We start from the raw sequence: 57190 nt of genomic DNA, 5'->3' as shown, positions 1-57190 counted from the left end.
CGTAGCAGTCCTCGACCGGCCCGGGGTGCGGGGTCTCCGGGGCGAGCCGGTAGTCGACGGAGACGACGGCGAGCTGCAGCTCCGCGGCCCAGTCCATGATCTCGGCCAGACCGGTCCGTGCGTCGCCGATCACCATCCCGCCGCCGTGGGTGTGCAGCACGGCGGCGACCGGTGCGGCAGCCCCGACCGGCAGACACACGATCACCTCGACGTCCGGCGCTCCTGCCGGGCCGGGCACCGACCGGGTGCTGACGGTGAACGTGCCGCCGCGGCCGAGCTCCTCGTCGGTGATCGAGGGCAGCGCCGGGTTCGGCTGGCGCAGCACGGGGATCAGGTCGGCGGTGAGCGAGGAGGGCATCACCCCGGCCAGCACCTGCAGCACGGCGGCGATCTCGGGGTCGAACGGCGGACGGGGAGCTCCCACTCCCCGCTGCTCGGTCGTGTGCGGGGCGCTGGGTGACGTCGTCGTCACATGGTCTCCTCGGGACGGGCGGTCGCGAGTGACCGCGGTCACCATGCTCGTGGGCAGTCCGGCGCGGCACCAGCGCCACGTGGCGGGCGGTCCCCGCCAGGTGGCGGTCCGCCCGCCTGCGCCGCCTCCCGAGCAGGGAGCAGCCGGCCCGGCCGGCCACCGTTGCCCCCGGGGCCGAGTCGGTCGACACGGCCCCGGAGCCGACGTGGCCGGTCAGGTGGGGACCGTGGACCCCTGCGGCGGGAGGGCCGGCGTCACAGGTCGATGGACCGGCCGAACGTGCGGGTGACCGGCGGACCGGCGAGGACCGCCGCGAGCGCCGCCGCACCCTCCGGCGTCGCGCGCCAGGCCACGTAGGCGGCGTGGTCGTCGGCGGTGGCCCACGTCTCGACGACGACGACCCGGGTCGGGTCGGCGTCGTCGACGAGGACCTCGAGCCCCTCGTTGCCGGGGAACGCCGCCGTCTGCGCGAGCGTCTCGCGGATGGCGGCCTCCGCCTCGGCGGCGCTGGCGTCGGGACGGAGCGGGACCTCGAGGAACACCTTCACGGACATCTGGACTCTGCTCTCGGTCGTGGTGAGTGGTCGTGCACCGGCCCGCGTCGCTGCCGCACGTCGGGCGGCAGTGCTCGGGTGGGGCGTCGGTCGACGCGCCGGGCCGGTGCACCCGGGGACCATGGTCGCCCAGCGGGTCGGTCACCGCCGACCGGCCGGATTCCGGCGCCGGCTTCGAGGACGGTCTCGTGCCGCCAGGAGCGCACAGCTCGACCTCGCTGGGCTGCTCGGGAACCTGCGTCCGTCGTGCCGGGACGTCAGTGGCCGTGCGGGTCGAGGTGGTTGAGGGTCGCGACGACGTGGTCGTAGTCGCCGCGCGCCTCGCCGTACCGCAGGAACTCGACGTTCTCCACCTGGATCTCGGTCGCGTCCGGCTGCGTGCGGATCAGCTCGACGACCTCCTCGACGAAGTCGGCCAGGGGCATGGCGAACTCGCTGTCCTCCTGGCCCGGCAGCAGGGCGGTGCGCACCGACGGCGGCTCCAGCTCGACCACCGCGACGCCGGTGCCGGCCAGCTGCAGCCGCAGGGACTCGCTGAGCATGTGGACGGCGGCCTTGGTGGCGTTGTAGCTGGGCGTGACCGCCAGCGGCGCGAACGCCAGCCCCGAGGACACCGTCATGATCGTCGCGGCCGGCCGGGAGCGCAGGTGCTCGACGAAGGCAGCGATGAGCCGGATCGGGCCCAGCAGGTTGGTCGTGACCGTCTCCTCGGCCGAGGTCAGGAAGCCGCCCGGGGTGGTCCAGTCCTCGACCCGCATGATCCCGGCCATGGTGACCAGCACGTCGAGGTCCGGGTGCTCGGCGATGACCTGGGCGGCAGCGCGCTGGATGCTCGCCACGTCGGTCGTGTCGATCTCGACGGCGTGCAGTCCGGGGTGCTCGGCGGTGATCTGGTCCAGCAGCGCGGTGCGCCGCCCGCCGATGACGACGGTGTTGCCCTCCTGCTGCAGTCGCAGCGCCAGGGCCAGGCCGATGCCGCTGGTCGCGCCGGGGATGAAGACGGTGTTGCCGGTGATGTCCATGTCCCCAGCGTCGGCCGCACCCCGGACCGGTGGCAGAGCGCGGTGATCGGGGGACCGCCGGTCCCTGGTTGCGCCGGCGGCGGGTGGCCACACTGGCCTGGTGAACCGGGACGACCTCGCCGACTTCCTCGTCCGGCGCCGCAGCGGTCTCCGACCCGCGGACGTCGGCCTCCCCGCAGGCCAGCGCCGGCGCACCGCGGGGCTGCGGCGGGAGGAGGTCGCGCAGCTCGCCGCGATGTCCACCGACTACTACACGCGGCTGGAGCAGCGGCGCGGGCCGCAGCCGAGCACGCAGATGCTGGCCTCGCTGGCCCGGGCGCTCCGGCTGACCGCCGACGAGCGCGCCTACCTGTACCGGGTCGCCGGGCACGACGCCCCCGACCGGGTCGGCGGCGGCGAGCACGTCGCCCCGGGGCTGCTGCGGGTCCTCGACCGGCTCACCGACACCCCGGCCCTCATCCTGTCCGCGCTGGGCGAGACGCTGGTGCAGAACGACCCGGCCCGCGCCCTGTTCGGCGACGTCAGCCACCTCACCGGCCTCGAACGCAGCGCCATCTACCGCTGGTTCACCCACCCCGAGCAGGAGCGGGCGCACTACCCGGCGGACGACCACGACCGCCAGAGCCGCGCCCAGGTGGCCTCGCTGCGCGCCGCCCACGGCTCGACGGGCCCGCGGTCCCGGGCCGGCGAGCTCGTCCGAGTGCTCACCCGGACAAGCCAGGAGTTCGCGGACCTGTGGGCGGCCCACGAGGTGGGCCGCCGGTTCTCCGACCACAAGGTGCTCCTGCACCCCGAGATCGGGCCCATCGAGGTCGACTGTCAGGCGCTGTTCACCGAGGACGAGTCCCAGGTGCTGCTCGTGCTCACCGCTCCCCCGGGCACCGACGCAGCCAGCAGGCTCGCGCTGCTCGCCGTCCTCGGCACGCAGGCCTTCGCCCCGGAGCACCCGACCGGGTCGTGAGCAGGCGGAACACCGGCGCGGGTCCCGGGGTTCACCGGTCGTGCTGGACACAGAGGGAGGCACACGTGACCACTGAGACCGCGATCCTCGCCGGCGGCTGCTTCTGGGGCGCCCAGGAGCTGCTGCGCAAGCGCCCGGGGGTGCTCACCACCCGGGTCGGCTACTCCGGCGGCGACACCCCGAACGCGACCTACCGCAACCACGGCGACCACGCCGAGGCGGTCGAGATCGTCTTCGACCCCCAGGTCATCTCCTACCGGGAGGTGCTGGAGTTCTTCTTCCAGATCCACGACCCCTCGACCAAGGACCGCCAGGGCAACGACCTGGGCCGCGCCTACCGCTCGGCGATCTACTTCCTGAGCGAGGAGCAGCAGCGCGTCGCACTGGACACCATCGCCGACGTCGACGCCTCGGGCATCTGGCCGGGGCCGGTCGTCACCGAGGTCGAGCCGGCCGGTGAGTTCTGGCAGGCCGAGGAGGAGCACCAGGACTACCTGCAGAAGATCCCCTTCGGCTACACCTGCCACTACGTGCGGCCGGACTGGGTGCTCCCGCGCCGCGAGGCGCAGACCGCCTGACGGACCGAGGCCCGACCGCCGCGTCCTTGACGGGGCAGGTCGGACACGACGAGGGGGACGTCCCAGCCGGGGCGTCCCCCTCCGTCGTCCCGTGACCCGTGGGACACCTGCGGCCCGTGGGGCGTGGCGCCGCCGCCGTCGCCCGCGCCGTGCGCAGGATGGGGCGTGCCCATCCGCCCGGACGCCGTCGCCGCGCTGCCGCTCGCCCCGGGCGTCTACCGCTTCCGGGACGACGGCGGGCGGGTGCTGTACGTCGGGCGGGCCGAGCAGCTGCGCCGCCGGGTCAGCTCCTACTGGGGCGACCTGCGCGACCGGCGCCACCTGCGGAAGATGATGACCCGGGTCGCCGGGATCGAGGCACTGGTCTGCGACTCCGCGCACGAGGCGGCGTGGGCCGAGCGCAACCTGCTCGAACGGTCGAAGCCGCCGTGGAACCGGATCATCGGTGGCCTGGAGGTGCCGGTCAGCATCCACCTGGACGTCTCGCCCACGGCACCGCGGCTGGGCCTCGCCTCGGCACAGCTCCCCGGACCGGGAGTCCGCTGCTTCGGCCCCTACCTGGGCGCCGGGAAGGCGAAACTGGCACTGTCCGGGCTGGAGCGGCTGTACCCGATCGGGCACGCCGGCCCGTCCCGGAGCTCCGGCGCGCAGGAGCTGGCCCGGCTGCGTGGCGGGCAGGACGTGCCGGTCCCGCAGCTCGCCCGAGCCGTGGCGTCCGTGTTGGACCGCGAGCCGACGGCGGTCGCCGCCGCGCTGGCGGCCCTGACCGCCCGGCGCGACGCCGCGGCCGCAGCGCAGGCCTACGAGGCCGCCGCCCGGCTCCAGCAGGAGATCGAGGCGCTGCAGTGGGTGGTCGCGCCGCAGCGGGTCACCGCGGCCGGTGAGCAGGGCCGCCACGACGTCACCGCCTGGGGAGGCGACGTCCTGGTCCGGTTGCGGATCTCCAACGGGCGGCTGCGCTCCTGGGAGCAGGAGACCTGCGACCGCCCGGAGCCGGGAGCGCGGGCGCCCGAGGACTGGGTGCCCTTCCTGCGCCGCAACGCCGAACTGGCCGCCCGGCTCGCCGCGCTGCCCGTCACCTGAGCCGGTCGGCCACGCGCTCGCTGCCGGCCACACCGGGCGTGAGGCTCGGCTCACCGACGCCGGCGACCGGGTCCGCACCGAGGGGACGGCGTCCTCCAGCAGTCGCTCGGCGGGGTCGCAGCGACCCTGTCGCGTGGCCGTCACCGGCGCGAGCCCACCTCCGCGCCGGGCAGTGGCGACGCGTGCTCGGGCAGGACCCCGATCCCGACCGCCCGGGCCGGCAGGCCCTGGAGCCTCGGGTGCCGGTCGAGCAGCCGGAGCACCCGCGGCGTGCCCACCGGACGGTCGCCGGCCAGGATCCGGCCGAGGACCCGCGTCTGGACCTGCCGCTGCACGAACTGGGTGACGACGGTGGGCAGCAGCCGGCGACGCCGCACCCGGGCGAGGACCCGGGGAGGCACCACGCCCGTTCCCAGCGGGCCGGCGAGGAGCCGGGCCGCCGCAGCGGCGTCCTGCACCGCCAGGTTGATCCCCACGCCGCCGATCGGTGACATGGCGTGCGCGGCGTCCCCGATCAGCAGCAGCCCGGGCACGTGCCACCGCGTCAGCCGGTCCACCCGCACACCGAGGACACGGACGTCGTCCCAGCCCCGGAGCGTCCGCGCCGCGACCCCGTCCGGGAGGAGGCGGGCCAGATCAGCGCGGAACGCCTCGAAGCCCGCGGCCTGCAGCGCGGCGAAGCCGCCCTTGGGCACGAGGTAGGCGCACTGCCAGTAGTCCCCGCGGTCGATCAGGACCAGCATGCGTCCCTGCGTGATGCGTCCGGCACCTCCGAACGACGGGCCCGACCCCGTCCCGGCCTGGGGCAGCCGGAACCACAGCACGTCCATGGGCGCCCCGAAGTCACGCAGACGCAGCCCGGTCTCGCCGCGGAGCGTGGAGGTGCGGCCGTCGGCGGCCACGGTCAGCCGCGCGCGGACCTCCCGCTCCTCGCCACCGGGAGCCCGGTGGCGGACCCCCGTCACCCGGCCGTCCTCGCGCAGCAGTCCGACCACCTCCGCGTCCATCCGCAGCTCGAAGCCCGGGTGGCGCCGCGCCCGCTCGGCCAGGAAGTCCAGCAGGTCCCACTGCGGCACAAGGGCGAGGAACGGGAACCGGCCGGGCAGCCGGCCGAAGTCCGCGACTGCGTAGCTCCCGTCGTCGGTGGTGACGCCCAGCGTCGTCACCTCCTGGTGGGGCAGCCGGAGGAACTCCTCGGCCAGTCCCAGCTCGTCGAGCAGCCGGAGCGTCGACGGGTGGACGGTGTCCCCGCGGAAGTCGCGCAGGAAGTCCCCGTGCTTCTCCAGCACCACCACGCTGCGGCCCTGGCGGGCGAGCAGCAGCCCGAGCACCATCCCCGCCGGCCCGCCACCGGCGATGCAGCAGTCCACCTCGGTCACGACGACCTCCTGGGGAGGATGAGGACCCCACGGTGGACGTCCGGTGGGCCGCAGCGCAAGAGCCGGCCGCGGCGATGAGTTCTCCGGCGCACGCAGGTCCACCCCTCGACCAGGACCGCCGAACACCCAGGAGCAGGACATGGGCATCGTCCAGATCGAGCTGTTCACCACCCTGGACCTCGTCGGGCAGGCCCCCGGCGGGCCGGAGGAGGACCCGGTGGGGTTCCCCTTCGGCGGCTGGCAGGCACCCCTGCTCGAGGAGGTCGCCGGGGCGCAGGTCGCCGCCGCGTACCAGGACACCGACGCCCTGCTGCTCGGACGGCGGACGTACGACGTCTTCGCGGCGTACTGGCCCCACCAGGAGGGCGGCCATGACGACGACATCGCCACGCTCTTCAACCGCGTGCCGAAGTACGTGGCCTCCCGCGGCACGCCCGACCTCTCGTGGGCGGGGTCCACCCAGCTAGGCCCGGACCTGGCCGGCGGGGTGCGCGAGATCCGGGAGCGGCACGAGCACGTGAGCGTCGTCGGGAGCCTGGACCTGGTGCAGACCCTGCTGCGCGAGAAGCTGTTCGACCGCCTCGACCTGTGGGTGCACCCGATCCTGCTCGGGGTGGGGAAGAAGGTGTTCGACGGTGGCGCGGTGCCGACGAACCTCACCCTCCTCGAACCGCCGGCAGCCGGTCCGACGGGCACCGTGTACCTGCGCTACGGGCTCGCCGACGGCACGCCTGCCACCGGCGACATGGGCGCACCCGATCGCGGCGCGACCGCGTGAGGCCCGCCCGCGCCAGGTGGGCTGGTCCGTTCCCGGCCGGCCCTCACACGTTCCGCCGGTACTGACCGCCGACCTCGAAGAACGCCTCGGTGATCTGGCCGAGCGAGCAGTGCCGGACGGCGCCCATCAGCGCCTCGAAGACGTTGCCGCCGTGCATCGCGGTGTCCCGCAGCCGGCGCAGCGCCTCGGGGGCCTTCGCGGCGTGCCGGGCGTGGAAGTCGGCCAGCCGGTCCAGCTGCGACTGCTTCTCCGCCTCCGTGGCCCGGGAGAGCTCGACGGTCGGGCGGAGCTCCTCGCCGGTCCGCGGCTCCAGGAACGTGTTGACGCCGACGATGGGCAGCGAGCCGTCGTGCTTGCGCTGCTCGTAGAGCATCGACTCGTCCTGGATCCGGCCGCGCTGGTAGCCGGTCTCCATGGCCCCGAGCACCCCGCCGCGCTCGGCGATCCGGTCGAACTCCGCCAGCAAGGCGGCCTCGACCAGGTCGGTGAGCTCGTCGATGACGAAGGAGCCCTGCAGCGGGTTCTCGTTGCCGGCCAGCCCCCACTCGCGGTCGATGATCATCTGGATGGCCAGCGCCCGGCGCACCGAGGCCGCGCTCGGGGTGGTGACCGCCTCGTCGTAGGCGTTCGTGTGCAGGCTGTTGGCGTTGTCGTAGATCGCGCAGAGCGCCTGCAACGTCGTCCGGATGTCGTTGAAGTCCATCTCCTGCGCGTGCAGCGACCGGCCCGACGTCTGCACGTGGTACTTCAGCTGCTGCGAGCGCGGGCCGGCGCCGTACCGCTCCGCCATGGCCACGGCCCAGATCCGGCGGGCGACCCGTCCGATGACGGAGTACTCGGCATCCATCCCGTTGGAGAAGAAGAAGGACAGGTTGGGCGCGAAGTCGTCGATCGACATGCCGCGGGCAAGGTAGGCCTCGACGTAGGTGAAGCCGTTGGCGAGGGTGAAGGCGAGCTGGCTGATGGGGTTCGCCCCGGCCTCGGCGATGTGGTAGCCGGAGATCGACACCGAGTAGAAGTTGCGGACGGCGTGGTCGATGAACCACTGCTGGATGTCGGCCATGCAGCGGAGCGCGAACTCGGTGGAGAAGATGCAGGTGTTCTGCCCCTGGTCCTCCTTGAGGATGTCGGCCTGCACCGTGCCGCGGACGTGGGCGAGCACCCAGGCGCGGATCTCCTCGGCCTCCGCAGCGGTGGGCTCGCGGCCCTCGTCGGTCCGGAACGCGTCCAGCCGCTGGTCGATCGCCGTGCAGAAGAACATCGCCAGGACGGCCGGCGCGGGGCCGTTGATCGTCATCGACACCGAGGTGGTCGGCGAGCAGAGGTCGAACCCGGCGTAGAGCACCGCCATGTCCTCGACGGTGGCGATCGAGACCCCCGACGTCCCGACCTTGCCGTAGACGTCCGGTCGCGGGTCGGGGTCGCGGCCGTAGAGGGTGACCGAGTCGAACGCGGTCGACAGCCGGGTCGCCTCAGCACCGGCCGACAGCAGTTGGAAGCGCCGGTTGGTGCGGAACGGGTCGCCCTCGCCGGCGAACATCCGGGCCGGGGCCTCGCCCTGGCGCTTGAAGGGGAAGACCCCGGCGGTGTACGGGAAGTGTCCGGGCAGGTTCTCCCGGCGCAGCCAGCCCAGCAGCTCGGCGGCGTCCGTCGTCCGTGGCAACGCAACCCGGCGCACCTGGTTGCCTGACAGGGTCGTACGGGTCAGTGGCGTGCGGATCTCCGTGCCGCGGACGGTGTAGACCAGCTCCTCACCGGAGTACTCCTCGACCCGGGCCGGCCACTCCCCCAGCAGGGTGCGGACCGTGGGCAGCAGGTCGCCCTCGATCGCCGCGGCGAGGTCGCGGGCCTGGTCGGCCGCCTCGCCGGGGAGCAGCTCGGCTGCGGTGCGCAGGTGCTGCTGCCGCCGCACCAGCTCGGCCTGCTCCGCCGTCGTGCGGTGGTAGCCGCGGACGGCGTCGGCCACGTCGGCCAGGTACCGCGACCGGGACACCGGGACGAGGCTGGTCAGCCCGGTGCTGGCCCGGACGTCGACGCGGGGAAGCACGCCGCTGCTGACCGGCAGGCCGCGGTCGGCGAGCAGCGTCGTGAGGTGCTGGTGGAGCGCGGTCACACCGTCGTCGTTGAACCGCGCCGCCGAGGTGCCGAACACCGGCATCTCCTGCCACGGCGTGCCGAAGGCCTCGCGGTTGCGCACCAGCTGCCGGGCGACGTCCCGGCGGGCGTCCTCCGCGCCGCGGCGCTCGAACTTGTTGACCGCCACGACGTCGGCGAAGTCGAGCATGTCGATCTTCTCCAGCTGCGACGCGGCGCCGAACTCCGGCGTCATCACGTACAGCGAGACGTCACTGAAGGGCAGGATCGCCGCGTCACCCTGACCGATGCCAGGGGTCTCCACGATCACCAGGTCGTAGCCGGCTGCCTTCACCGCGGCGATCACATGGTCGAGGTGCTCGGGCACCTGCGCGCCGGCGCTGCGGGTGGCCAGCGAGCGGAAGAAGGTGCGGTGGCGGTCGCCGGTCTCCAGGGCGTTCATCCGGATCCGGTCGCCGAGCAGCGCGCCACCGCCGCGACGGCGGGTCGGGTCGACGGCGAGGACCGCGATCCGCAGCTCGTCCTCGTTGTCCAGCCGCAGCCGGCGCAGCAGCTCATCGGTGAGCGAGGACTTCCCCGAGCCACCGGTGCCGGTGATGCCGAGCACGGGCACGGTGCGCCCGGCGGCCTCCCGCATGACCCGCTCGGCGAGCTCGGGAGAGCGGCCGGCCTCCAGCACGGTGATCGCCCGGGCCAGCGCCGCGGGGTCGCCGGCTGAGAGGGCGTCGAGGTCCGGGCCGTCCGCCGTCAGGTCGACGTCGCAGGCCGCGATGATCGTGTTGATCATGCCCGGCAGCCCGAGCTGCTGGCCGTCCGCCGGGGAGAAGATGCGCACCCCGCGCGAGCGCAGCAGGGCGATCTCGTCGGGCACGATCACCCCGCCCCCGCCGCCGAACACCTGCACGTGGCCGGCGCCGTGGGCGGCCAGCTCCTCGACCAGGTAGCTGAAGTACTCGACGTGCCCGCCCTGGTAGGAGGAGAGCGCGACCCCCTGCACGTCCTCCTCCACCGCCGCCCGGACGACGGCCTGCACGCTGCGGTCGTGCCCGAGGTGCACCACTTCCGCGCCCTGGCTCTGCAGCAGCCGCCGCATCACGTTGATCGCGGCGTCGTGCCCGTCGAACAAGCTCGAGGCGGTGACCAGGCGGACGGGACGGGTGGGGACGTGCAGCTCGGCCATGAGTGCTCCCGACGGGGTCGCCCCGACATACGAGGACGTCCTAGTAGATCACCCCGGAGACCCCCGGACGTCGCCGTTCACGCCCCTGCACACTGACCGTCTGACCAGCCGGCGCCTCAGGCCCTGAGGACCCGGCCACGTGCGCCACCGGGGGACACCGCGACCCCGCCGGGCAGGTGCCCGGCGGGGTCGCGGTCGTGCAGGTGGAACAGGTCAGGCGGCCTGCAGCGCGCGGCGCACCTTCGCCCCGCCCGTCGTCATCTTGTAGAGCTTGACGACCTGGGCCGGCGCGTTGGCCGGGGTGGTCTGGGCCAGCCAGTTGTTCGGCAGCGAGAGCCGGATGACCTTGTGCCAGGCCGAGCCGACCTGACGCGGCAGCGACGCGGAGTGGTACCGCAGGCCGTAGCGGCGGAACAGGTCCTCGATCTTCGGGGCGATCTCGGCGTACCGGTTGCTCGGCAGGTCCGGGAACAGGTGGTGCTCGACCTGGTGGGACAGGTTGCCGGTCATGATGTGCATGGCCTTGCTGCCGGAAATGTTGGCCGAGCCGAGCATCTGGCGCAGGTACCACTCACCGCGGGACTCGCCCTCGATCGACTTCTTCTCGAAGGTCTCGACGCCCTCGGGGAAGTGCCCGCACATGATCACCGAGTGCGACCACAGGTTGCGCACCACGTTGGCGGTGAAGTTGGCGGCCAGGGTCGGCAGGAACGACGGCCCGGACAGCAGCGGGTGCACCAGGTAGTCCTTGGTGGCCTGCTTGCGGATCTTCTTCAGCACCTGCTTGCCGCGGGCCCGGAAGCCCGGGTCGGCGCGCCGCTCCTTGGTGGCCAGGTTCTTGCCCAGCTCCAGGTCGTAGGCGGCGATGCCGTACTCGAAGAAGATCGCGTTGACGAAGTTCCACACCGGCTGCAGCAGGTACAGCGGCACCCACTTCTGGTCCTCGTCGACGCGCATGATGCCGTAGCCGAGGTCGTTGTCCTTGCCGATCACGTTCGTGTACGTGTGATGCAACTCGTTGTGCGAGTGCTTCCACTGCTCGGCCGGGCTGGCCATGTCCCACTCCCAGGTGGTGGAGTGGATCTTCGGGTCGCGCATCCAGTCCCACTGCCCGTGCAGGATGTTGTGCCCGATCTCCATGTTCTCCAGGATCTTGGCGACCGAGAGCCCGGCGGTGCCCAGCAGCCAGGCCGGCGGGAACTTCGAGAACAGCAGGACGGCGCGGCTGCCCAGCTCGAGCTTGCGCTGCACGTCGATCACCTTGCGGATGTAGGCCGCGTCGGACTCGCCACGGCTGTCCACCACGCTCTGCCGGATGGCGTCGAGCTCGAAGCCGATCGCCTCGATGTCCTCGGGGCTCAGGTGGGCGATCGGGTTGTCGGACTTCTTCTGCAGGACGGTCACGTGCAGCTCCTCAGCTCAGGGATGCGGGTGCGGGGTCGCGGAGTCGATCTGTCGCGGTCACCGCGACGGATCGACTCCGCTGGAGGTCAGTGGTCGATCTCGCAGGCGCCGGCGGCGGCGCTGATGCAGGTCTGGACGAGGACGCCGTCGCCGGGGGCGGCGGTGGTCACCTCACCGGTGCGCAGGTCGCGGACGGCGCCCTCGCGCAGCGGCAGCACGCAGCCGTAGCAGATGCCCATCCGGCAGCCGCTGGGCATGAGCAGCCCGGCGTCCTCGGCGGCGTCCAGGATCGGGGTGGCGCCGTCGACCTCGACGGTCGTGCCGGAGGCGGTGAAGTCCACCGTTCCGCCGGCCTCACCGGTGACGAGCACCCGCGGGCGGAACCGCTCGGTGTAGAGCTGGTCGGCGATGCCGGCGTCGGCCCAGTACTGCTCGAGCGACTCGAGCAGGCCGAGCGGGCCGCACGCCCAGGTGGAGCGCTCGGCCAGGTCGGGGACCATGCCGGCGAGCACGGCGGTGTCCAGCAGGCCGTCGGTCGAGGTGTGCCGCTCGACCAGCCGGATCGCACCGTCGCGAGCCATCTCGCGCAGCTCGGCCCCGAAGATGACGTCCTCCGCCGTCGGCGCGGAGTGCACCAGGACGACGTCCTCGTGCTCGTGCACGTGGTTGCGCAGGATGCCCATCACCGGCGTGATGCCGGAACCCGCGGTGACGAACAGCGCCTTGGCCGGGCGCATCGCGGGGAGCACGAAGTCCCCGGTCGCCTGGTCCAGCTGCACGATGGTGCCTGGCTGGACCCGGTGCACCAGGTGGTTGCTGACCTTGCCGCCGGGGATCGCCTTGACCGTGATGGTGAAGCGGCCGTCGGGCCGGCCGAGCACCGAGGTGAGCGAGTAGGCGCGCCACAGCCGCACACCCTCGACGTCGACGCCGATGCGCACGTACTGGCCCGGGGTGTGCGGCAGCCAGTCGCGGCCGGGCTGGATCACGATCGTGGCGGCGTCGCGGGTCTCGTGCCGGACCTCCTCGATCCGCCCACGCAGTGCGGCACCGGAGCGCAGCGGGTCGATCAGGTCGAGGTAGTCGACCGGCAGCAGCGGCGTGGTGACCAGCTCGGCGGCCTTGAGCACCCGGTCGCGCAGCGCCCGGAGCGCGGGGCGGCCCGGACGGGGGACGGTGGCGGTCATGACTTGAGTGTTCCCCGCCGACGGGGTGAACACTCCCCCGCTGGGCGTGAATCGAGCGGTAGCTTCTGTTCCCTCAGGACAAAGGAGGTGGGGACGACGACCGAGCCCGTGACCTTCCCGGCCGCGGTGGTCACCGCGATGCGGGCCGAGCTGCCCGCCGTCGCCGCGCAGACCGTGGCCAGCATCGTGGTCGAGGTGCCCAGCTACACCGACGCGTTCGCCGGGGAGATGGGCCGGGCGATCAGCCGCGCCGTCCAGCTCGCCCTCGGCGGGTTCCTGGAGCTGGCTACCACGACCGGCGGCGCGGACCCCAGCCGCCCGATCGGCCCCGCGCTGGAGGGCGCCTACGCCCTGGGCCGGGGCGAGGCGCGCAGCGGCCGGCCGATGGACGCGCTGCTGGCCGCCTACCGGGTCGGCGCCCGGGTGGCGTGGCGGCACATGAGCGACACCGCCGTGGCCGCCGGGATGACCGCCGGGTCGCTGGCCCGATTCGCCGAGCTCGTGTTCGCCTACATCGACCAGCTGTCGGCCTCCAGCGTCGCCGGGCACACCGACGAGCTGGACAGCACCGGCCGCGTGCGCCGGCACCACCTGGAGCGCCTCGGTGCGCTGCTGCTCACCGGCCGGCCGCCGCACGACCTCGTCCCGGCAGCCGAGCGGGCCGGCTGGTCGCCGCCGCGGACGCTCACCGCCGTCCTGCTGCCCGAGGGGCAGGCCCGCGGCGCGCTCGCCCGGCTCGACGACCGCACCCTGCAGGTGTCCGACGACCCGCCGGGCCTGGACCCCGCCGCCGACCTCATCGTGCTCCTGGTGCCCGACGCCGGGTGCGGCGCGCGGGCCACCCTGCTGCGCACCCTCGAGGGGTCCGCTGCGGTCGTCGGGCCGGCCCGGGAGTGGACGGCGGTGTCGGCGTCCTACGCCCGGGCGCTGCGCGCGCTGCGGCTGGGCCTGACCGCCGACGGGACGGCGGCGCTGGACACCGAGAGCCGGCTCACCGACCTCGTGCTGCGGGCCGACGACTCCGCCCTGGCCGACCTGCGGGCCGCTGCACTCGCCCCGCTGGAGGGGCTGAGCCCCGCCGTCCGGGAGAAGCTCACCGTGACGTTGCGGTCCTGGCTGCTGCACCACGGACGGCGCGAGCAGGTGGCCGCCGCGTTGTTCGTGCACCCGCAGACGGTGCGGTACCGGCTCGGCCAGCTGCGCGAGCTGTACGGCGACCGCCTCGAGGACCCGCAGACCGTCCTGGAGCTGACCCTCGCCCTGGGAGCGCAGCTGCCGGCACCGACCGAGCAGGACGCGTCGTGAGGGTGGCGGTGGCCGGCGGGACCGGTCTGCTGGGGCGGCTGGTGGTGGCCGAGCTCGAACGCCGAGGCGACGTCCCGGTCGTGCTGGCCCGGTCCCGTGGCCTCGACCTGACCACCGGCGTCGGGCTGGCGGACGCGCTGGACGGGGTGAGCGCGGTCGTCGACGTCGGCAACGTGACCACGACCAGCCGCCGACGGGCGGTGGCCTTCTTCACCGCCGCCACCCAGCAGTTGCTCGCCGCCGCCGACCGGGCCGGGGTGCGGCACGTCGTCGCCCTGTCGATCGTCGGCGCGGACACCGTCGACTTCGGCTACTACGTGGGCAAGCGCCGGCAGGAGGAGCTGCTCGCGGCCGGACCGGTGCCCTGGACGCTGCTGCGGGCCACCCAGTTCCACGAGTTCGCCGGTCAGCTGATCGACCGCTCCCCCGGGCCGGTGGTCGTCGTCCCCCGGATGCACAGCCGGCCGGTGGCCGCCCGCGAGGTGGCCGCGCACCTGGTCGAGCTGGCCCACGGCGCGCCCCGCGGGGTCACCGAGCCGATGGCCGGCCCCGAGGAGCTGGACATGGCCGGGCTGGTGCGCCGCCGGCTGCGCGCGACCGGACGACGCCGGCTGGTCGTGTCGCTGAGGCTGCCCGGCCCGGCCGGGCGTGCCTTCGCCGACGGCGGGCTGGTCCCCGCCCCGCCCTTCGTCATGGGCAGCGAGACCGCCGACGAGGACCTGGTCCGGCTGGTGGCGGGCCGCGGCTGACCCACGGTCAGCCGGCGGCCGCCGGGACGAGGAGCACCTGGCCGGCCTTGACCCGGTTGGTGGGCAGCCCGTTGGCGGCCATGAGCTCCCCGACCGTCGTGCCGTGGTCCAGGGCGATCCGGCCCAGCATGTCCCCGGGCAGGACGGTGTAGGTCACCGGAGCGGGGACGGGCGCGGGCTCCGGGGCCGGCTCGGGCGCGGGGGCCGGCTCGGGCGCGGGCGCAGGGCCGGCCGGGGCGCCGGGCACGGCGAGCTCCTGGCCGGCCATGAGCACGGTGCTGGTCAGCCCGTTGGCCGCGGTCAGCTCGGCGACCGTCGTGGCGTGGTCGAGGGCGATCTGGCCGAGGGTGTCCCCCGCCGCCACGGTGTACCGGCCGGTGAACACCGGGACCTCGGCCGGCGGCGCCGCCGGCACCGGCGGGGCGCAGACGGTGGCCAGCGCACCGGGCTCGGCGAGCCCGTCGACGACCTCGGCGCAGCTTCGCTGGTCGACCGCGGCGGCGACCCCGGTCCACCAGGAGGTCACCCCCAGCGCGCCGCTCCAGGACTGCGACAGGTGCACGTGCCCGGTGTGCGGGTCGGCGCCGGTGTAGTCCAGCCAGCCCGCCGCGGCGCTGTCGGCCGACCAGATCCGCCGGTCCCAGATGACGTAGAGGACGCCCAGCCGCCGCGCCTGGTAGCCCGACTCCCCCGCCGGGCCGTCGGCGGTGAGCCAGCCCAGGAAGCGCTCGGCGGCGGCCCGCTCCTCCGGGACGTCGGCGCGCAGCATCCAGTCCCAGGCCCGGCCCTCCTCGTGCTCGCTGACGCCGTCGGACTCGCAGCTGCGGCTTATCCCGCCCGAGCTGCCGGCGCCGTAGGTGGCCAGCACCGTCGCCGCCAGGTCCACGGTGCCCGGCTTGGGCGTGGGGTCGCAGACCTCCTGACCCACGTAGGGCGCCGGCTGCTCGACCACCGCCGGTGCGGCGACGGGTGCGGTCGGCCCGACGGTGTCCACGGCCCGCGCCGGCGGGGCGAGCGCCACGCAGACGCCGAGGACGGCGAGCACGGCGGCACGGCGCAGGCGCACCGGGCGGGGTGCGGCCGGGCGCCGGGGCACCCGCGGGGAGGGGACGGGCACGCGCGCTCCAAGACAGTCGGACGGGTCGCCCCATCCCACGGGTCCGGCGGCCGCGCGGCGACCGTGGGGGCAGGTCGGGGACCCGGGGACGGTGCGGCGACCACGGTGCGCATCCGGATGGTCCGGACCTGCTGGGAGAGGGGGCGACCGCAGGGGCGGGTGGGGCACCGGCCGCGTGCCATCCTTGATCACCGACGCCGTCCTGGAGTAACAAGACGACGAGCACCCCCACCACGTCGTCCCGCCCAGCCCAGGAGAGGTCACGGACACCGAACCGCGCACCGGAGCCCCGTCCCGCTGTCCCGTCCCCTCCGACCACACCCGGGTCACCGGACGCCGGGCCGCGCGAGCGGTCCGGGCGCGGGCCCGGGCCTGGGGCGGGCGGTTGCTGGCGCGGCGGATCGTGAAGAAGGGCATCGACCTCGCGAGCCTGACCTTCATCCCGGAGCCGACCAAGGTGCCGCTGCAGCGCACCGGCCTGGACCCGGTCCCGCGGCTGGCCGAGCTGCGCGCGACCGACCCGGTGCACAAGCTCGACCTGCCGTTCGACTTCTCCGTCTACCTGGTCACCGACACCGCGCACGTGCGCGCGGTGCTGGCCAACCGGGACGACTACAGCAACGACATCCGGCACCTGCTGCCCGGCACCGACGGCACCACGTCGGGTGAGGACATCGGCGGCCTGGGGTTCACCGACGCCCCGCTGCACACCCGGCTGCGCAAGATCGTCACCCCCGAGTTCACGATGCGGCGGCTGGCCCGGCTCGAGCCGATGATCGAGGCGTTCGTGGAGAACCGGCTCGACGAGCTGGCCGCGGCCGGCGCCGACGGGACGCCGGTCGACCTGGCCAAGCTGCTGTCCTTCCCGGTGCCCTTCCAGACCATCTGCGCCCTGCTGGGCCTGGAGCTGTCCGACCGGGACGCCTTCGCCCGGCTGGGTGTGCAGCGCTTCGACATCACCTCCGGCGCCGCCGCCGCCTTCGGCGCGGTGTCCGCGCAGCGCGAGTTCCTCTTCGACGCCGTCGCCCGGCAGCGGGTGGAGCCGGGCCCGGGGCTGATCGGTGCGATCATCCGCGACGAGGGTGACCGGATCTCCGACGCCGACCTGGCCGGCCTGGCCGACGGGGTCTTCACCGGCGGCTACGAGACCACCGCCGGGATGATCTCGCTGAGCACCCTGGTGCTGCTGCGCGACCCCGCGCACGCCGAGCTGGTGCGCACCGGCAGCCGGAAGGACGTCGACCGGGTCGTGGAGGAGCTGCTGCGCTACCTCTCCGTCGTGCAGATGGCCTTCCCCCGCTTCGCCCGGCACGACCTGGACCTGCTGGGCACCCCGCTCAAGGCCGGCGACGTCGTGCTGGCCTCGCTGAGCGCGTCCAACCGCGACCCGCTCACCGCCGGGGCCTCCCCCGAGTTCTTCGACCCGGCCCGAGTGCCCACCAGCGGGCACCTCGCGTTCGGACACGGCGCGCACCGCTGCATCGGCGCCGAGCTGGCCCGGATGGAGCTGCGCATCCTGCTGCCGGCCCTGCTGCGCCGCTTCCCGGACCTGGCGGTCGCCGTCCCGCAGTCGGAGCTGCAGTTCCGCGAGCTGTCCTTCGTCTACGGCATCGACCAGCTGCCCGTCACCGTCTGAGGCGTCCCGGCCCGCGCGGCCGGGACGCCGCTCAACCGGCCGTCGGGCCGGGGTGGGCCAGGTCCGGCGGCAGCGCCCGCATCGGGTCGTGCACCATCGGGGCCTCGCCGTCGGCGACCGCGGCGCGGGCGTCGGACAGGCCGAAGCGGCTGCGGACGCGGTCGAGGAAGTGCGGCTCGTCCAGCCGCACCAGCTCCGAGCGCTGGGCGGCGCCGTAGACGGTCACCCAGTCGCCGGGCTCGAGCACACCGCGCAGCTGGCCGTCGACGCTGACCGCCACCTGCCCCGACCGGCCCAGCACCAGGACGCCGATCCGGTGCTTCGCCGACAGCACCAGGCTGCGGTTGAACACCATGTGCGGCGCGACCGGGGTGAACACCAGCGCCTCCAGGTCCGGGGACAGCACGGGGCCACCGGCGGCGAAGCTGTAGGCGGTGGAGCCCGTGGCGGTGGAGACCACCAGCGCGTCGGCGGAGTAGGAGGCGAACAGCCGGCCGTCGACGTAGAGGGCGAGGCTGGCCTGCCGGTCCCGGGCGAGCTTCTCGAACACGACGTCGTTGAGCGCGAGCACGTCCAGCGGCACGCCCCAGCCGTCCTCGTCGGCGGGGCCCGGCCGGACCGCCGGGGAGGGCAGCGCGGGCCCTCGGCCGAACCTCAGCAGCGCGTCCATGCCGCCGGGCAGGGCCAGCGGGCGCGAGGCGCGCATCGTCAGCATCATCCGGGCGTCCAGGACGACGTCGCCGTCGAGGACCATCTGCAGCGCCTCCTCCAGCCGGTCGACCTCGACCTCGGTGAGGAAGCCCACCCGCCCGACGTCGACGCCGAGCACCAGCGCACCGGCCGCGGCCGCCACCCGGGCACCGCGCAGGAACGTGCCGTCACCCCCGACGGTGACCACCAGGTCGGGGTTGCCGGCGAGCGCCGCCTCCTCGTGGGCGGGACGGCGCGCGTCGGACTCGCTCCACACGTCGATGTCGGTGCAGGGCAGGCCGCGTGCCCCGGCCCAGTCGCGGACCCGCTGCGCCGCGGCGCGGGCCACCGGCTTGCCCTCGTGCACCACGAGGCCGATCCGGTCGATCCGACGCCGGTCACCTGCCGGGGGCCGGTCCGCTGCAGGGCTCCGCACGCCGTCCTCGGGGGCTGTCACCGGGGCATCCTCCCCTCCCCGCGCCGGCCGTACACCCCCGGTCGCACCGGCCCACCCGATGTGATGCCCGCCGCGAGTGGACTCCGGGCGGCATACCGGTGGCCGCCCCGGGTAGTGCCCACCGGAACAGGGGGCCGCACGTGGACGAGCGCACGTGGAAGAGTCGGACTCCCTCGACGACTGGACCGCCCATGAGTGGCAATGCCACGCACCGTTTCCGCAACACCAGCATCCTGACCGTGCAGACGGCCGACGCCTCGCAGGTGGTCACCTCCGACGCGCTCGACGAGCAGCTGGCCGAGACCTACGCACGCGTGGGTCTGCGCCCGGGGATGCTGGAACGGCTGGCCGGCATCCGCGAGCGCCGCTGGTGGGCCGACGGCGTCACCTTCGTCGACGGCGCGGCCATGGCCGGCGCCAAGGCGATCAGCGAGAGCGGTGTCGACCCGGCCTCCATCGGGCTGATGATCAACACCTCGGTGAGCCGCAAGCACCTGGAGCCCTCGACCGCGGTCGCGGTGCACTCGGCCCTGGGCCTGCCCCGCTCGGCGCAGAACTTCGACGTGACCAACGCCTGCCTGGGCTTCGTCAACGGCATGGAGCTCGCCGCGGCGATGATCGACTCGGGGATGATCGACCACGCGCTGATCGTCAACGGCGAGGACTCCCGGAAGGTGCAGGAGCGCACCATCGAGCGGCTGCAGGGCCCCGGTGTGACCTCCCGCGACGTGATCGCCCAGTTCGCCACGCTGACCCTGGGCTCCGGCGCGGCCGCGATGGTCCTGGGCCGCAGCGACCAGCACCCCGAGGGCCACCGCCTGGTCGGCTCGGTCAGCCGGGCCGGCACCGAGCACCACGAGCTGTGCATCGGCGACAACGACGAGATGCGCACCGACCTCAAGGGCCTGCTGGACGCCGGCATCGCCCTGTCGCTGGACATGTGGGACGAGGCCGCCGCCGAGTTCGACTGGAAGAGCGGCATGGACCGCTACGTCATCCACCAGGTCTCCAAGGTGCACACCGCGACGATGGTCGCGAAGTTCGGCATCGACGAGGCGAAGGTGCCGCTGACCTTCCCCACCCGCGGGAACCTCGGCCCGGCCGCGGTGCCCTTCACGCTGGCCGGCCAGCAGGACTCCCTGGTCGACGGCGACCGGGTGCTGCTGATGGGCATCGGCTCGGGCTTGAACGCCTCCTGCCTCGAGATCGCCTGGTGACCCACGCGGTGACCGACGCGACCCCCGTGCCCGACCTCCCCGCGGGGCTGCCGGGTCTGGACCCGGCCTGGTCCCGGCGCGTCACCGTGGCCGACTCCACCGGCGCGAAGCACGACTGGCACCTCCTGGACAACGGCGTGACCGACCCGGTCGGCACGCTGCTGTGCGTCCACGGCAACCCGACCTGGTCCTACCTGTGGCGCCGGCTGGTCGCCGCCGCTCCCCCCGGCTGGCGGGTCGTCGCCCCCGACCAGCTCGGCATGGGCTTCTCCGAGCGGCTGACCGGGCTGCGCCCGCTGGCCCAGCGCGTCGCCGACCTCGGTGACCTCACCGCCGCCCTCGGCGTCACCGGCCCGGTGATCACCGTGGGCCACGACTGGGGCGGCGTGATCTCCCTGGGCTGGGCGCTGCAGCACCGCGACCAGCTGCGCGGCGTCGTCCTGACCAACACCGCCGTCGCCATGCCGCCGGGCGACCTGGGCCCGGCGCTGATCCGGCTGGCGCACGCCCCCGGCGTGCGCCCGGCCGCGACGGTCGGCACCCCGCTGTTCGTGCGCGCCACCACCGCGCTGTCCCGCCCGCCGCTGCCGGCCGCCGTCCGCGACGCCTTCGCCGCGCCGTACGCGTCCGCGGACCGCCGCGGCTCCGTCGGGGACTTCGTCGCCGACATCCCCTTCGCCCCCGGGCACCCCTCGCGCGCCACCCAGGAGGCGATCGCCGAGGGCATCCGCGACCTGGACGTCCCCGCGCTGCTGCTGTGGGGCCCGCGCGACCCGGTGTTCGGCGAGCGCTACCTGGCCGACCTGCGCGGGCGGCTGCCGCACGCCCAGCTGCACCGCTACGAGGGCGCCTCGCACCTGGTGCAGGAGGACGCCCCGCAGTACGCGAAGGCGATCGCCCAGTGGGTCGCCGACCTGGCCGAGGGCCGCCCCGCCGCGCCCGCGCGACCGGCCGCCGAGGTCACCGACCGGCACCCGTGGTCGGCGCTGACCGACCGGGCCACCGACGACTCCCCCGCTGTCGTCGAGGTCGGTGGCGGCACCGTCACCTGGGCCGCGCTGTCCCGCCGGGTCGAGGACCTCGCCGCCGGGCTGGTCGCCGCCGGCGTCGGGCCGGGCACCCGGGTGGGCATGCTGGTCGAGCCCTCCGCCGACCTCACCGCCGCCGTCTACGCCGTCTGGCGGGCCGGGGCGGTCATCGTGGTGGCCGACAAGGGCCTGGGCCTGCGGGGCATGCGCCGGGCGCTGCGCGGCGCCGGCGTCGGCGCGGTCATCGGCAGCGCCCAGGGGCTGGCCGCTGCCCGGGTGATGGGCCTGCCCGGCATCCGGATCGCGGCCGGTGGCGTCGCCGGGGCGGCCGCCCGCGCCCTCGGTGCCACGACCAGCCTGGCCGAGCTGGAGCAGCGCGGCGCCACCGCGGCCGCGCCCGCCGTCGCCGCGCCCGACGCCGACTGCGCCGTGCTGTTCACCTCCGGGGCCACCGGCCCGGCCAAGGGCGTCGTCTACACCCGGCGCCAGGCCGTGGCCCAGCTCGACCTGGTCCGGTCGACCTACGGCCTCACCCCGGCCGACCGGCTGGTCGCCGCGTTCGCGCCGTTCGCCATCCTCGGCCCGGCCCTGGGCATCGGCTCGATCGTGCCCGACATCGACGTGACCGCGCCCGGCTCGCTCACCGCGGCCAAGCTCGCCGACGCCACCGCCGCGGCCGGCGGCACCGTGGTGTTCGCCTCCCCCGCCGCGCTGCGCCGGGTGGTCGCCACCGCCGGCGACCTGACCGACGCGCAGCGGGGCGCGCTCGGCGGCGTCCGGCTGCTGATGTCGGCGGGCGCCCCCGTGCCGCTGTCGCTGCTGCAGCAGCTGCGCGCGGTGCTGCCGCACGCCGAGGCGCACACGCCCTACGGGATGACCGAGGCGCTGCCGGTCACCGACGTCTCGGCCGCCGAGGTCGAGGCCGCCGGGTCCGGGGACGGCGTCTGCGTCGGCCGCCCGCTGGCCGGTGTCGAGGTGCGGGTCAGCGCGCTCACGCCCACCGGCCGCGCCGAGGGCGACCTCACCGACACCCCGGGCCTGACCGGCGAGGTCTGCGTGCGGGCCGCGCACGTCAAGGACCGCTACGACGCCCTCTGGGCCACCGAGCGGATCTCCTCCCGCAACCCGGGCTGGCACCGCACCGGCGACGTCGGGCACCTCGACGCCGAGGGCCGGCTGTGGATCGGGGGCCGGCTGCCGCACGTGGTCACCACCGCCACCGGCGTGGTGACCCCGGTCGGCATCGAGCAGCGCGTCGAGCAGCTGCCGGGCGTCTCGGCGGCCGCCGTCGTCGGCGTCGGGCCGGTCGGTGCCCAGGTCGTCGTGGTGGTCGTCGTCCCGGCCGGGGCACGCTCCTCCCGGTTCCCCGGTGCTGCCCCCCGGCCGTCCCTCGCCGACGCGGACCTGGCCGGGGCCGTACGTGCCGCGGCCGGCACCGAGGTCGCGGCGGTGCTGACCACCGGCCGGCTGCCGGTGGACATCCGGCACGAGTCCAAGGTCGACCGCACCGCGGTGGCCCGCGCGGCCGGCGCGGTGCTGGCCGGCACGGGCGGGGCCCGGCGCCGGTCGTGAGGGTGCTCGTCACCGGCGCCAGCGGGATGCTGGGCCGGGCCACGGCGCAGCGGCTGGTCGACCGCGGGGACGACGTCACCGTGCTGCAACGCCGCCCGGCCCGGCTCGACTGCACCCAGGTGCTGGGCGACGTCGCCGACCCCGGCGTCGTCGCCCGGGCGGTGGCCGGTCAGGACGCCGTCGTGCACCTGGCCGCCAAGGTCGACGTGACCGGGCCGTGGGCGGAGTACGAGCGGGCCAACGTCACCGGCACCGGCACCGTGGTGGCCGCCTGCGCCGCCGCGGGCGTGCGGCGGCTGGTGCACGTCTCCTCCCCCTCGGTGGCGCACGGCGGGTCGGCGCTGGTCGGGGTGGGCGCGGAGCCCGCCGACCCGGCGGGCGCCCGCGGGCACTACGCGCGGTCCAAGGCGCTCGCCGAGCGCGCGGCGCTGGCCGCCGACTCCCCCGCCCTGGCCGTCCTGGTGGTGCGCCCGCACCTGGTCTGGGGGCCCGGCGACACCCAGCTCGTCGGCCGCATCGTCGAGCGGGCCCGCGCCGGGCGGCTGCCGTTGATCGGGTCCGGGGCGGCGCTGATCGACACCACCTACGTCGACAACGCCGCGGCCGCGCTGGTGGCCGCGGTGGACGCGTGCGGGCCGGTGCACGGCGAGGCGCTGGTCGTCTCCAACGGCGAGCCCCGCCCGGTCGGTGAGGTCCTCGCCGGGCTGTGCCGGGCCGCGGGCGTCCCCGAGCCGCGGTCCCGGGTGCCGTTCGGCCTGGCCTGGGCCGCCGGAGCGGTGGTCGAGGGCGTCTGGTCGCTGACCGGTGCGCGGCAGACCCCGCCGCTGACCCGGTTCCTCGCCGAGCAGCTCGCGACCGCGCACTGGTTCGACCAGCGGCGCACCCGTGCGGCGCTGGGCTGGACACCCGAGGTGTCACTGGACGAGGGCTTCGCCCGGCTGGCCGCCGCGTACCGCTGAACCCCACCGGGCCCGGCGGACGAACGCCCCGCAGGCCCGGTGAGCGAAGGCACCGCAGGTCCCGGCGGACGGACGCAGCGCAGGCGAGAGGAGGTCGGAGTGGACACGTCGTTCGAGGAGTTCGTCGCCGCCCGGCGTCCGGAGCTGCTGCGCACCGCCCTGCTCCTCACCGGCGACCGGTCCGGTGCGGAGGAGCTGGTGCAGCGCGCGCTGGCCCGCACCCGCCGGCGCTGGGGGCGCGTCCCCGACCCGCTGGCCACCGCCCGCGCGGCCCTGGTCACCGGCAGCGGCCGGCGCACGGTCCGCGGGGAGCAGGTGATCGAGTCCCTGCCCGACCCCTCGGTCGCCGCGGCCGGTCCCGAGCCGCTGGCCCGGGCGCTGCGCGACCTGCCGCCCCGCACCCGGGCGGCGACCGTGCTGACCGCCCTCGACGGGCTGCCCCCGGCGCAGCTCGCCCCGCTGCTGGGCTGCCCGGCCGACACCGCGGCGCAGGAGGCCGAGCGCGGCGCCGCACAGCTGCACCCTGCCCTGGCCCCCGACCTCTACGCCCGCCCCCGGTCCGGCGCCGACGACCCGGACCGGCGGCTGCACGACGAGCTCGCCCGGCTCGCCGGCGGACCCGGCGCCTGGCGGCTGGACGCCGGTCAGGCCGTCGTCGACGTGCGGCACCGGCAGCGGCGGGGCCGGTGGCAGGTCGCGGCCGCCGCGGCGCTGACCGTGCTGTGCGTGGGCGGCGCCGGCGTCCAGCTCACCCGTCCCGCCGCCGAGCCGGCCCCGGCACCGGTCGCCCCGGCGTCTCCGTCGTCCGCCCGCCCGGCACCGGCCGCCCCGCTGGGCGGCAACCCGGCGATCCCGGTGCTCCTGGGCCCGGCCCGCGGCTCCCTCGCCGGCGACGCCGCGTTCCTCGATGCCGTCCGGTCGGTGGGCTGGGGCGGTCAGGCGCCGCCGCCGGTCGCCGACCGGGAGGTCGTGTTCGCCGGGGACACCCCGCACGGCCGCGCGGCGTTGGTGGTCGGCGAGACCGACGGCGACTTCCGCGGCACCTGGCTGGTCGGACCGGTGGGCGCGCCGGCGGCGGAGCTGACGCCCCGGTACTCCCGCACCCTGGGCCGCACCCGGCCGGCGACGCTCGTGCTCGGCGGTCCCGGCGAGGCGACGCTGGTCGTGGTCGCCGGCCGGGGCGACACCGTGGCGGTCTCCGACCGGCTGATGGTCGGTCCGCGCGGCACCGTGGGCCGCGACTACCTGCCGGCGGGCTCCGCCGACGGCACCGCGGTCGTGCCGGCCCGGACGACGCAGGCCGGCTCCGGGCTCAGCGTGCGGGTGACCCGGGACGGCCAGGTCGTGCACCGCAGCGGGGTCGAGGTGCCGGGGACGCGCACCGGGGAGCTGCCGGCGCTCCAGCCGCTGCGGCCCACCGCGCAGCCGCCGGACCCGGTGGTGGTCGGCACGGCGTTCACCCAGCTGGCCGGCCCGCTGGGCGTCGAGCCCGCCGACCTGGAGCCCGAGCTGCTGTGGTCCGGCCCGCTGCCGCTGAGCCGGCGCAGCGGGAGCGTCGCCGTCGTCGTGGCGCACAGCCCCGGCGGCGCGCTCGTCGTCGGGACGGTGGCCGGCCGCCCGGGGACGGTGCTCCCCTGTGGCGCCTCGACCCCGCCGGGCTCGACCGACGTCGCGACGCTCACGGTGGTGCGCACCTGCGACGTCGCGCTGCCCGGGCTGAGCTCGGAGGAGGACGGCCGGTGGCTGGTGGTGTCCGCCCCGTCCGACGCCGCCTCCGCCGAGCTGCTGGACGAGCGGGGCCGGGTGCTGGGCCCGCTGGCGCTGACCGGCGGCGGGGCGGTCGTGCCGATGCCGGCCGGGGCGGTGAGCGTGCGCACCCTGGACGCCGCCGGGCGCGAGCTGCGGGAGACCGCGGTCGCGCCGGTGCCGACCGAGCCGTTCGGCGACTACGGCTCCGGCGTCCCCGGCTGAGCCGACCCGGCGAGCAGTTGCGCGCGGACCTGCCGGCGGAGCACCTTGCCGATCTGCGAGCGCGGCAGGTCCTCGACGACGACGAGCCGGCGCGGCACCTTGTAGGCCGCCAGCGACGCCCGGGTGGCCTCGCGCACGGCGTCGAGGTCCAGCGGCCGGGACAGCACGACCGCGGCGACGACCTCCTCGCTGCCCGACGCCCCGGGCAGGCCGACCACCGCCGCGTCGGTGACCCCGTCGACGGCCTTGAGCGCGTCCTCCACCTCGGAGGGGTGCACGTTGAACCCGCCGGTGATGACCAGCTCCTTGATCCGGTCGACGACGGTGACGAAGCCGTCGACGTCGGCCACCACGATGTCGCCGGTGCGCAGCCACCCGTCGGCCAGCAGCACCGCAGCCGTCTCCTCGGGCCGGTTCCAGTAGCCGGAGAAGACCTGCGGCCCGCGCACCAGCAGCTCGCCACGCTCGCCGGGTGCCCGGTCGACGGCCGGGTCCTCCGGGTCGACCACCCGCATCTGCGTCGAGGGGTAGGGCAGGCCGACGGTGCCCGGCCGGCGGGTGGGCCCCATCGGGTTGCCCAGCGCGATCGGTGAGGCCTCGGTCATCCCGTAGCCCTCCACCACCAGCCCACCGGTCAGCTCCTCCCAGCGGGCCGCGGTCGCCACCGGCAGCGGCATCGCCCCGGAGATCGCGAACCGCACGGTGGACAGGTCGACGCTGCGCTCCGCGGCGGCGGTGGCCAGCCGCTCGTAGACCGGCGGCACCCCGGGGAGGAACGTCGGCGGCCGCCGCCGGGCCGCGGCGAGCACCTGGTCGACGTCGAACCGCGGGAACAGGACCAGCGCCGCGCCGATCCGCAGGGCGGTGACCAGGCACAGCATCAGCCCGTAGGCGTGGAAGAACGGCAGGACGCCGTAGAACACCTCGGTGCCCGGACGCAGGCCCGGCACCCAGGCCAGGGACTGGGTGACGTTGGCGACCAGGTTGCGGTGGGTGAGGACGGCGGCCTTGGGGCTGCCGGTCGTGCCGCCGGTGTACTGCAGCAGCGCGACGTCGGTGTGCACCGGTCCCGGGTGCGCGGCCGGCAGCGGGGTGGCCCCGGCGACCGCGGCCTCCCAGGGCGTCGCCCCCGGCGCCGGGGCGGTCATCGCCGCCCTGGTGGCCCGGGCGCGGGCCAGTGGCAGCCGCAGCGCCAACCGCTTGGCCAGCGGCAGCGCGCGGCTGAGGTCGACGGCGAGCACGGTGCGCAGCGCCGGGGCGTCCAGGCCCTGCACCACGGGGGCGACGACGTCCCAGACGACGGCGACCGTGGCGCCGTGGTCGCGGAACTGGGCACCGAGCTCGTCGGCGGTGTACAGCGGGTTGTGCTCCACGACGACGGCGCCCAGCCGGAGCGCGGCGTGGAAGGCGACCACGTGCTGCGGGCAGTTGGGCAGCACCAGGGCCACCCGGTCACCGGGCCGCACGCCCAGGTCCCGCAGCAGCCCGGCGGCGCGGGCCACGGCCGAGCCGAGCTCCGCGTAGCTGGTGCTGGCGCCGAGGAAGTCCAGCGCCGGCCGGTCCGGGAACCGCGCGACGGCGGCGGCCAGCAGATCGGGCACGGCGTCCGGCGGCACCTCCACCTCCGCCGGCACGCCCGGGGCGTAGCTGTGGGTCCAGTGCGGCGCGGGCGTGCCCGTCACCGGCCGGTCCCGCGGCGGGGTCGTCCAGCGGCGTCCATCTGCTCCCTCGTCCTGGCTCCGCCCCGCGGGGCGGCGGGTCGTGCGGCCCGCTGACCGTCCGGGTGCCGGACGGTCAGCGGGCGTGGGTCACAGCGGGTCGACCGAGTCCGCCTGCACGCCGCGGTCGCCCTGGCTGGCGGTGTACTCGACCCGCTGGCCCTCGTCGAGGCTGCGGTAGCCGCCCCGGTCGGCGATCGCGGAGAAGTGCACGAACACGTCGTCGCCGCCGTCGTCGGGCTCGATGAACCCGAAGCCCTTCTCGGCGTTGAAGAAGCGCACCGTGCCCTGGCCGCCGGTGCCGCCGCCACCACCGGCGCGCGGCGCCCGGGGTGCCCGGTCGTCGCGGCGGGGACGCTCGTCCCGGCGCGGGCGCTCGTCGCGCCGGTCGTTGCCGGCCGGGGCACCGCCGCCACCGCCGACGGCGCGCACCGAGTCGGCCTGCAGGCCGCGCTGGCCGGGGCTGGCGGAGTACTCGACCCGCTGGCCCTCGTCGAGGCTGCGGTAGCCGCCGTGGTCCTCGATGGCGGAGAAGTGGACGAAGACGTCGTCGCCGCCGGTGTCGGGCTCGATGAACCCGAAGCCCTTCTCGGCGTTGAAGAACCGCACGGTGCCCTGCGACCCGCCGCCGCCACCGCGCGGTGCGCGGGGGGCCCGGTCGTCACGGCGGTCGTCGCGCCGGTCGTCGCGGGCCGGGGCCCGGCCGCCGCCGAGGGGCTGGACCGAGTCGGCCTGCATGCCCTTCTGGCCGGGGCTGGCGGTGTAGGAGACCCGCTGGCCCTCGTCGAGGCTGCGGTAGCCGCCGTCGTCGGCGATCGCGGAGAAGTGCACGAAGACGTCGTCGCCGCCCTCGTCGGGCTCGATGAACCCGAAGCCCTTCTCGGCGTTGAAGAAGCGCACCGTGCCCTCGGAGCCGCCACCACCGCCGCCGCCGCGGGGGGCGCGGACCTCGCGGTAGTCGTCGCGGTGCCCGCGTTCGGCCCGCGCCGGAGCGCGGCCGGCGCTGCCGCCGCCCAGCGGACGGATGGTGTCCGCCTGCAGGCCGCGGTCGCCCGGGCTCGCCTCGAACTCCACCCGCTGCCCCTCGTCCAGACTGCGGAATCCGCCGTCGTCGGCGATCGCGGAGAAGTGCGCGAACACGTCCTGCCCGCCGTCGTCGGGCTCGATGAACCCGAACCCCTTCTCAGCGTTGAACCACTTGACCGTGCCCTGGGGCATCCTGCGACTCCTGCACATCTCGACAACTGCTCGGTACCTGCGGGTACCAGGGTCCCCCAGGGTGCCCCTCCGGGGCCAGCCGCCCCGGGAAACGGTCAGCCGCGGCGGTCGGCCAGGAACTGGAAGCGGTCCCGGGTGGCGGCCACCTCGGCCGCGTCGACGTCGGCGAGCACGATCGTCTCCACCCCCGAGGCGGTGGCCAGCAGCTCCCCGGTCGGGCTCACGATCCGGCTGTCGCCGGCGTGGTGGGTGCCGTCACCGGCGTCCCCGACCCGGTTGCAGCCGACCACGTAGGCCTGGTTCTCGATCGCCCGGGCCGACAGCAGCGTCGTCCAGTGCTGCCGCCGGGCGCGCGGCCAGTTGGCCGGCACGAGGAAGACGTCGGTCGTGGGGCCGGCCTCCCAGAACACGTCGGCGAAGCGCAGGTCGTAGCAGATGAACGGGGTGATCCGCAGGCCGCCGACCTCGACGGTCACCGGCCCGGTGCCGGACCGGAAGCGGGTGCGCTCGGCGGCGAAGGGGTGCAGCTTGCGGTAGCGGTGGGTGCTGCCGTCGGGGCCGGCCAGCACGAAGGTGTTGTGCGGCAGCTCCTCGCCGTCCTCGATCTCGGGACAGGTGCCGGCCACCCACACGCCGTGCTCGGCGGCCTGCGCGGCGAGGAACCGGGCCGAGGGCCCGCCCACCGGCTCGCCGATGCCCGGGGTCATGGAGAACCCCGTGGAGAAGGTCTCGGTGAGCAGCACCAGCTCCGCGCCGGCCCCCACCGCGCGGGCGACCTGCGGGGCGAGCCGGGCGAAGTTGGCGTCCCGGTCCTCCCAGACGATGTCGTGCTGGACAGCGGCGATCCTCACTGCATCTCCCCCAGTCGCCGGGCGGCCTCCGCGAGCACCTCGTCGCGCTTGCAGAAGGCGAAGCGCACCAGGTGCCGGCCCAGGTGCGCGTCCGCCGCGCCGTAGAAGACCACGGACGGGACGGCGACCACCCCGGCGCGGGCGGGCAGCGCGCGGCAGAACGCCACGCCGTCCCCGTCGGGCTGCAGCGGTCGGACGTCGACGGTGGCGAAGTACGTCGCCTGCGGGCTGACCACCGGCAGCCCCGCGGCCGCCAGCCCGGCGGTCAGCCGGTCGCGGCGGCGCTGCAGGTCGGCGGTGACGCCGGCGAAGAACGCGTCGGGCAGCCGCAGCCCGGCGGCGACCGCCGGCTGGAACGGTCCGCCGTTGACGAAGGTCAGGTACTGCTTGGCGGTGCGCACAGCGGCCACCAGCGGTGCCGGCCCGCAGACCCAGCCGATCTTCCAGCCGGTGGTGTTGAAGGTCTTGCCGCCGCTGCTGATCACGAGCGTGCGGCCGGCCATCCCGGGCAGCGTGGCGATCGAGGTGTGCGTGGCCCCGTCGAACACCAGGTGCTCGTAGACCTCGTCGGTGAGCACCAGCAGGTCGGCAGCGGTGGCGACCTCGGCCAGCAGCGCCAGCTCGGCAGCGGTGAACACCTTGCCGGTCGGGTTGTGCGGGGTGTTGAGCAGCAGCATGCGGGCGCGCGGGGTGACCGCGGCCCGCAGCGCGGCCTCCTCGAAGGTCCACGCCCCGGTGCCCACCTCCCCAGCCGCCACCGCCGGCGGGTGCAGCGGCACCGGGCGCAGGACGCCGCCGGCCATGGCGACCGCGGCGGCGTAGCTGTCGTACATCGGCTCGAACAGCACGACCTCGTCGCCGGGCTCGAGCAGGGCCAGCAGCGCGGCGGTCAGCGCCTCGGTGGCGCCGGCGGTGACCAGCACCTCGCCGTCCGGGTCGTGGGTCAGCCCGCGGAAGCGCAGCTGGTGCTCCGCGATCGCCGTCCGCAGCTCGGGCAGGCCGGGGCCGGGCGGGTACTGGTCGTGTGCGGTGCCGATGGCGGCCCGGGCGACGTCGAGCACCGCCGCGGGGCCGGGCTCGTCGGGGAACCCCTGGCCCAGGTTGATCGAGCCGGTGGCCACCGCGAGGGCGCTCATCTCGGCGAAGACCGTCGTCCCGAAGCCCTGCAGCCGGGAGGACAGGTACGGCGTACGGGTCACGCCCTCAGTCTGCCGTCCGTGGCCACCGGTGTCGGGGAGTTGTGCTCTGCTCCCTGGTGGGGAGCAGAGCACAACTCCCCTGACGACCAGGTCAGCCTTCGGCGAGGGTGGCCGCCACCAGCGCGTTGGCGCGCCCGTGGCCGAGGCCGTGCTCGGTCGTGAGCCAGGTCACCAGCTCCATGTGCTTCGTCAGCGGCGAGGCCCGGATCAGCTCCTGCCACTCCGCGATCGGGCGGCCGTACCCCGCCTCGATCGACGGGAAGTAGCTGGCCGGGCCCTTCGGTGCGTCGGTCATGGCCGGGGATCGTGCCGGCGTCGCGCGCGGTCGGGAACGGTTCCCCGCGTCAGTGCAGCGCGGCGTCGGCGGGGCCGGTGGTCCAGCGGCGGAAGCGGACGACGAGCCCCGCGCGGGTGGGGGCGCAGCAGTACGGTCCGGCCTGCAGCGGCGTGCCGGCCGGGAAGGGGGCGACCCGCACCAACTGGAACGGCTCGTCGTCGACCCGGGCGCGGACCGTGACCGCGTCGCCCGAGCGGCTGGCCCGCACGGTCACCCGACGGCCGGCCCACGCGGGCACCGGCGCGACCGACCAGTCCGAGCGGCCCAGGGTGACCACCGCGCCGACGCTGGGCGCACCGTCGGCGAACTCGACCCCGGCCTTGACCCAGGTCTCGGCGTCGGCGCGCAGCACCAGGCCCGCCTGGTCGAACTGCTGGTCGTAGTCGAGGTCGAAGGTCACCTCGACCGCGCCGGGGTCGGCCAGCGGGGCCAGCAGAGCGTGCGCGGAGTCGTGCACGAACCCGTAGCTGGTGTGCCGCCAGGCGTCGCTGCCCTCGACGGCGGTGACGAGCAGGTCGTCGCCGTCCCCGCGGACGTCGGCCGGGGCCGCCGTCCACGTCCCGGCACCCCACGGCTGGGCGGCGTCGTCGCTGGTGCCCGCGCGGTCGCTCATGCCCGCACGCTAGAGGACGCCGCGGTGGCCCTAGCGTGAAGGGATGACCTCCCCGTACATCGCCCGTCCGGAGCTGCTCGACGCCGACCCGCTGACCGCGACCGGCCGCCCCGTCGGCTGGGGCGTCGTGTCCACCGGCTCGATCGCCGCCACGGTCACCGCCGACATCGCCCTGCTGCCGGACGCGACGCTGGCCGCGGTGAGCTCCCGGCACGCCGACAAGGCCGCCGCCTTCGCCGAGCAGTTCGGCTTCGCGGCGTCCTACGGCGACGACGACACCCGCTCCGGCCTGGACGCACTCCTCGCCGACCCGGCCGTGGAGGTCGTCTACGTCGCCACGCCGCACGCCCAGCACGCCGCCGTGGTGCGCGCGGCGCTGACCGCCGGCAAGTCGGTGCTCGTGGAGAAGCCGATCACCATCAACGCCCGCGAGGCCACCGAGCTGGCCGAGCTGGCCCGCGAGCGCGGCGTCTTCCTGATGGAGGCGGTCTGGACGCGGTTCCAGCCGGCCTACCAGCGGGCGCTCCAGATCGCCGCCTCCGGCGAGCTCGGCCAGGTGCACTGGGTCAACGCCGAGATCTCCTTCCCCGCCCCGGCCGACCCGGGCGCGCGCATCTGGGCCCGCGCCGACGGTGGCGGTGCCCTGCTCGACCTGGCCGTCTACCCGCTGCTGTGGCCCTGGGGCACGATCGGCCTGCCCGACTCGGTGACCGCCGTCGGCACGCTGAACGAGGAGGGCGTCGACGCGCAGAACGCCCTGTCGCTGTCCTACGCCTCCGGTGCCCAGGCCCAGCTGACCACCTCGCTGCTGGCCCGCTCGCCGCACAGCGCGCTGGTCTGCGGCACCGAGGGCTGGCTGCGCGCGGAGGGCGCGGACTCGGTCTACCGGCCCGAGCGGCTCGAGGTGCAGATCGGCGACGCCCCGGTGCGGGTGGAGGAGTTCGAGCGGATCGGGTCCGGCTACGTGCACGAGCTGCGCGAGGTGACCCGGTGCCTCCAGCAGGGGCTGACCGAGAGCCCGGTCATGCCGGTCCACGACTCGCTGGCCCTGATGCACTTCCTCGACGGCGTCCGCGCCCAGCTCGGCGTCGTCTACCCGAACGACTGACCTCATGGAGTCCCAGCGCTGCGGTTTCCGTAGCGCTGGGACTCCGTGAGCGCCGGGACCGCGACGCCGGGGACCGACTGTGCGGTCAGCGGGGTCCGGCGGCCTGGACTGGCCCGCTGAGCGCACAGTCGGCACCCGGGTCGCGGCTCGGACGGCCCGGCGGGGCAGCGCTACCGTGTGCCGGTGATCACCGTCTGCGGCGAGCTCGTCATCGACCTGATCCCCGCGGGTGCACCGCAACCCGGCGCGGCCCCGCAGTACACCGCCTTCCCCGGCGGCAACGCGCTCAACGTCGCCGTCGCCGCGGCGCGGCTGGGCGCGGTCAGCCACCTGATGGCCCGGGTCGGTCCCGGGCCGTTCGGCGCGCTGCTGCGCGGGCACGCCAGCCGCAACGGGGTCGGCACCGACGCGATGCTGGACGCCGCCGAGCCGGTGAGCCTGGCCGTGGTGGAGCTGGCCGCGGACGGCTCGGCCGGCTACTCCTTCCACACCGTTGGCGCCGCGGACTGGCAGTGGAGCGCCGACGAGCTGGCGCGTGCCTGGCCGGCCGGCACCCGGATCGTGCACGTCGGGTCGATCTCCAGCTGGACGCCGCCGGGCTCGGCCGCCATCGCCGACCTGGTCGCCCGGGTCCGCGCCGACGGGACGGCGCTGGTGAGCTTCGACCCCAACGTCCGCCCCGGCCTCATCACCGACGCCGACGCCGTCCGCGCCCAGGTCGAGCTGCTGCGCCGCACCGCCGACGTGGTCAAGGTCAGCGCCGAGGACCTGCACTGGCTCGACCCCGGCGCCGACCTGGACGCCACCGCACTGGCCTGGGCCGCCGAGGGGCCCTCGCTGGTGGTCGTCACCGACGGCGGGGAGCCACTGCGCGCGGCCCGGCCCGACGGCACCCTGCTGCGCCGCCGTCCGCCGGTGGTGGACGTGGTCGACACCGTGGGCGCCGGGGACAGCCTGGCCGCCGGCCTCTTCGCCGGCCTGGTCCGCACCGGCGTGCTCACCGCTGCCGCCCTGCGCGCCCTGCCCGAGCCGGACCTGGTCGCCCTGCTGGACGACGCCGCCCTGGTGGCCGCACTGGCGTGCACGCGGGCCGGGGCCGACCCGCCCACGCTCGCCGAGCTCGAGGCCGCCCGCGCCCGCTGAAGGACCCCCTCGCCCCCGGCCCACGCTCCGCGCGAGCCGGGACCCGGCACGGGGGCCAGACCGCTTCCCGGTCCGCGACCCGCCGTCCGGGAGACTGCTGCGGTGAGTGCCGAGACCATGTTGCTGCTCGTGCTGGGTGCGGTGGCGGTGATCGTCGCCGTTCGGGCGATCGCCGACCGCACCGGTCTGCCGGCCGCCGCCCTGCTGACCCTCGTCGGGATCGCCTACGCGCTGCTGCCCGGCCCGAACGTGGCCCTGGACCCGCACCTGGTGCTCACCCTGGTGCTGCCGCCGCTGCTCTACAGCGCGGCGCTGGACTCCTCGCTGACCGCGATCCGCCGGAACATGCGCACCGTGGTCAGCCTGTCGGTGCTGCTGGTGCTGGTCACCGCGCTGGTCATCGGCGCCGGGTTCGCGCTGTTCGTGACCGGGGCGACGCTGGCCGCGGGCATCGCGCTGGGCGCCGCGGTCGCCCCGCCGGACCCGGTCGCCGCGCTGTCGGTGGGCCGCAAGGTGGGCCTGCCGCCGCGGCTGATCACCCTCATCCAGGGCGAGGGGCTGCTCAACGACGCCACCGCGCTGACCATCCTCACCGTCGCGGTCACCGCCGCCCAGGGCGAGGGCTTCTCCACCCCGGCGGCGGTCGGTGAGTTCACCATCGCCGCGGTCGGCGGTGTCGCGGCCGGGCTGGTGGTCGCCTACGGCGTCCGGCCGCTGCGCCGCCTGCGCAAGGACCCGCTGACCAACAACGCCATCTCCCTGGCCACCCCCTTCATCGCCTACCTGCTGGGCGAGGCGGTGCACGTCTCCGGCGTGCTGGCCGTCGTCGTCGCCGGCCTGGTGATCGGGCACAACGCGCCGTACTGGACGTCGGGGGCCAGCCGACTGCAGACCGACGCGGTGTGGCGGCTGGTCGACTTCCTGCTCGAGGGCATCGTCTTCCTGCTCATCGGCCAGCAGCTCCCCGAGGTCATCCGCGGCCTGGGCCAGTACGAGACCTCGACCGTGCTCACCGCCGCCGCGATCACCGTCGGGTGCGTCCTGTTCATCCGGCCGCTGTGGCTGCTGCTGACGGAGGCGCTGCCCGCGTCCATGCACAGCCACCTCGGCGGGGACACCGATGACGGCAGCCGGTTCAGCGGGCGGCTGTCCGGACGGGAGATCGTCGTCCTGAGCTGGGCCGGCACCCGCGGGGTCATCAGCCTGGCCGCGATCTTCACCCTCCCGCTGGTGACCGAGACCGGGGCACCGTTCCCCGACCGGGACCTGCTGCTGTTCTGCGCGTTCCTCGCCGTGCTGGTCACGCTGGTCGGGCAGGGGCTCACCTTCGCGCCGCTGGTGCGGGCGCTGGGCTGCGTCGCCGACCAGGCCGACGGGGCCCGGCTGCGCAACGAGGCCCGGATCGCGGCGGTGGAGGCCGGGCTGGCCCGGCTGGACACGCTGCAGTCGGAGGAGCACGACGCGGTCGACGACCGCGCGATCGAGGCGATGCGCGGCCAGCTGACCACCCGGCTGGACCGCTACCGCAAGCGGCTGGACCTGCTCAACTCCGCGGAGGGCGGGGAGATCCCGCTGTCCCCGGGCTACGAGGCCGCGCTGCGGCTGCGCCGCGCCGTGATCGCCGCCGAGCGCGAGGAGCTGCTGCGCTGGCGGGACGGCGCCCGGCTGCCCGACGAGGGGCTGCGCATCCTGGAGCGCGAGCTCGACCACGAGGAGGGCCTGCTCCCCAAGCGCTGAGGGTCGACACCGGGTGCCCGTCCCGACAGGCTGTCGGGGACCAGGACACCGGCGAGAGGGGCACGGCGATGGCAGCGCGCTACGAGTACGTGGTCGACGAGATCCGCGAGGGCATGATCGGCGGCAAGATGTCCGGCGACAAGCTGGAGAAGGTGCTCAACCAGCGGGCCCGCGACGGCTGGCAGCTCAAGGCGATCACCTCGGTGGAGGTGAAGGGCCGCGTGGGGCCCGGCGGCGTGGACGGCGTCCTGGTGACCTTCGAGCGGCCCGTCGGCTGAGCGGACCGCCGGCCGGCCGTCAGACGGGCAGGCCGGCGAGCCCGGCGGCGAGGCCGAGGACGGCGCACACGCCCAGCGTGCGCAGCACCGACCAGCGCAGCCGGAACAGCAGCACCGCCGCGACGCAGGCGATCGCCAGCGCCACCCAGCGCGGCGTGCCGAGGTCGGGCAGCTCGAGGCTCAGCCCCCACCGGTCCACGGCCACGACGCCGGTGAACAGCGTGTGCACCGCGAAGTACAGGCCGAGGTTGGCGATCACCCCGACCACGGCGGCGGTGATGCCGGTCAGCGCCGCCGACAGCGAGCGGTTGCCGCGCAGCCGTTCCATGTAGGGCGCGCCCAGCAGCACGAACAGGAAGCTGGGCACGAAGGTCACCCAGGTGACCAGCAGCGAGGCGAGCACCGCCGCGGCCCACGGGTCGAGGCTGCCGGGGTCGCGGTAGGCGCCCAGGAACGCCACGAACTGCACGACCATGATCAGCGGCCCCGGCGTGGTCTCGGCCAGCGCCAGCCCGCGCACCATCTCCCCCGGCGCGAGCCAGCCGTACACGCCGACCGCCTGCTGGGCGACGTAGGCCAGCACCGCGTAGGCCCCGCCGAAGGTGACCACCGCGGCGCCGGAGAAGAACAGCCCCTGCTCGGTGAAGACGCTGCCCGCCCCGGTCAGCAGCGCCACCGCGGCGATCGGCACGCCCCAGGCGACCAGGCCCACGACCAGCACCCGCAGCGTGCGGCGGGCCGAGGGCTGCTCGGTGTGCAGCTCGTCGTCGGAGATCAGCGGCGCCGGGCCGTCGTCGGCGTCCTGCGCCGGCTTGTCGGGCACGGCCGCGGGACGCCAGCGGTGCAACGTCCAACCGGCCACCCCGGCCAGCGCGACGACCACCGGGAACGGGACGGCGAACAGCGCGAGCGCGGCGAACGCGGCGACCGCGATCCCCAGCAGCACCCGGCTGGTCAGCGCCCGCTTCCCGACCCGGGTCACCGCCTGCACCACGATCGCCACCACCGCCGGCGCCAGCCCGGCGAACACGGCGGTGACCGCGGTGGTGTCGCCCCACGCCACGTAGACCGCCGACAGCACCAGCAGCGCGACGGCGCCGGGCAGCACGAACAGCCCGCCGGCGACCAGCCCGCCCCGGGTGCCGTGCATCAGCCAGCCCACGTAGGTGGCCAGCTGCTGGGCCTCGGGCCCGGGCAGCAGCATCGAGTAGTTCATCGCGTGCAGGAAGCGGCGCTGACCGATCCAGCGCTTCTCCTCCACCAGCGTCCGCTGCATGACCGCGATCTGCCCGGCCGGCCCACCGAAGGTCTGCAGCGAGATCAGGGCCCAGGCGCGCACGGCCGTGCGGAACGGCACGACCGGCGTGGTCGGAGCGGGGGCGTCGGGGTGCATGGCGTCCTCGTCAGGGTGGGGTCGGGGCCCGGGCGGTACCCCGACGATGTCAGACCGCGGCGGCGTGGGTGCCGAACGTGCGCGCGTGGTAGGTCAGCGGGGCGAGGTCCTCCCGGGCCGCCGCGCGCACCTCGCCCAGCACGATGACGTGGTCGCCGCCGGCGACGAGCTGGCTCACCGTGCAGGCCAGCCAGCCGGGGCTGCCGGTCAGCCGCGGCGCGCCGTCCTCGGCCACCCAGTCGACGCCGGAGAACTTGTCGCTGCCCTTGCGGGCGAACGCCAGCGCCAGCGCCGCCTGACCGCTGCCCAGCACGTTGACGCCGAAGACGCTGTCCACGGCGAGGCGGGACAGCAGCTCCGAGCCGCGGTCCAGGGACACCAGCACCATCGGCGGGGTCATCGACAGCGACGCGAACGCGCTCACCGTCGTCCCGTGCGGGGAGCCGTCGGTGAGCGTGGTGACCACCGAGACCGGGGTGGCGACCCCGGCCATCACCGCGCGGAACTCCTCGGCCAGCGGAGTCGTCACGCGGCACCGCCGAGCGGCGCCAGGCCGAGGTGGTCGCGCAGCGTCGTCCCGGTGTAGTCGGTGCGGTGCACGCCGCGCTCCTGCAGCAGCGGGACCACGGTGTCGACGAAGACGTCCAGCCCGCCGGGGGTGAGGTGCGGGACGAGGATGAAGCCGTCGCTGGCATCGGACTGCACCAGGTCGTCGATCTGGTCGGCGACCGTGGCGGGGCTGCCGATGAAGTTCTGCCGGGCGCTGGTCTCGATCATCAGCTCGCGGATGGACAGGCCCTTGGCCTCGGCCTGCTCGCGCCAGGCGGCGGCGACGGCCATCGGGTCGCGGTTCATCCGCACGCTGGCCCGGCCCTTGGCCACGGTGTGCTCGCCGACCAGCGGGTCGACGTCGGGCAGCGGGCCGTCGGGGTCGTAGCCGGAGAGGTCGCGGTTCCAGACCTCCTCCAGCTTGCGCAGCGCCGTCTGCCCGGACACCTGCTGCTTGCGGACCTCGGCGGCAAGCTCAGCGGCCTCGGCGTCGGTGTCGGCGATGACGAAGGTGGCCGCGGGCAGGATCAGCAGGTCTTCGGGGGCCCGGCCGTACGTCGCCAGCCGGCCCTTGACGTCGGCGTAGAAGGCCTGGCCGGCCTCCTTGGTGCCGTGCCGGCTGAAGATGGCGTCGGCACCGGAGGCGGCGAACTCCCGGCCCTCGTCGGAGTCACCGGCCTGGAAGACGACGGGGCGGCCCTGCGGGCTGCGCGGGACGTCGAACTGGCCGGCGATGTCGAAGTGCGCGTCGAAGTGCGCGAACCGGCCGGGGGTCGGGGTGGTCAGGAACTCACCGGTCTCCTTGTCGGCGACGATCTCGTCTCCGTGCCAGGAGTCCAGCAGCTCCATCGCCGTGGCCAGGAAGGTGCGGGCCCGCTCGTAGCGCTGGTCCTGCGGCAGGAAGCCGCCGCGGCGGAAGTTCTCCCCGGTGAAGGCGTCCCAGGACGTGACGACGTTCCACGCCGCCCGCCCACCGGAGAGGTGGTCGAGGGTGGCGAACTCCCGCGCCACCTCGTAGGGCTCGTTGAACGTGGAGTTGATCGTGCCGGCCAGCCCGAGGTGCTCGGTGACCGCGGCCAGCGCCGCCAGCACGGTGAAGGTGTCGGGCCGGCCGACGACGTCGAGGTCGTAGATCTCGCCGTTCTGCTCGCGCAGCCGCAGGCCCTCGGCGAGGAACATGAAGTCGAACTTCCCGCGCTCGGCGGCGGCGGCGAAGCGGCGGAAGGAGTCGAACTCGATGTGGCTGCCGGCCGCGGGGTCGCTCCAGACGGTGGTGTTGTTGACGCCGGGGAAGTGCGCGGCGAGGTGCACCTGCTTGGTCATGGCGTTCTCCTCAGACCGCGGCGTAGCGGTTGGCGGGGCGCGGCAGCCCGAGCAGACCGCGCAGGGTGGCGGCCTCGTGGGCCGTGCGGAACAGCCCGCGGCGTTGCAGCTCGGGCACCAGCCCGGTGGTGACCTGGCGCAGGTCGTGGGGCAGCGTGGCCGGCCGCAGCCGCACCCCGCTCAGCCCGGCGGCGGACCACTCCTCGACGAGGTCGGCCAGCCCGGACGGCGTCCCGACGAAGACGGCGGCGTCGCTGGTGAACGCGGCCCCGGCGCGCTCGTCGAGCCGGTCCTTGCGCGCCCGGGCGGTGGCCTCGTCGGCGTCGAGGAACACGACGAGGTCGCCGAGGACGTGCACGGTCTCCTCCGCACGCCCGGCGGCGGCCTGGGCGGCCCGGATCTCGCCCAGGACGGCGGTGGCGTCGGCGGCGTCGGTGGGGGTGACGAAGCCGAGGTCGGCGCTGCGGCCGACCAGCTCGAAGGGGATCGCCTGGTGCGCGAGCGCGGCCACCAGCGGCTGGCCCTGCGGCGGGCGGGGGGTGATCGAGGGGCCGCGGACGGAGAAGTGCCGGCCGGCGAAGTCGACGTAGTGCAGCTTGTCCCGGTCGACGAAGCGGCCGGTGGCGACGTCGCGGATCTCCGCGCCGTCCTCCCAGCTGTCCCAGAGCCGGCGGACGACCTCGACCCAGTCGGCGGCCTCGTCGAACAGCTCGCGCAGCCCGGCCTGGGCCACCGGGTCGCCCGGGTCCAGCTCGCGCAGGTCGGGCAGCTGCCGCCGGCCCAGGTGCGCGGCCTCCACGGCGCTGCCGACCTTGACCCGCACGCCCGCGCGGCCGCCGCTGACGAAGTCCAGCGTGGCGATCGCCTTGGACAGGTGGAAGGGCTCGGTGTGGGTGACGACGGCGGTCGGCACCAGCCCGATCGAGGAGGTCAGTGGCGCGACCCGGGCGGCGACCTGGACGGCGTCGAGCCGGCCGCGGACCTGGTCGGTGCGCTCGTCGGGCGCCCAGCGGTCCGAGGACTGCAGCGCGAAGCCGTCCTCGAGGGTGACCAGGTCCAGCAGGCCGCGCTCGGCCTCGGTGACCAGGTCGACCCAGTACCCGGCGGTCAGCAGTTCGGTGGGGCGGGCGTCGGGCTCGCGCCAGGCGGCGGGGTGCCAGCCGGCGCCGTCGAGGGCGACGGCGAGGTGGACGGGGGTGGTCATGGGTGCTCCAGGGCTCAGGCGGCGGCGGGGACGGCAGCGGGGACGACGGCGCGCCACAGGCGGCGGGCCAGCGCGTCGTTCTGCCGGAAGAAGGGGGCGTCGGTGCCGGGGCGGGCGAAGGCGGGGACCTGCGCACCGGAGGTCCAGAAGCCCAGTGCGTACAGCCGGTCCTGGGGCCGGCCGGTGGCGCTGACCACCCGCTGGTCGGCGTCGACGTGCAGCCGGCCGGTGCTGTGCGCCCCGTCGGCATCGGTGAGCACCTTCTCCGCGGCCACCCCGCGGGTGAGCAGCGAGGTGACCAGGGCGTCCGGGGTGGCGGCGACCGCAGGAGCGGGCACCCGGGCCTCGACCAGCGCCCGGGCCTCGACGGCGCCGTCGACGCTGGCCGAGGTCGCCCGGAACACACCGGTGCCGGAGTCCAGCTCCACCCGGGTGTCGGCGCCGAGGAACTGCAGCACCCCGGCCTCGGACAGCGCGAGCAGCTCGGCCAGCCGGGGTGCGGGCGGGCCGCTGGCCAGGTAGCTGAACAGGTTCATCCACCAGCCGCCGACGTCCTCGGCCTCCGAGCGGGCGGTCAGCCGCCCGCCGGCGATCAGGCCGGCGATCGTGCCGTGGCAGTACAGCAGCGCGGTGAAGACGGCGGCGTCGGTGCTGTACGCGGGGTCGGCCGAGCGGGCCAGGTCGGCGCGCACCAGGTCGCGGACGGCCTCCTGCAGCTCCTCGGCGCCGGCGTAACGGGCACCGGCCAGCGGGCGGTCCCGGCGGGCGAGGTCGAAGCGGTCGGCGGGGTCGGGGACGGCGGCCTCGGCCAGCGCGGCGACCTCGACCGGGTCGTCGGTGGCGGCGTACCGCTCGGCGAACTCCGCCCAGGGCAGCGCCGTGCGCTCCGGGTGGGCGCGGAAGAGCTCGTTGTAGTGCGCCCAGCCCAGCTCGCGGGCGATCACCGGTGCGAGGTCGGCCCGCAGGTCCAGGCGCCGGTCGGTGCCGAAGGCGGCGTCGAGCGCCTCGGGGGTGAAGAAGCGCAGCGGCACCGGCGGGCCGGGCCAGACGTAGCCGAGCTTGGCCCGGTAGGGCACGCCGCGCCGGGAGCCGACGTGCAGCACCGGCTCCTGCCCCGAGGGCAGGTAGCGCAGCCGGTCGCCGTCGCGGGTGAACCGCCCGCCACGGCCGCTGGTCAGCAGCACCATCAGGTCGGTGAAGGCCAGACCCGCGCCGCGCACGAGCACCGGCTCCCCCGGTGCCAGGACCGAGAGGTCCAGGTCGGCGGTGTAGGCGGTGGGCAGGTAGGTGGCACCGGCGGCGGCGGCGCGGCGGGCGGTCGCCTGCTCGTCGTCGGTGGCGTGCGCGTCCAGGTGGCCCTGGGCCAGCACGGCGAGGTCGGCGGCGAGCTCCCGGCCGTCGCCCAGCACCACCGTGACGCCGTCCTCGGTCACCCGGACGTCCACGGCCGTGCCCGTGTGCAGGTGGACGTCGGCCCACGGCCGCGCGGACTCCACGACCTGGGCCAGCACCCACCCGAGGTAGGCGTTGACCAGCGGCCGGGACGGGAAGCTGGTCGGCGCGAGCCGCCGGGCCTCGTCCCCGACCGGGTCACCGGCGGGCAGGCGCCGACCGACGGTCTCCACCCACTGCCACAACGTCGTGCCCTCGCCCACCCGGCCCTCCACGGTGACCGAGGGGTCGGGCAGCACGGTCACGTCGGCGGTCAGCGAGTTGGCCCACAGCAGCGAGGGCTGCGCGGCGCGCCAGACCCGGCCACCGCCCGGCGGGTGGGGGTCGACCAGGTGCACCTGCAGGCGCTCGGAGCCGGTGAGCTCCGGCGCGCTGGCGACCAGCCGCTCGAGCAGGCCGATGGCGGTGGGGCCGGCGCCGATGACGGCGAGGGACGGGCCGGACGTGCGGGGAAGCAGGGAGGACATGCGGACTCCGGGTGCGGAGGGTCAGGGACGCGGGGTCGTGACCTCGCGCAGACACTGCGCGCTCGCCGTCCGGAGGAGGTCGACGTGCCGGCGGCGGACCAGGGCGGTGCTGGGCACGTGCGTCTCCTCTCGCCTGTCCGTGGGTCGCTCTGCTGGGTCGAGCGCACCGTGGCGGCGGGCTGTTCCCCGCCGCGGTGTGTCGCTCGCCGCAATGTCTACCAAACCGATGATGTTTGACGACAAGCGGGTGCTGCCCCTATGGTCCCCCCAGGTCCTGAGCGCCAGCGACAAGCCCCGGCTCGCTGGCCGGCAACCCTCCCTGCGACGGGGTGCCCCGGGTGACGACCTGGCCGAGCGCACCCGCGCCCCGGCAAGCAGTGGCCTCCCCTCCCGAGGGGACGAACGAGGAGCAGCACCGTGGGACAGACCGGCCGCCGCGCCGCCGCCGACAGCCCTGCTGTCGAGCGGGTCTCCACCGACCTGGTCGGCCGCCTCGCCGTCGACCTGCTGCGCACCGACAGCGCGCTCTGTCGCTGACGTCGCAGCGCCGCCCCCGGCGCTGAGCTCGTCCCTGCGCCGACCTCCGCGCACCCGGTCCGCGCACCTCCGTCGCGCACCCACCTCCGCCCCGCCCGCCGTCCCCCGGCGGCCCGCGGGCGCGCCCTCCGAGCCGTCCAGGAGTCCCTGCCGCATGCCCACGTCCCTGTCCCCGGCCGACCTGCAGGTGGTCGAGGTCCGTCCTGACGACCCGCTGGCCGCACCGCTGTTCGCCGACCTCGCGGCCGAGTACGACAGCCGCTACGGCGACCTCTTCGGTGGCGCGGCCGAAGAGCTGACCCGCTACCCGGCCGAGGCCTTCCTGCCCCCGTCGGGGGCCTTCGTCCTGCTGCTGGAGGACGGCGCGGCCGTCGCCGGCGGCGCCTTCATGGCGCACCCCTCGGGGGCGGCGGAGGTCAAGCGGATGTGGACCGCCACCTCCCACCGCCGCCGTGGCCTGGCCCGCCGGGTGCTCACCGAGCTGGAGCACCGGGCCGCCACGGCCGGCTACGCGCACCTGTACCTGACCACCGGCCCGCGCCAGCCCGAGGCCCGCGACCTGTACCTCACCACCGGCTGGACGCCGCTGTTCGACCCCGCCGTCCCCCGCCCGACCGACCTCGAGACGCTGCGCGGCCTGCCGGTCGCCGACCGCCTCTACGCCTTCACCAAGCACCTGGGAGACCCCGCGTGACCACCCTCGACACCCGGCCGGCGTCCACGGCGCCGCCGGCCGGCACCCCCTTCGACCAGCTGGAGGTCGTGCCGGCCCGACACCCCGGCCGCTGGGTGGCCACCGCCGCGGTGGTCGTACTGCTGGCCATGGTCGTCAACAGCCTCGTCACCAACCCACGGTGGGAGTGGGACGTCGTCGGCGCCTACCTCACCGAGGAGTCGATCGTCCGCGGCGTGCTCACCACCATCGAGCTGACCGCGATCACCGCGGTGGTCGGCTTCGCGCTGGGCACGGTGCTGGCCCTGATGCGGCTGAGCCGCTCGCCGCTGCTGCGGGCGGTGAGCTGGGGCTACACCTGGGTGTTCCGCTCCGTGCCGCTGATCCTGCAGCTGCTGCTCTGGTACAACCTCGCCTACCTGTACCAGCACCTAGACCTAGGCATCCCGTTCGGCCCGTCGTTCGTCAGCGTCCCGACGCTCTCGCTGATCGACAAGTTCGGCGCCGCTGTCCTGGGCCTGGGCCTGCACCAGGCCGCCTACTCGGCCGAGATCGTCCGGGCCGGCATCCTCTCGGTCGACCAGGGACAGCACGAGGCCGCAGCCAGCCTGGGCATCCCCCGGCGCCGGCAGACCACCGGCATCGTGCTGCCCCAGGCGATGCGCACCATCGTCCCGACGGCGGTCAACGAGGTCATCGGCCTGTTCAAGGGCACCTCGATCGTCTACGTCCTGGCCCTGGGCGAGCTGTTCTACACCGTCAGCGTCATCTACGGCCGCACGCAGCGGGTGCTGCCCATGCTGGTGGTCGCCGCGATCTGGTACGTCGTGCTCACCACCGTGGTCACCGTCGTCCAGTACCACGTGGAGCGGCACTACTCCCGTGGCGCCCTGCGCACGCTGCCGCCCACCCCGCTGCAGCGGGTGCGCAGCGAGCTCGGCGACGTCCTCGCCCGCTTCGGCGCCCCCCGCGGGGCCACCCGATGACCGCGGTGGAGGCGCGCCCGGGCCGGGTCGAGGTGCACGGCGTGCACAAGTCCTACGCCGGGGTGGAGGTGCTGCACGGCGTCGACCTGGTGGTCGAGCCGGGCACCGTGACCGTCGTCCTGGGCCCGTCGGGCTCGGGCAAGTCGACGCTGCTGCGCAGCATCAACCACCTGGAGAAGGCCGACCGCGGCTTCATCGCCCTGGACGGGGAGCTGGTCGGCTACCGACGGAAACCCCACCGCGGCACCGACCGGCTGCACGAGCTGCCGGAGAAGGAGCTGCTCCGCCAGCGCACCCGGTTCGGGTTCGTCTTCCAGTCCTTCAACCTCTTCCCGCACCTGACCGCACTGGACAACGTGGTCGAGGCGCCCGTCTCCGCGCAGGGCCGGCCGCGCGCGGAGGTGGAGGCCGAGGCCCGCGAGCTGCTCGCCCGGGTGGGGCTGGCCGACCGGGCCGACGCCCACCCGCGGCAGCTGTCCGGTGGTCAGCAGCAGCGGGTGGCCATCGCCCGGGCGCTGGCCATGCGCCCCGCCGTCCTGCTGTTCGACGAGCCGACGTCCGCGCTGGACCCGGAGCTGGTCGGCGAGGTGCTCGAGGTGATCACCGACCTGGCCCGCACCGGCACCACGATGATCGTGGTCACCCACGAGATCGGCTTCGCCCGCGAGGTCGCCGACCAGGTCGTGTTCATGGACGCCGGCCGCGTGGTCGAGCAGGGCCCACCCGAGCAGGTGCTCGACGACCCGCAGCACGACCGCACCCGCGCCTTCCTCGCCCGCGTCCTGTAGTCCAGCCCCAGTCCCGATCCCCCACCACTCGGACGGCGCACCGTGCGCCGCCCGGCCATGGCGCGCGCCCGCGTGCCGACCTGAGGAGAAGAGAACACCGTGACCGCCCGCACCCGGCGAGCCCCGCTCGTCACCGCCCTGGCCGCTGCCTCCGTGCTGGCGCTCGGGGCGTGCAGCAGCTCCGGGCAGATCGAGGCCGCGGCCGCCGCCGAACAGGGCGCCGGCACCGGCACCGCCCTGACCGTCGACACCAGCCCCCAGCAGGAGCGCATCCGCACCACCGAGAGCCCCGAGGCGGTCGGCCTGCTGCCGCCGGGCCTGGTCGACGACGGCGTCCTGCGGGTCGCGACCAGCCCGTTCAGCGCTCCGCTGGCCTTCTACGCCGACGACAACGCCACGGCCATCGGCCACGAGACCGACATCGCGCAGCTCGTCGCCGACGGTCTGGGCCTGGAGCTGGAGCTGGTGCCCACCGACTGGGCCGGCTGGCCGCTGGCCACGCAGTCCGGCGAGGTCGACGTGACCATCTCCAACGTCACGGTCACCGAGGAGCGCAAGCAGCTGTTCGACTTCTCCTCCTACCGCGTCGACGAGCTCGGCTTCCTGGCGAAGGCCGGCTCGCAGCTGCGCGTCGAGGGCCCCGCCGACGTCGCGGGGCTGACCATCGCGGTCGGCTCGGGCACCAACCAGGAGGAGATCCTGCTCGCCTGGGACGAGCAGAACCGGGCCGCGGGACTGGACCCGGTCGACGTCCAGTACTTCGAGAACGACGGCGACACCACCCTCGCCCTGCAGTCCGGCCGGCTCGACCTCTCCTTCGGGCCCAACGCCACCGCCGCCTACAAGGCCGCCGTCTCCCCCGCCGACTTCACCGTCGTGGGCACCGTCAACGGCGGCTGGCCGCGGACGGCGCAGATCGCCGTGGCCACCGCGAAGGGCAACGGCCTGGCGCCCGCCGTCACCGCCGCGCTCAACGCCGCGATCGACGACGGCAGCTACCCGCAGGTGCTCGAGCGCTGGGGGCTGACGAGTGAGTCGGTCGAGCGCTCCGAGACCAACCCGCCCGGCCTCCCTGCCACCTGACCCCCACCCCGACCACCCCGAGAGGCACCCCCGTGACCCGCACCCGCACCCGTCGCCGCCGTCCGTCCCTGCCCGTGGCCAGCGCCCTGCTGCTGTCCACCGTCACCCTGCTGTCGGCGTGCAGCAGCTCCGCCGACATCGAGGCCGCCCAGGTCGCGCCCAGCAACGCCGGCGCCGCCGCGCCGCTCGTCGTCGACACCAGCCCGGCGCAGTCCGCCCGGGTGTCGACCACCGCCGACCCCGCCGCCGAGGCGCTGGTGCCCGCCGCGGTCTCCGCCGACGGCAAGCTCACCGTCGGCATCGTCGGGGCCGGCGACCCGCCGCTGGCCTTCCTCGCCGACGACAACAGCACGGTCGTGGGCAGCGAGGTCGACATCGCCTCGCTGGTCGCCTCGTCGCTGGGCCTGGCGCTCGACGTCCGCAACATCTCCTGGGAGCAGTGGCCGCTGTCGGTGCAGAGCGGGGACGTCGAGGCGGTGTTCAGCAACGTCGGCGTCAACGCCGCGCGGCTGGAGCTGTTCGACTTCGCCACCTACCGGCAGGGGATCATGGCCTTCACCGCCGCCCCGGACAGCACCCTGTCCATCGACGGGGCCGAGGACGTCGCCGGGCTCACCCTGGCCGTGGGCTCGGGCACCAACCAGGAGCGGATCCTGCTGGACTGGAACGCCCGGAACCAGGCCGCCGGGCTGGAGCCGGCGACCCTGGACTACTACGCCAGCGCCGCCGACGCGCTGCTGGCCATCTCCTCCGGCCGCGTCGACGCCTACCTCGGGCCCAACCCCAACGCCGTCTACCAGGAGAGCAAGGGCACGGTGTCCGTTGTCGGCACCGTCAACGCCGGCTGGCCCAACACCACCTACGTGGCGGCCACGTCGCTGAAGGGCAACGGCCTGGTCGACGCGTTCGAGGCCGGGCTGCAGCACGTGTTCGACGACGGCAGCTACGCCGCCACCCTGGAGCGGTGGGGTCTGTCCGACGAGGCCGTGGCGGCCCCCGAGGTCAACCCCTCGGTCGCCTCCTGACCTCACGACGGCCGGTCGCCCCTCCCCGGGGTGACCGGCCGTCGCGTCGTCCCCGGCTCCTACGCTGCCCGGATGATCCTCATCGTCGTGAAGTGGCCCGTCCGCCCCGAGTTCGACGACCAGTGGCCCGAGCTGGTCCGCGAGTTCACCGACGCCGTGCGGGCCGAGCCCGGCAACGTCTTCTTCGAGTGGTCCCGCAGCGTCGACGAGCCGCACACGTGGGTGCTCGTCGAGGGCTTCCGGGACGCCGAGGCGGGCGCGGTGCACACGGCGTCCGAGCACTTCACGAAGGCCGTCGGCCAGATGCCGGACTGGGTGTCCGCGACGCCGTCGATCATGTACGTCGACTCCCCCGACCTGGCCGGCTGGGGCCCGATGGGCGAGGTCCAGCCCCGCGGCTGACCGCTCGGCGCACAGCACAGCGGCCGGTCACCTCCGCGGGGAGGCGACCGGCCGCTGTGCGGTTCCGGGGGTCAGGCCGCCGGCTTCTTCTCCCCGGCCTCGACCGCGATCGGCAGGCGGTTCTCCGCCGGCGGCAGCGGGCAGGTGGCGAAGACGGTGTAGGCGCACGGCAGGTTGGTGGCCCGGTTGAAGTCCAGGACCACGGTGCCGTCGGCGTCCGGGGCCCCGACCTTGAGCGACCGGTTCGCCGCGTAGGTGGTGACGCCCGACGTCTCGTCGGTGAACAGCACCATGAAGGAGCCCGGCGTCGCGCCGTCGAACGCGGTCAGCGTCAGCTCCCGGCCCTCGAGGGTAAACTCGATCCGGCCCGGGGCGTCGTAGACGTGCTCGAGGCCCTCGACGACGGAACCGACCGTGGTCGGCCGCGGCTGGTCGAAGGGCACGTAGGTGCCGGTCACCCGCCAGCGCGGATCTGCCTCGTACGCCGGGGTGCCGGTGTAGGCGGTGAGCACGGGGTTGGCCGGGTCCCGCGGCCGGACGACGTCGGCTCCGCCGCGGCGGGCGACCTCGATCACCACGTCACCGGCGACAGCGTCGACCCCGCCGCGCTCGGGGACCTCCCCGAAGGCGTGCTCACCGTGCACGGTGGTCCCGCCGACGACCAGCTCCTCGCCGTCGGCGAGCCGCACGACCGGACCGCCCGGGCCGGTCCACCACTCCCCCGGGACGCCGGCGATCCGCTGCGGCTCGGCGGTCAGCCAGGTCAGGCCGGTGATGGCGAGGAAGCCGTGGCCGTCGGCGCGGGCGGCCTCGTGCCGGGTGTGCCAGTCCGCCCACTCCTCGGCGAAGGTGGGGGTCTCGGTGACGGTCATCGGTGCTCCTGGGATCGGGGGTGTCGGGACCGGGCGCTCAGGCCGTCGCCGGCCCGCAGCCCGCGCCGCGGGCGACGGCGGCGGGGTCGGCGCCGGCCAGGCCGGCCAGCGGCCGGGGGTCGTCCACCGGCTGCCAACGCCCGGCGACCTGCGCGTAGTCCGCCGTGGGCCCCTCGCTCAGCCAGGTGTCCAGCGCGGTGACCAGCCGGTCGACGTCGGCGAGGGTGCTGCCGACGCCCACGCTGGCCCGCAGCGCACCGGCCGGGACGCCGAGCCGGGTCACCAGCGGGTGCGCGCAGAACCGGCCGTCGCGCACGCCGATGCCGTGTTCGGCGGACAGGTAGGCGGCCACCAGGCCGGGGTCGGCGCCGGCGACGGTGAAGGAGACGACGCCGGTCGGCTCGTCGGAGTCGGCCCAGATCCGCAGCACCCGGACGCCGGGCAGGGTGGCCAGGCCCTCGGTCAGCCGGGTGCGCAGCGCCCGCTCGTGCTCCTCCAGGGCGCCGGCGGGCAGGGCGGCCAGCGCGTCGCAGGCGGCGGCCAGGGCGACCGCGCCCAGCACGTTGGGCGAGCCGCCCTCGTGCCGGTGCGGCGCCGCGGCCCAGCTCGTCTCCTCCACCGTCACCTCGGCGACCGCGCCGCCGCCGGCCAGGTACGCGGGTGCGGCGTCCAGCCAGTCGCGGCGGCCCACCAGGGCGCCGGAGCCGAACGGTGCGTAGGTCTTGTGCCCGGAGAGGACGACGTAGTCGGCACCGGAGCCGGCGAGGGAGAACCGGCGGTGCGGGACCAGCTGCGCCCCGTCGACGACCACCCGGGCCCCGGCGGCGTGCGCCAGCTGGACGACCTCCTGCAGCGGCAGCGACTCACCGGTCACGTTGGAGGCGCCGGTGACCGCGACCAGCGCGTACGGCGCGGCGGCCAGCTCGGCGCCGATGGCGCGCAGCGTCGCCACCACCGTGTCGCCGGTCGGCAGCACGGTCACCGGGCCGCGGCGCTGCCAGGGCAGCAGGTCGGCGTGGTGCTCGCAGTCCAGGACCAGCACCGCTGCCCCGTCCGGGACGGCGCCGGCGAGCAGGTTGAGCGAGTCGGTGCTGTTGCGGGTGAGCACGCAGACGTCGTCCGCCCGCGCGCCGACGAAACCGGCGACCGTGGCCCGGGCCGACTCGTAGAGGGCGGTGGAGACCTGGGAGAGGTAGCCGGCACCGCGGTGGACGCTGGCGTAGAGCGGCAGCGCCTCGGCGACCCGGTCGGCGACCGACTGCAGGGCGCGGGCGCTGGCGGCGGCGTCGAGGTCCACGTAGCGGGCGCTGCCGCCGGGCACGAGCGGGACCCGGGTCTGCGCGCCCACCACGGGCAGCAGCGGCGCGGCGCCGGTGACGGGGGCGTCGGGGGCACAGAGGACGGCGTGGGACATGGGGGTGCTCCTGGGTCCGGGGACCCGGGCACGGGTCCGCGCTTTGCGGCTGCGGGGTGCAGTCGCCAGGTCGTCACCCGGGGCACCCGCTCGCGGAGGAGGGTTGCCGGCCAGCAAGCCGGGGCTCAACGCTGGCACTCGTGACCTGGCCAGAGACTGGCACAGCGGTCCGTATGTCGTCAATCCTCATCGGCATGGTGAGGTATGTGTCGTGACCACCATCGCCGTCGTGGGCAACCCCAAGCCGAACTCCCGCGCCCGGGCCGCCGCCGAGCGGGTCGTGCACGAGCTGACCGGCGCGCCGCCGGACCGGGTCGTCGACGTCGTCGAGCTCGGCGCCGGGCTGCTGGCCTGGGGCGACCCGGCGGTCACCGAGGCGGTCGAGGCGCTGCGGCAGGCCGAGGTGGCCGTCGTCGCCAGCCCGACCTACAAGGCCACCTACACCGGGCTGCTCAAGCTCTTCCTGGACCAGGTGGGCACCGGCGACCTGGCCGGAGTGGTGGCCGTGCCGCTCATGCTCGGCGGCGGGCCGACGCACGCCCTGGCCCCCGAGCTGCTGCTCAAGCCGGTGCTCGTGGAACTGGGCGCGACCGCCCCCACGCGGGGTCTGTACCTGGTCGACCGGGTGTGGGACGCCCCCGGCCCGCTGGAGGACTGGGCCGCCGTGGCCCGCCCGCAGGTGGCCGCGGCCCGTACCGCCGGCCGCGGCTGAACGGCACGAGGCCCCCGCTCACCGGTGTGAGCGAGGGCCTCGGCCTGTCGGGGTGCCGTCCGGGGCGCGGTCAGCGCCCCGGACGAGCGGTCACTTCCGGACGTCGATGGTGACCGTGTTCGTGCTGGTCACCTTCGCCCCGAAGGCGTCGGTCATGGTCAGCGTGCAGTCGAACGTCGCCGTCCCGACCTGCGTGGGGGTGCCGCGCAGCTGGAAGGTGGCGTTCTGCCCGGCGGGGTAGTCGCGGTTGGTGACCTGCTGGGCGGACCCGGGGGCCAGCTCCAGCGTCATCGCCGGACCGGACTTCTGGGTGCAGCTGTAGCCGAAGGACGCACCGACCAGGCTGCCCTTGCCCTTGTTGCCGAGCTGCACGACCACCTGGACGGTCTGCTTGACGTTCGCCCGGACGACCGACCCGTTGTTGACCTGGGAGTACACGGCCGTCGTCGTGGGCGGCGCGGTGACGACCACGTCGAACGTCGTCGGGTTGGCCTTGTTGCCGGCCGCGTCGGTCGCGGTGCAGGTGACCTTCGTGGTGCCGATCGGGAACAGCGAGCCCGACGGCGGGGTGCAGACCGGGGTGATCGCGCCGTCGCGGGTGTCGCCGGCCTCGGGCAGCGTGTAGGTCACCTTGGCGCCGGTGACGCCGGTGGAGGTGGCCCGCACGGTGTCGTGCCCGGCGATGCGGGGCGCGAGCTGGTCGCTCGGGCGCGGGGCGAGCTTCGACGGGTCGACGATGCCCCAGTAGGCCGGCAGGGCCTGCAGGTCGTCGTCGAAGGGCAGCGGCGTCTCCCACGGGCGGGCCGCCGGCCACGTCCGCAGCCAGCTGCGGGCGTTGCTGATCCCCCAGAAGGTCACCGACTCCAGCGACTCGTCGTGCGTGCGCAGCATGGCGAACAGATCGCGGTAGTAGTAGCCGACCTCGGTCTCGGACTGCGCCCGGTCCGTCATGCCCGGCCGGTGCTGCGGGACGGTGCCGGCGCTGACGTCGGCGCCGTTGTTCTCCGCCGACGTGCTCACGTCGAGCTCGGTGATGGCCTGCAGCAGCGTCGGGTCGAGCGCCTCGACCGCGTCCATGGACGCGTCCAGCCACTCGATCGGGCGGCTGAAGTCGACGTGCGCCTGGTGACCCACCCCGTCGATCGGCACCCCGCGCTGCTTGAGCGCGGCGATCAGCTCGAGGTAGTCGGCCCGCTTGGTCGGCATCTCGGTGTTGTAGTCGTTGATGAAGAGCTTCGCGTTCGGGAAGTACTCGTTCGCGAACCCGAACGCGTCATCGACGAACGTCTCGCCGAGCACCTGGAACCAGCGGCTGTCCCGCATGTCGTGCGGGTTGGCGTTGTCGGCGTCGTTGATGACCTCGTTGACGACGTCCCAGGCCCAGATCGGGCTGTCGCCGTCCGGGTAGCGGGCGTTGATGTGGTCGGAGATGGCCTTGATGTGGGCCTCCATCCGCGACCGCAGCAGTGCCTGGTCCGCCGGGCTGTTGGTCAGGTCCCGGCTGCCGTCCTTGAAGAACCAGTCCGGGGTCTGCGAGTGCCAGGCCAGCACGTGGCCGTAGACCTGGATGCCGTTCGCGTCGGCGAAGTCCAGCAGAGCGTCCAGGTCACCGAAGGTGAAGGTGCCCTCGGTGGGCTGGATCTCGGCCGGCTTGCCGTCGTTCTCCGGGGTGAAGGCGTTGAAGTGCTTGAGCAGCAGCTGGGAGGACCGGCCGACGGTCTCGCGCGCGTCGATGGCGACACCGGTGTGCTCGATGCCGTCCGCCGCGAGCACGTCCTTGAGGCCCGGGATGTCCTGCTGGATCGGCGTCTCGGTGAACTCCCGCACCGAGAAGTCGTCGATCATGAAGCTGGCACCGGCCGCGCCCTCGATGTAGAGCTGCGCCTTGTCGACCGCGGCACCCAACGTGTAGGTGCCCTTGAGCTCGGTCCACGCGTCGGACGTGACGACGGCGCTGGCGCCGGGCACGTTGTTGTAGGTGGTGCCGGCCTTGCCGTCGAGCTGGACGGAGGCCAGCAGTGACGCCGGAGCCTGGCCGGGAGTGAGCTTGACCCAGACCGAGACGGCCACGGCCCGGCCCACGCCCAGGCTCGTGGTCACGTCGAGCACGGGACCCTGCCAGTTCTGCACCCGGTTGGTCACCGACAGGCCCGAGGTCCCGGAGTGCGCGTCCGTGGTGGTGACGGCGACCTCGGCGTCCCCACGCGGGCCCCAGCCCTGGGCCCCGGACTCGAAGCCACCGCTGAGCGGCACGAGCGCTCCGGGCGCGGCCGGGGCGGCTGCCTCGCCGACGATCTTCACGTCGTCGACGTAGAAGCTCTGCGTCGCGTCCGGGCTCTCCAGGTACAGCTCCAGCTGGCTCTGGCTACCCGCAGGCACGACGTACGTGCCGCCGACCTTGGTCCACTGGCTGTCCGAGACGGGGACCTGGTAGTCACCGGCCCGCTCGAAGGCGGCCGCGCCACCGGTGGGGGTACGAGCGACGCTGAGGGTGACCGCGTCGCTGCCCGAGCCGGCGGTCAGCTTGACCCAGGCCTCGATCTCGTAGCTGCCGGCCGGGAGCAGGGTCTTGCCGTCCAGTGCCGGGCCGTGCCAGTTGGCCGTGCGACCGGTGGCCAGCAGGCTCTGCACCCCGGTGCGTGCCGTGTCCGCGCTGGTGGCGACCTGGGTGCTGCCGCGTCCGAAGAAGCCGGCGGTCCCGGACTCGAAGCTGGTCTCGAAGACGGTGGACGGAGCGGCGGAGGCAGCGGGCGCGGCCAGCATGCCGACCCCTCCGGCCATGGCGAGGCAGAGAGCCCCTGCGCTCAGACGACGTTGTCCCATGTGTGGCGTTCTCCTCGGGCGGCGGTGCTCGGGTGGGAAGTCACGAAAAGTGTCGGAAGTCTCTCGGCACTGCCGGAGAGTGAAACACCCAGGAAACCCGGGGTCAACGTCCAGGACGCTGCCGATTCACGTGCCGGTGGCGTCGATCCCACGGCGGTCCGTGACCGCCCGTCACTGATTCTTGATCGGATACTTCCGGGAAGTACCGGGGTCGGCGCGTCGCGGGCGCGCCGCTCACCCTGAGTTCCGCTGTGTGGCGCTTTCGTGACTCGGCTCACAGTCAGCACGACACCCGGAGGTCGGGAGGGCGCGGCCCGCCGGGACCGGTGTGCCATCGTCGGCGCCATGGTGAACGTCCTGTCCGTCCAGTCGCACGTGGCCTACGGGCACGCCGGCAACGCCTCGGCGGCCTTCCCGCTGCAGCGGCTGGGCATCGAGGTCTGGCCCGTCCACACCGTGCAGTTCTCCAACCACACCGGCTACGGCGCCTGGACCGGCCGGGTGTTCGACGGCCAGGCCGTCGAGGAGGTCGTGCAGGGCATCGAGGACCGAGGCGTGCTCGGCGGCTGCGACGCCGTCCTGTCCGGGTACCTGGGCTCGGCCGACATCGGCCACGCCGTGCTCGGTGCGGTGGCGAAGGTGCGGGCCGCCAACCCCGACGCCGTCTGGTGCTGCGACCCGGTGATCGGCGACGTCGGGCGTGGGGTCTTCGTGCGGCCCGGCATCCCCGAGTTCCTGCGCGAGGTCGCCGTCCCGGCCGCCGACATCGTCACCCCGAACCACTTCGAGCTCGACCTGCTCGCCGAGCGGGAGACCCACACGCTGGCCGAGGTGACCGAGGCCGTCGCCGCCGTCCAGGCGATGGGGCCGCGCGTGGTGCTCACCACCTCCCTGGTCACCGAGGACACCCCCGACGACGCCGTCGACCTGCTGGCCTCCGAGGGCGGGCGGCACTTCCGGGTGCGCACGCCGCGGCTGGACCTGTCGGTCAACGGCGCCGGCGACGCGATCGCCGCACTGTTCCTGGCCCACTGGCTGGACACCCGGTCCGCCGAGGCGGCCCTGGGCCGGGCCGCGGCCTCGGTGTTCGGCCTGCTGCGGATGACCGCCGAGGCCGGCTCGCGCGAGATCCTGCTGGTCGCCGCGCAGGACGAGTACGTCTCCCCCACCCGCACCTTCGACGTGACCGAGGTCCACCCATGACCGACTTCCCCGCCCTGTCCGAGCTGGCCGCCCAGGAGACCGAGCTCCAGCTGCCCGGCTTCACCAACGACGACGCCTGGGCCCTCGGCTCGGCGCTGGTCGCCCGCGCGCAGGCCGAGCAGCTGCCGGTGGCCATCGAGATCTCCCGGCACTCCCACCAGCTCTTCCACGCCGCCCTGCACGGGGCGACCCCGGACAACGACACCTGGATCGCCCGCAAGGCCGCCACGGTGCACCGGTTCGGGCACAGCTCGCTCTACGTCGGCCAGCGCTCCCGCGAGGCCGGGACGACGTTCGAGGCGGAGTTCGGCCTGGACCCCCAGCAGTACATCGCCCACGGCGGCGGCTTCCCGCTGCTCGTGCGGGACGTCGGCCCGGTCGGCGTCGTCGTGGTCTCCGGGCTGCCGCAGGTCGAGGACCACGCGATGGTCGTCGCGGCGCTCCGCGCCCACCTGACCGACCGGGGCTGACCGGCCCGGCGGCGTAACGTCGGGAGCACGGTCCTCCCCGCGCCAGTTCCCGACGACCGTCGGGCGCCGCGCACTCCCCCGCCGAGCCGTCGGCGGAGTCAGGCCGCTGCCATGACCGCCTCCCCGTTCGCCACCGACGCCCCCGCCGCCGCCGAGGCCGCACCGGCCGCCCACGCCGGCGTGCCCGAGGCGCCGGGCTGCCCGGCCTGCGCGCACCCGATGAGCGCCCACGACCGGATCGGCGTCCGGTTCTGCCTGGCCACCACCGCCGGCGGGACCGACCGCGGCTGCGTCTGCAGCGCGGCCTGACCCCCGCCGACGGCGGCGCGGCTCAGCCGCCGACCGGGGTGAAGGCGCCCCGTCCGACCCGGACGATCTCACCGCGGCCGGCCGGGAGCTGCAGGAAGGCCGCGATGCTCCACGCCGAGGCGTAGAGGTCGCCGTCCCGCACGAGCAGCCCGGTCGGCATCGCCACCTGCGCGGTGCTGCGCGCCCCGCGCGCGGGGACCCGGGTGACCTCCCCGATGGTGGCCGGGTCGAAGTCCGGACCCGGCGCTCCCTGCGGCGCGCCCTCGATCACGTTGGACACGTACACCGTGCCGCGCCGGTCGACGGCGAGCCCGGTGGGCGAGGTCAGCCCGTCGATGACGTCCACGACGCGCCCTCGGGACGAGAGCACGTACACCCGTCCGGCCCCGGGCACCTCAGCGCCCAGGGTGCTGACGTAGACCCGGCCGTGCGGGCCCTCGGTGATCCCGGTGGGCACCGGGTCGCAGCCGACCGTGCCCGGGTTGTTCTCGGCCGTCTCGCAGCCGGGGACGTCGGTGACCACCGGTGGGACGAAGAAGGTCGACACCTCCCCGGTGCGGGCGTCGACCGAGAGGACGGCGTTGGCGCCAGCATCGGCCACCAGCACCCTCCGGCCCTGCGCCAGCACGGCGAAGGGGTTGGACAGCGCGTCGACGGGTGCGCCGTCGGGACCGAACTGGAGCTGACCGTCGGGGTTGGCCGCCAGTTCGTACGCCAGCAGGTCGATCGTCTGCAGGACGCCACCACCCGGCTCGGCCACCACCAGCGAGCTGGCACCCGGCGGCGGCGCGCCGGGTGCACCGCCCTCCTCCGGCGGAGGGGGGCCGCCGGTGGCCACGTACAGCCTGCCGCGGTCGTAGTCGACGCCCTGCGGCGAAAAGAGCCCGCTGAGCAGGGACTCGACCTTGCCCGATCGCAGCGACACCGAGGACACCTCCCCGCTGTCGGACTCCGCGACCACGACTCGGTTGCCCCGGTAGTCGTTCAGCTGCCGCGGCCCGTCGAGCCCGGTGGCCACCGTGACGACGGGTCCGCCCTGGCCGTGGTCGGCACCGCCGCCGGCCCCCGCGGGGACCGCCGGCAGCACCACCACCGCCACCCCGGCGGCGACCACCACGGCGGTTCTCCTGAAACGCTTCATCGAGCTCCCTCTCGATCTCCCCCGCGTCTTTGTGCCAGCTGTGACGCCGGACACCATCCTCGTCCGGACGGTGCGACCTCAACGACGATCCCGAGGCCGGGCGCGCGCCGTGGCCCGCGGTAGCGGACAGGTGACCAGCGGGCCGTCGCCGGCACCTAGAGTCGACCCGTGACCGTGCCGCGCTCCGCCGACCCGGCGGACCTGGCCACCCTCCGCGCGGACCTGGTCGCCGACTGCAGCCGCTGCGTCGGGCTGTGCTGCGTGGCCCCGGCGTTCGCCGCCTCGGCCGACTTCGCGATCGACAAGCCGGCCAGCAGCCCGTGCCCGAACCTGCAGGTGGACTCCCGCTGCGGCATCCACGACCGGCTGCGCGACCGCGGGTTCCCCGGCTGCACCGTCTTCGACTGCCTCGGCGCCGGCCAGCGGGTCACCCAGCACACGATGGGCGGCCGGGACTGGCGGGACGCCCCGGAGGTCGCGGCCACCATGTTCGCCGTCTTCCCGGTCATGCGGCAGCTCACCGAGCTGCTGTGGCACCTCACCGAGGCCAGCACCCTGCTGCCCGACGGACCGCTGCGCACCGCGGTCGCGGCGGCGCGCGCCCGCACCGAGGCCCACACCCTCGCCCCGGCCCCCGACCTGGTCGCGCTGGACGCCGGCGGCTGGCGCCGGGAGGTCGGCGAACTGCTCGGCCGGGTGAGCGAGGCCGTCCGCGCCGAGGTGCCCGAACGGGCCCGGGACCGCCGCGGCGCGGACCTGATGGGCGCAG

General features: G+C 75.0%; 51 protein-coding genes and 2 riboswitches (1 of these 53 cut by a window edge). Of the genes, 26 read left to right on the top strand and 25 right to left on the bottom strand.

The window, feature by feature from the left end; genetic code table 11:
* The 3 genes from GCU67_RS03020 to GCU67_RS03010 form a co-directional block, all read right to left on the bottom strand.
* A protein-coding gene (locus GCU67_RS03020) for an alpha/beta hydrolase (protein ID WP_338104728.1) crosses the window boundary here: on the bottom strand, window positions 1-472 show its start. The gene continues 548 nt to the left of window position 1, outside the view; only the first 472 of its 1020 coding nucleotides appear in the window; it begins with the start codon at window positions 470-472; its stop codon lies off the left edge, out of view.
* Between the two features lie 254 nt (window positions 473-726).
* On the bottom strand, window positions 727-1026 hold the full coding sequence (locus GCU67_RS03015) for a putative quinol monooxygenase (protein WP_163609605.1): 300 nt from the start codon (window positions 1024-1026) through the stop codon (window positions 727-729).
* 257 nt (window positions 1027-1283) lie between these two features.
* Window positions 1284-2048 carry an SDR family oxidoreductase gene (locus GCU67_RS03010; RefSeq protein WP_163609604.1) on the bottom strand — a complete coding sequence of 255 codons (765 nt, stop codon included), beginning with the start codon at window positions 2046-2048 and terminating at the stop codon, window positions 1284-1286.
* Between the two features lie 100 nt (window positions 2049-2148).
* On the opposite strand from GCU67_RS03010, the gene GCU67_RS03005 reads away from it, so the two are divergent.
* The 3 genes from GCU67_RS03005 to GCU67_RS02995 all read left to right on the top strand — a co-directional run bounded on the left by GCU67_RS03005 (window position 2149) and on the right by GCU67_RS02995 (window position 4670).
* Window positions 2149-3009 carry an MmyB family transcriptional regulator gene (locus GCU67_RS03005; RefSeq protein ID WP_163609603.1) on the top strand — a complete coding sequence of 287 codons (861 nt, stop codon included), beginning with the start codon at window positions 2149-2151 and terminating at the stop codon, window positions 3007-3009.
* 65 nt (window positions 3010-3074) lie between these two features.
* Complete coding sequence (gene msrA / locus GCU67_RS03000; RefSeq protein WP_163609602.1) at window positions 3075-3587, top strand: peptide-methionine (S)-S-oxide reductase MsrA; 513 nt, start codon at window positions 3075-3077, stop codon at window positions 3585-3587.
* A 165-nt stretch (window positions 3588-3752) separates the two neighbouring features.
* On the top strand, window positions 3753-4670 hold the full coding sequence (locus GCU67_RS02995; RefSeq protein WP_163609601.1) for a hypothetical protein: 918 nt from the start codon (window positions 3753-3755) through the stop codon (window positions 4668-4670).
* Between the two features lie 140 nt (window positions 4671-4810).
* Here GCU67_RS02995 and GCU67_RS02990 read toward each other — a convergent pair whose 3' ends face one another.
* Window positions 4811-6049, bottom strand: a complete 1239-nt coding sequence (locus GCU67_RS02990; protein WP_338104727.1) for an FAD-dependent oxidoreductase — start codon at window positions 6047-6049, stop codon at window positions 4811-4813.
* Window positions 6050-6188: 139 nt separating this feature from the next.
* Here GCU67_RS02990 and GCU67_RS02985 point away from each other — a divergent pair, with 139 nt between their 5' ends.
* Window positions 6189-6827, top strand: coding sequence for a dihydrofolate reductase family protein (locus tag GCU67_RS02985; RefSeq protein ID WP_163609600.1), 639 nt, complete (start codon window positions 6189-6191; stop codon window positions 6825-6827).
* Between the two features lie 43 nt (window positions 6828-6870).
* Here GCU67_RS02985 and icmF read toward each other — a convergent pair whose 3' ends face one another.
* From icmF to GCU67_RS02970, 3 genes are all read right to left on the bottom strand, one after another.
* On the bottom strand, window positions 6871-10101 hold the full coding sequence (icmF, locus tag GCU67_RS02980) for a fused isobutyryl-CoA mutase/GTPase IcmF (RefSeq protein ID WP_163609599.1): 3231 nt from the start codon (window positions 10099-10101) through the stop codon (window positions 6871-6873).
* Window positions 10102-10314: 213 nt separating this feature from the next.
* Entirely contained in the window at window positions 10315-11505 is a 1191-nt protein-coding gene (locus GCU67_RS02975; protein ID WP_163609598.1) for a fatty acid desaturase, read from the bottom strand.
* An 86-nt stretch (window positions 11506-11591) separates the two neighbouring features.
* Window positions 11592-12692 (bottom strand): ferredoxin reductase, encoded by a 1101-nt coding sequence (locus GCU67_RS02970; RefSeq protein ID WP_163609597.1) that lies wholly within the window; start codon window positions 12690-12692, stop codon window positions 11592-11594.
* A gap of 87 nt (window positions 12693-12779) precedes the next feature.
* Here GCU67_RS02970 and GCU67_RS02965 point away from each other — a divergent pair, with 87 nt between their 5' ends.
* Complete coding sequence (locus GCU67_RS02965) at window positions 12780-13997, top strand: PucR family transcriptional regulator (protein ID WP_338104726.1); 1218 nt, start codon at window positions 12780-12782, stop codon at window positions 13995-13997.
* A complete protein-coding gene (locus GCU67_RS02960; RefSeq protein ID WP_163609596.1) occupies window positions 13994-14746 on the top strand; it encodes an NAD(P)H-binding protein in 753 nt (250 codons plus the stop codon). Before GCU67_RS02965 ends, GCU67_RS02960 begins: the two co-directional genes overlap by 4 nt.
* A gap of 7 nt (window positions 14747-14753) precedes the next feature.
* Here GCU67_RS02960 and GCU67_RS02955 read toward each other — a convergent pair whose 3' ends face one another.
* On the bottom strand, window positions 14754-15863 hold the full coding sequence (locus GCU67_RS02955) for a LysM peptidoglycan-binding domain-containing protein (RefSeq protein ID WP_163609595.1): 1110 nt from the start codon (window positions 15861-15863) through the stop codon (window positions 14754-14756).
* Between the two features lie 403 nt (window positions 15864-16266).
* On the opposite strand from GCU67_RS02955, the gene GCU67_RS02950 reads away from it, so the two are divergent.
* Window positions 16267-17499, top strand: coding sequence for a cytochrome P450 (locus GCU67_RS02950; RefSeq protein ID WP_338104725.1), 1233 nt, complete (start codon window positions 16267-16269; stop codon window positions 17497-17499).
* 31 nt (window positions 17500-17530) lie between these two features.
* On the opposite strand, the gene GCU67_RS02945 is transcribed toward GCU67_RS02950, so the two are convergent.
* Complete coding sequence (locus GCU67_RS02945; protein WP_211660669.1) at window positions 17531-18646, bottom strand: NAD(+)/NADH kinase; 1116 nt, start codon at window positions 18644-18646, stop codon at window positions 17531-17533.
* A 191-nt stretch (window positions 18647-18837) separates the two neighbouring features.
* Between GCU67_RS02945 and GCU67_RS02940 the strand changes: the two genes are divergently transcribed.
* The 4 genes from GCU67_RS02940 to GCU67_RS02925 all read left to right on the top strand — a co-directional run bounded on the left by GCU67_RS02940 (window position 18838) and on the right by GCU67_RS02925 (window position 25393).
* Window positions 18838-19863 carry a 3-oxoacyl-ACP synthase III gene (locus GCU67_RS02940; RefSeq protein WP_163609593.1) on the top strand — a complete coding sequence of 342 codons (1026 nt, stop codon included), beginning with the start codon at window positions 18838-18840 and terminating at the stop codon, window positions 19861-19863.
* Window positions 19860-22463, top strand: a complete 2604-nt coding sequence (locus tag GCU67_RS02935) for an alpha/beta fold hydrolase (RefSeq protein ID WP_338104724.1) — start codon at window positions 19860-19862, stop codon at window positions 22461-22463. The genes GCU67_RS02940 and GCU67_RS02935 overlap by 4 nt, the downstream gene beginning before the upstream one ends.
* Window positions 22460-23422 (top strand): NAD-dependent epimerase/dehydratase family protein, encoded by a 963-nt coding sequence (locus GCU67_RS02930; RefSeq protein ID WP_163609592.1) that lies wholly within the window; start codon window positions 22460-22462, stop codon window positions 23420-23422. Before GCU67_RS02935 ends, GCU67_RS02930 begins: the two co-directional genes overlap by 4 nt.
* Window positions 23423-23521: 99 nt before the next feature.
* Window positions 23522-25393, top strand: a complete 1872-nt coding sequence (locus tag GCU67_RS02925) for a SigE family RNA polymerase sigma factor (RefSeq protein WP_163609591.1) — start codon at window positions 23522-23524, stop codon at window positions 25391-25393.
* Here GCU67_RS02925 and GCU67_RS02920 read toward each other — a convergent pair.
* The 6 genes from GCU67_RS02920 to GCU67_RS02895 all read right to left on the bottom strand — a co-directional run bounded on the left by GCU67_RS02920 (window position 25369) and on the right by GCU67_RS02895 (window position 31329).
* Window positions 25369-27075, bottom strand: coding sequence for a long-chain-fatty-acid--CoA ligase (locus GCU67_RS02920; protein ID WP_163609590.1), 1707 nt, complete (start codon window positions 27073-27075; stop codon window positions 25369-25371). The two genes, GCU67_RS02925 and GCU67_RS02920, sit on opposite strands and share 25 nt — an antisense overlap.
* Window positions 27076-27201: 126 nt before the next feature.
* Window positions 27202-28329, bottom strand: a complete 1128-nt coding sequence (locus GCU67_RS23110; RefSeq protein WP_163609589.1) for a cold-shock protein — start codon at window positions 28327-28329, stop codon at window positions 27202-27204.
* 95 nt (window positions 28330-28424) lie between these two features.
* On the bottom strand, window positions 28425-29180 hold the full coding sequence (locus tag GCU67_RS02910) for a nitrilase-related carbon-nitrogen hydrolase (protein WP_163609588.1): 756 nt from the start codon (window positions 29178-29180) through the stop codon (window positions 28425-28427).
* Window positions 29177-30379: a pyridoxal phosphate-dependent aminotransferase gene (locus GCU67_RS02905; RefSeq protein ID WP_163609587.1), complete on the bottom strand. Its 1203-nt coding sequence runs from the start codon at window positions 30377-30379 to the stop codon at window positions 29177-29179. Before GCU67_RS02905 ends, GCU67_RS02910 begins: the two co-directional genes overlap by 4 nt.
* Before the next feature lie 91 nt (window positions 30380-30470).
* Entirely contained in the window at window positions 30471-30674 is a 204-nt protein-coding gene (locus tag GCU67_RS02900; RefSeq protein ID WP_163609586.1) for a DUF4287 domain-containing protein, read from the bottom strand.
* Window positions 30675-30723: 49 nt separating this feature from the next.
* The gene (locus tag GCU67_RS02895) at window positions 30724-31329 is read right to left on the bottom strand and encodes a DUF1349 domain-containing protein (RefSeq protein ID WP_163609585.1); all 606 of its coding nucleotides are present in this window, start codon (window positions 31327-31329) and stop codon (window positions 30724-30726) included.
* A gap of 43 nt (window positions 31330-31372) precedes the next feature.
* Between GCU67_RS02895 and GCU67_RS02890 the strand changes: the two genes are divergently transcribed.
* From GCU67_RS02890 to GCU67_RS02875, 4 genes are all read left to right on the top strand, one after another.
* On the top strand, window positions 31373-32437 hold the full coding sequence (locus GCU67_RS02890) for a Gfo/Idh/MocA family protein (protein ID WP_163609584.1): 1065 nt from the start codon (window positions 31373-31375) through the stop codon (window positions 32435-32437).
* A gap of 183 nt (window positions 32438-32620) precedes the next feature.
* On the top strand, window positions 32621-33580 hold the full coding sequence (locus tag GCU67_RS02885) for a PfkB family carbohydrate kinase (protein WP_338104723.1): 960 nt from the start codon (window positions 32621-32623) through the stop codon (window positions 33578-33580).
* Window positions 33581-33682: 102 nt separating this feature from the next.
* Complete coding sequence (locus GCU67_RS02880; RefSeq protein ID WP_338104722.1) at window positions 33683-35317, top strand: Na+/H+ antiporter; 1635 nt, start codon at window positions 33683-33685, stop codon at window positions 35315-35317.
* Window positions 35318-35385: 68 nt separating this feature from the next.
* Entirely contained in the window at window positions 35386-35595 is a 210-nt protein-coding gene (locus tag GCU67_RS02875) for a DUF4177 domain-containing protein (RefSeq protein ID WP_163609582.1), read from the top strand.
* Window positions 35596-35614: 19 nt separating this feature from the next.
* Here GCU67_RS02875 and chrA read toward each other — a convergent pair whose 3' ends face one another.
* The 6 genes from chrA to GCU67_RS22660 are packed head-to-tail and all read right to left on the bottom strand — an operon-like array spanning window position 35615 to window position 42100.
* Window positions 35615-36988: a chromate efflux transporter gene (gene chrA / locus GCU67_RS02870; RefSeq protein ID WP_163609581.1), complete on the bottom strand. Its 1374-nt coding sequence runs from the start codon at window positions 36986-36988 to the stop codon at window positions 35615-35617.
* A gap of 49 nt (window positions 36989-37037) precedes the next feature.
* Window positions 37038-37517: a flavin reductase family protein gene (locus tag GCU67_RS02865; protein ID WP_338104721.1), complete on the bottom strand. Its 480-nt coding sequence runs from the start codon at window positions 37515-37517 to the stop codon at window positions 37038-37040.
* Window positions 37514-38860 (bottom strand): NtaA/DmoA family FMN-dependent monooxygenase, encoded by a 1347-nt coding sequence (locus GCU67_RS02860; protein ID WP_163609580.1) that lies wholly within the window; start codon window positions 38858-38860, stop codon window positions 37514-37516. The genes GCU67_RS02865 and GCU67_RS02860 overlap by 4 nt, the downstream gene beginning before the upstream one ends.
* 10 nt (window positions 38861-38870) lie before the next feature.
* Window positions 38871-40064 carry an LLM class flavin-dependent oxidoreductase gene (locus GCU67_RS02855; protein WP_163609579.1) on the bottom strand — a complete coding sequence of 398 codons (1194 nt, stop codon included), beginning with the start codon at window positions 40062-40064 and terminating at the stop codon, window positions 38871-38873.
* 14 nt (window positions 40065-40078) lie between these two features.
* A complete protein-coding gene (locus tag GCU67_RS02850) occupies window positions 40079-41983 on the bottom strand; it encodes an FAD/NAD(P)-binding protein (RefSeq protein WP_163609578.1) in 1905 nt (634 codons plus the stop codon).
* A gap of 21 nt (window positions 41984-42004) precedes the next feature.
* A complete protein-coding gene (locus tag GCU67_RS22660) occupies window positions 42005-42100 on the bottom strand; it encodes a putative leader peptide (RefSeq protein ID WP_338104720.1) in 96 nt (31 codons plus the stop codon).
* Window positions 42101-42253: 153 nt separating this feature from the next.
* Window positions 42254-42366: riboswitch (SAM riboswitch) on the top strand.
* A gap of 308 nt (window positions 42367-42674) precedes the next feature.
* Between GCU67_RS22660 and GCU67_RS02845 the strand changes: the two genes are divergently transcribed.
* The 6 genes from GCU67_RS02845 to GCU67_RS02820 all read left to right on the top strand — a co-directional run bounded on the left by GCU67_RS02845 (window position 42675) and on the right by GCU67_RS02820 (window position 47477).
* Window positions 42675-43214: a GNAT family N-acetyltransferase gene (locus GCU67_RS02845; protein ID WP_163609577.1), complete on the top strand. Its 540-nt coding sequence runs from the start codon at window positions 42675-42677 to the stop codon at window positions 43212-43214.
* A complete protein-coding gene (locus GCU67_RS02840) occupies window positions 43211-44179 on the top strand; it encodes an ABC transporter permease subunit (protein WP_163609576.1) in 969 nt (322 codons plus the stop codon). Before GCU67_RS02845 ends, GCU67_RS02840 begins: the two co-directional genes overlap by 4 nt.
* Entirely contained in the window at window positions 44176-44967 is a 792-nt protein-coding gene (locus GCU67_RS02835) for an amino acid ABC transporter ATP-binding protein (RefSeq protein ID WP_163609575.1), read from the top strand. The genes GCU67_RS02840 and GCU67_RS02835 overlap by 4 nt, the downstream gene beginning before the upstream one ends.
* Before the next feature lie 99 nt (window positions 44968-45066).
* Complete coding sequence (locus GCU67_RS02830) at window positions 45067-46050, top strand: transporter substrate-binding domain-containing protein (protein WP_163609574.1); 984 nt, start codon at window positions 45067-45069, stop codon at window positions 46048-46050.
* Window positions 46051-46082: 32 nt separating this feature from the next.
* Window positions 46083-47075 (top strand): transporter substrate-binding domain-containing protein, encoded by a 993-nt coding sequence (locus GCU67_RS02825; RefSeq protein ID WP_163609573.1) that lies wholly within the window; start codon window positions 46083-46085, stop codon window positions 47073-47075.
* A 72-nt stretch (window positions 47076-47147) separates the two neighbouring features.
* Window positions 47148-47477, top strand: a complete 330-nt coding sequence (locus GCU67_RS02820; RefSeq protein ID WP_163609572.1) for a putative quinol monooxygenase — start codon at window positions 47148-47150, stop codon at window positions 47475-47477.
* A 71-nt stretch (window positions 47478-47548) separates the two neighbouring features.
* Here the strand turns inward: GCU67_RS02820 and GCU67_RS02815 are convergent, their stop codons facing one another.
* Both GCU67_RS02815 and GCU67_RS02810 read right to left on the bottom strand, forming a co-directional pair.
* Window positions 47549-48349, bottom strand: a complete 801-nt coding sequence (locus GCU67_RS02815; RefSeq protein WP_163609571.1) for a DUF1684 domain-containing protein — start codon at window positions 48347-48349, stop codon at window positions 47549-47551.
* A gap of 37 nt (window positions 48350-48386) precedes the next feature.
* On the bottom strand, window positions 48387-49763 hold the full coding sequence (locus GCU67_RS02810) for an aminotransferase class V-fold PLP-dependent enzyme (RefSeq protein WP_163609570.1): 1377 nt from the start codon (window positions 49761-49763) through the stop codon (window positions 48387-48389).
* Between the two features lie 33 nt (window positions 49764-49796).
* Window positions 49797-49909: riboswitch (SAM riboswitch) on the bottom strand.
* 65 nt (window positions 49910-49974) lie between these two features.
* On the opposite strand from GCU67_RS02810, the gene GCU67_RS02805 reads away from it, so the two are divergent.
* Window positions 49975-50475 carry an NAD(P)H-dependent oxidoreductase gene (locus GCU67_RS02805; protein ID WP_163609569.1) on the top strand — a complete coding sequence of 167 codons (501 nt, stop codon included), beginning with the start codon at window positions 49975-49977 and terminating at the stop codon, window positions 50473-50475.
* A 90-nt stretch (window positions 50476-50565) separates the two neighbouring features.
* On the opposite strand, the gene GCU67_RS02800 is transcribed toward GCU67_RS02805, so the two are convergent.
* Window positions 50566-53256, bottom strand: a complete 2691-nt coding sequence (locus GCU67_RS02800) for an endo-1,4-beta-xylanase (RefSeq protein ID WP_211660668.1) — start codon at window positions 53254-53256, stop codon at window positions 50566-50568.
* A gap of 387 nt (window positions 53257-53643) precedes the next feature.
* On the opposite strand from GCU67_RS02800, the gene pdxY reads away from it, so the two are divergent.
* From pdxY to GCU67_RS02785, 3 genes are all read left to right on the top strand, one after another.
* Entirely contained in the window at window positions 53644-54501 is an 858-nt protein-coding gene (pdxY, locus tag GCU67_RS02795; protein WP_211660667.1) for a pyridoxal kinase PdxY, read from the top strand.
* Window positions 54498-54971: a heme-degrading domain-containing protein gene (locus GCU67_RS02790; RefSeq protein WP_163609568.1), complete on the top strand. Its 474-nt coding sequence runs from the start codon at window positions 54498-54500 to the stop codon at window positions 54969-54971. Before pdxY ends, GCU67_RS02790 begins: the two co-directional genes overlap by 4 nt.
* 111 nt (window positions 54972-55082) lie before the next feature.
* Window positions 55083-55280, top strand: a complete 198-nt coding sequence (locus GCU67_RS02785; RefSeq protein WP_163609566.1) for an RGCVC family protein — start codon at window positions 55083-55085, stop codon at window positions 55278-55280.
* Window positions 55281-55302: 22 nt separating this feature from the next.
* Here GCU67_RS02785 and GCU67_RS02780 read toward each other — a convergent pair whose 3' ends face one another.
* Window positions 55303-56421 (bottom strand): ScyD/ScyE family protein, encoded by a 1119-nt coding sequence (locus tag GCU67_RS02780; RefSeq protein WP_163609567.1) that lies wholly within the window; start codon window positions 56419-56421, stop codon window positions 55303-55305.
* 168 nt (window positions 56422-56589) lie between these two features.
* Here GCU67_RS02780 and GCU67_RS02775 point away from each other — a divergent pair.
* A partial coding sequence (locus GCU67_RS02775) for a pentapeptide repeat-containing protein (protein ID WP_211660666.1) occupies window positions 56590-57190 on the top strand: 601 nt, incomplete at its 3' end.

The organism is Modestobacter muralis, assembly GCF_010682105.1.
Lineage (GTDB): Bacteria > Actinomycetota > Actinomycetes > Mycobacteriales > Geodermatophilaceae > Modestobacter > Modestobacter muralis.
The sequence above is the reverse complement of the archived record's forward strand: the minus strand, read 5'-3'. Positions and strand labels throughout refer to the sequence as shown.

Coding starts and splice junctions, on each gene's coding strand:
- GCU67_RS03015 (WP_163609605.1), bottom strand. CDS start 1,026: ATGTCCGTGAAGGTGTTCCTCGAGGTCCCGCTCCGTCCCGACGCCAGC.
- GCU67_RS03010 (WP_163609604.1), bottom strand. CDS start 2,048: ATGGACATCACCGGCAACACCGTCTTCATCCCCGGCGCGACCAGCGGC.
- GCU67_RS02985 (WP_163609600.1), top strand. CDS start 6,189: ATGGGCATCGTCCAGATCGAGCTGTTCACCACCCTGGACCTCGTCGGG.
- icmF (WP_163609599.1), bottom strand. CDS start 10,101: ATGGCCGAGCTGCACGTCCCCACCCGTCCCGTCCGCCTGGTCACCGCC.
- GCU67_RS02970 (WP_163609597.1), bottom strand. CDS start 12,692: ATGACCGCCACCGTCCCCCGTCCGGGCCGCCCCGCGCTCCGGGCGCTG.
- GCU67_RS02940 (WP_163609593.1), top strand. CDS start 18,838: ATGAGTGGCAATGCCACGCACCGTTTCCGCAACACCAGCATCCTGACC.
- GCU67_RS23110 (WP_163609589.1), bottom strand. CDS start 28,329: ATGCCCCAGGGCACGGTCAAGTGGTTCAACGCTGAGAAGGGGTTCGGG.
- GCU67_RS02900 (WP_163609586.1), bottom strand. CDS start 30,674: ATGACCGACGCACCGAAGGGCCCGGCCAGCTACTTCCCGTCGATCGAG.
- GCU67_RS02895 (WP_163609585.1), bottom strand. CDS start 31,329: ATGAGCGACCGCGCGGGCACCAGCGACGACGCCGCCCAGCCGTGGGGT.
- GCU67_RS02890 (WP_163609584.1), top strand. CDS start 31,373: ATGACCTCCCCGTACATCGCCCGTCCGGAGCTGCTCGACGCCGACCCG.
- GCU67_RS02875 (WP_163609582.1), top strand. CDS start 35,386: ATGGCAGCGCGCTACGAGTACGTGGTCGACGAGATCCGCGAGGGCATG.
- chrA (WP_163609581.1), bottom strand. CDS start 36,988: ATGCACCCCGACGCCCCCGCTCCGACCACGCCGGTCGTGCCGTTCCGC.
- GCU67_RS02860 (WP_163609580.1), bottom strand. CDS start 38,860: ATGACCAAGCAGGTGCACCTCGCCGCGCACTTCCCCGGCGTCAACAAC.
- GCU67_RS02855 (WP_163609579.1), bottom strand. CDS start 40,064: ATGACCACCCCCGTCCACCTCGCCGTCGCCCTCGACGGCGCCGGCTGG.
- GCU67_RS02850 (WP_163609578.1), bottom strand. CDS start 41,983: ATGTCCTCCCTGCTTCCCCGCACGTCCGGCCCGTCCCTCGCCGTCATC.
- GCU67_RS02845 (WP_163609577.1), top strand. CDS start 42,675: ATGCCCACGTCCCTGTCCCCGGCCGACCTGCAGGTGGTCGAGGTCCGT.
- GCU67_RS02835 (WP_163609575.1), top strand. CDS start 44,176: ATGACCGCGGTGGAGGCGCGCCCGGGCCGGGTCGAGGTGCACGGCGTG.
- GCU67_RS02820 (WP_163609572.1), top strand. CDS start 47,148: ATGATCCTCATCGTCGTGAAGTGGCCCGTCCGCCCCGAGTTCGACGAC.
- GCU67_RS02815 (WP_163609571.1), bottom strand. CDS start 48,349: ATGACCGTCACCGAGACCCCCACCTTCGCCGAGGAGTGGGCGGACTGG.
- GCU67_RS02810 (WP_163609570.1), bottom strand. CDS start 49,763: ATGTCCCACGCCGTCCTCTGTGCCCCCGACGCCCCCGTCACCGGCGCC.
- GCU67_RS02800 (WP_211660668.1), bottom strand. CDS start 53,256: ATGGCCGGAGGGGTCGGCATGCTGGCCGCGCCCGCTGCCTCCGCCGCT.
- pdxY (WP_211660667.1), top strand. CDS start 53,644: ATGGTGAACGTCCTGTCCGTCCAGTCGCACGTGGCCTACGGGCACGCC.
- GCU67_RS02790 (WP_163609568.1), top strand. CDS start 54,498: ATGACCGACTTCCCCGCCCTGTCCGAGCTGGCCGCCCAGGAGACCGAG.
- GCU67_RS02785 (WP_163609566.1), top strand. CDS start 55,083: ATGACCGCCTCCCCGTTCGCCACCGACGCCCCCGCCGCCGCCGAGGCC.
- GCU67_RS02780 (WP_163609567.1), bottom strand. CDS start 56,421: ATGAAGCGTTTCAGGAGAACCGCCGTGGTGGTCGCCGCCGGGGTGGCG.